At 69.9% G+C, this 57,671-nt stretch carries 48 protein-coding genes and 4 pseudogenes (2 of these 52 running past the window's edge); 14 read left to right on the top strand and 38 right to left on the bottom strand.

All coding sequences use genetic code 11. From position 1 onward, the window contains the following. On the bottom strand, positions 1-348 hold the beginning of the coding sequence (locus tag ACP4E5_RS24390; RefSeq protein ID WP_425832067.1) for an alpha/beta hydrolase. The gene continues 537 nt to the left of window position 1, outside the view; 348 of the gene's 885 nt are visible here — the first part of the coding sequence; it begins with the start codon at positions 346-348; its stop codon lies off the left edge, out of view. Between the two features lie 126 nt (positions 349-474). Here ACP4E5_RS24390 and ACP4E5_RS24385 point away from each other — a divergent pair, with 126 nt between their 5' ends. Beyond that, positions 475-1,098: a TetR/AcrR family transcriptional regulator gene (locus ACP4E5_RS24385; protein WP_425832065.1), complete on the top strand. Its 624-nt coding sequence runs from the start codon at positions 475-477 to the stop codon at positions 1,096-1,098. Positions 1,099-1,244: 146 nt separating this feature from the next. On the opposite strand, the gene kynU is transcribed toward ACP4E5_RS24385, so the two are convergent. From kynU to ACP4E5_RS24340, 9 genes are all read right to left on the bottom strand, one after another. Beyond that, the gene (gene kynU, locus ACP4E5_RS24380) at positions 1,245-2,447 is read right to left on the bottom strand and encodes a kynureninase (protein WP_425832063.1); all 1,203 of its coding nucleotides are present in this window, start codon (positions 2,445-2,447) and stop codon (positions 1,245-1,247) included. Beyond that, a complete protein-coding gene (locus ACP4E5_RS24375) occupies positions 2,440-3,294 on the bottom strand; it encodes a tryptophan 2,3-dioxygenase family protein (protein ID WP_425832061.1) in 855 nt (284 codons plus the stop codon). Before ACP4E5_RS24375 ends, kynU begins: the two co-directional genes overlap by 8 nt. 129 nt (positions 3,295-3,423) lie before the next feature. Then, positions 3,424-4,755, bottom strand: a complete 1,332-nt coding sequence (locus tag ACP4E5_RS24370) for a chloride channel protein (RefSeq protein WP_425832059.1) — start codon at positions 4,753-4,755, stop codon at positions 3,424-3,426. A 102-nt stretch (positions 4,756-4,857) separates the two neighbouring features. Beyond that, positions 4,858-7,212: an arylsulfatase gene (locus tag ACP4E5_RS24365; protein WP_425832057.1), complete on the bottom strand. Its 2,355-nt coding sequence runs from the start codon at positions 7,210-7,212 to the stop codon at positions 4,858-4,860. A gap of 94 nt (positions 7,213-7,306) precedes the next feature. Continuing rightward, complete coding sequence (locus ACP4E5_RS24360; RefSeq protein ID WP_425832055.1) at positions 7,307-8,650, bottom strand: MFS transporter; 1,344 nt, start codon at positions 8,648-8,650, stop codon at positions 7,307-7,309. 186 nt (positions 8,651-8,836) lie between these two features. After that, a complete protein-coding gene (locus ACP4E5_RS24355) occupies positions 8,837-9,898 on the bottom strand; it encodes a zinc-binding dehydrogenase (RefSeq protein WP_425832053.1) in 1,062 nt (353 codons plus the stop codon). A gap of 43 nt (positions 9,899-9,941) precedes the next feature. After that, positions 9,942-11,369 (bottom strand): aldehyde dehydrogenase family protein, encoded by a 1,428-nt coding sequence (locus tag ACP4E5_RS24350; protein ID WP_425832051.1) that lies wholly within the window; start codon positions 11,367-11,369, stop codon positions 9,942-9,944. A 62-nt stretch (positions 11,370-11,431) separates the two neighbouring features. After that, on the bottom strand, positions 11,432-12,796 hold the full coding sequence (locus tag ACP4E5_RS24345; RefSeq protein WP_425832049.1) for an MFS transporter: 1,365 nt from the start codon (positions 12,794-12,796) through the stop codon (positions 11,432-11,434). A 62-nt stretch (positions 12,797-12,858) separates the two neighbouring features. After that, positions 12,859-14,067 (bottom strand): CaiB/BaiF CoA transferase family protein, encoded by a 1,209-nt coding sequence (locus tag ACP4E5_RS24340; RefSeq protein ID WP_425832047.1) that lies wholly within the window; start codon positions 14,065-14,067, stop codon positions 12,859-12,861. Between the two features lie 108 nt (positions 14,068-14,175). Between ACP4E5_RS24340 and ACP4E5_RS24335 the strand changes: the two genes are divergently transcribed. Then, positions 14,176-14,826 (top strand): TetR/AcrR family transcriptional regulator, encoded by a 651-nt coding sequence (locus ACP4E5_RS24335; protein ID WP_425832045.1) that lies wholly within the window; start codon positions 14,176-14,178, stop codon positions 14,824-14,826. Positions 14,827-14,904: 78 nt separating this feature from the next. Further along, entirely contained in the window at positions 14,905-15,324 is a 420-nt protein-coding gene (locus ACP4E5_RS24330; RefSeq protein ID WP_425832043.1) for a DUF3151 domain-containing protein, read from the top strand. A 120-nt stretch (positions 15,325-15,444) separates the two neighbouring features. Here the strand turns inward: ACP4E5_RS24330 and fbaA are convergent, their stop codons facing one another. The 7 genes from fbaA to ACP4E5_RS24295 form a co-directional block, all read right to left on the bottom strand. Next, positions 15,445-16,476 (bottom strand): class II fructose-bisphosphate aldolase, encoded by a 1,032-nt coding sequence (gene fbaA / locus ACP4E5_RS24325; RefSeq protein WP_267069969.1) that lies wholly within the window; start codon positions 16,474-16,476, stop codon positions 15,445-15,447. Positions 16,477-16,638: 162 nt separating this feature from the next. After that, entirely contained in the window at positions 16,639-17,199 is a 561-nt protein-coding gene (gene pyrE / locus ACP4E5_RS24320) for an orotate phosphoribosyltransferase (protein ID WP_425832041.1), read from the bottom strand. 24 nt (positions 17,200-17,223) lie between these two features. Further along, the gene (locus tag ACP4E5_RS24315) at positions 17,224-18,018 is read right to left on the bottom strand and encodes an aldose epimerase family protein (RefSeq protein WP_425832039.1); all 795 of its coding nucleotides are present in this window, start codon (positions 18,016-18,018) and stop codon (positions 17,224-17,226) included. 26 nt (positions 18,019-18,044) lie between these two features. Beyond that, positions 18,045-19,211, bottom strand: a complete 1,167-nt coding sequence (locus ACP4E5_RS24310; RefSeq protein ID WP_425832037.1) for an SRPBCC family protein — start codon at positions 19,209-19,211, stop codon at positions 18,045-18,047. Positions 19,212-19,956: 745 nt separating this feature from the next. Further along, positions 19,957-21,480, bottom strand: coding sequence for a polyamine aminopropyltransferase (locus tag ACP4E5_RS24305; protein ID WP_425832035.1), 1,524 nt, complete (start codon positions 21,478-21,480; stop codon positions 19,957-19,959). Between the two features lie 132 nt (positions 21,481-21,612). After that, a complete protein-coding gene (locus tag ACP4E5_RS24300; RefSeq protein ID WP_425832033.1) occupies positions 21,613-22,137 on the bottom strand; it encodes a DUF2617 family protein in 525 nt (174 codons plus the stop codon). A gap of 335 nt (positions 22,138-22,472) precedes the next feature. Continuing rightward, positions 22,473-22,784, bottom strand: a complete 312-nt coding sequence (locus tag ACP4E5_RS24295; RefSeq protein WP_425832031.1) for a hypothetical protein — start codon at positions 22,782-22,784, stop codon at positions 22,473-22,475. Between the two features lie 124 nt (positions 22,785-22,908). Here ACP4E5_RS24295 and ACP4E5_RS24290 point away from each other — a divergent pair. From ACP4E5_RS24290 to ACP4E5_RS45810, 3 genes and pseudogenes are all read left to right on the top strand, one after another. Further along, a pseudogene (locus ACP4E5_RS24290) lies at positions 22,909-23,691 on the top strand (aminotransferase class I/II-fold pyridoxal phosphate-dependent enzyme); the annotation flags it as partial. 119 nt (positions 23,692-23,810) lie between these two features. Continuing rightward, entirely contained in the window at positions 23,811-24,977 is a 1,167-nt protein-coding gene (locus ACP4E5_RS24285; protein ID WP_425832029.1) for a pyridoxal phosphate-dependent aminotransferase, read from the top strand. After that, positions 24,977-25,177, top strand: coding sequence for an Lrp/AsnC ligand binding domain-containing protein (locus ACP4E5_RS45810; protein WP_483030248.1), 201 nt, complete (start codon positions 24,977-24,979; stop codon positions 25,175-25,177). Before ACP4E5_RS24285 ends, ACP4E5_RS45810 begins: the two co-directional genes overlap by 1 nt. Positions 25,178-25,596: 419 nt before the next feature. Here ACP4E5_RS45810 and ACP4E5_RS24280 read toward each other — a convergent pair whose 3' ends face one another. Both ACP4E5_RS24280 and ACP4E5_RS24275 read right to left on the bottom strand, forming a co-directional pair. Further along, positions 25,597-28,443, bottom strand: coding sequence for an NACHT domain-containing protein (locus ACP4E5_RS24280; protein ID WP_425832027.1), 2,847 nt, complete (start codon positions 28,441-28,443; stop codon positions 25,597-25,599). A 948-nt stretch (positions 28,444-29,391) separates the two neighbouring features. Beyond that, positions 29,392-29,889 (bottom strand): hypothetical protein, encoded by a 498-nt coding sequence (locus tag ACP4E5_RS24275; protein WP_425832025.1) that lies wholly within the window; start codon positions 29,887-29,889, stop codon positions 29,392-29,394. 659 nt (positions 29,890-30,548) lie between these two features. Here ACP4E5_RS24275 and ACP4E5_RS24270 point away from each other — a divergent pair. Next, complete coding sequence (locus ACP4E5_RS24270; RefSeq protein ID WP_425832023.1) at positions 30,549-30,686, top strand: hypothetical protein; 138 nt, start codon at positions 30,549-30,551, stop codon at positions 30,684-30,686. Between the two features lie 36 nt (positions 30,687-30,722). Beyond that, positions 30,723-31,757, top strand: coding sequence for a hypothetical protein (locus tag ACP4E5_RS24265; protein WP_425832021.1), 1,035 nt, complete (start codon positions 30,723-30,725; stop codon positions 31,755-31,757). Positions 31,758-32,566: 809 nt separating this feature from the next. Here the strand turns inward: ACP4E5_RS24265 and ACP4E5_RS24260 are convergent. The 5 genes and pseudogenes from ACP4E5_RS24260 to ACP4E5_RS24240 all read right to left on the bottom strand — a co-directional run. Further along, positions 32,567-32,746, bottom strand: a pseudogene (locus ACP4E5_RS24260) (DUF6193 family natural product biosynthesis protein); the annotation flags it as partial. A 21-nt stretch (positions 32,747-32,767) separates the two neighbouring features. After that, complete coding sequence (locus ACP4E5_RS24255; protein ID WP_425832019.1) at positions 32,768-33,619, bottom strand: LLM class flavin-dependent oxidoreductase; 852 nt, start codon at positions 33,617-33,619, stop codon at positions 32,768-32,770. Positions 33,620-34,178: 559 nt separating this feature from the next. Continuing rightward, complete coding sequence (locus ACP4E5_RS24250) at positions 34,179-35,363, bottom strand: low temperature requirement protein A (protein ID WP_425832017.1); 1,185 nt, start codon at positions 35,361-35,363, stop codon at positions 34,179-34,181. 599 nt (positions 35,364-35,962) lie between these two features. Beyond that, a complete protein-coding gene (locus tag ACP4E5_RS24245; protein WP_425832015.1) occupies positions 35,963-36,937 on the bottom strand; it encodes an Lrp/AsnC family transcriptional regulator in 975 nt (324 codons plus the stop codon). A 249-nt stretch (positions 36,938-37,186) separates the two neighbouring features. After that, the gene (locus ACP4E5_RS24240; RefSeq protein WP_425841620.1) at positions 37,187-38,830 is read right to left on the bottom strand and encodes an MFS transporter; all 1,644 of its coding nucleotides are present in this window, start codon (positions 38,828-38,830) and stop codon (positions 37,187-37,189) included. Between the two features lie 378 nt (positions 38,831-39,208). Here ACP4E5_RS24240 and ACP4E5_RS24235 point away from each other — a divergent pair, with 378 nt between their 5' ends. Then, positions 39,209-39,712, top strand: coding sequence for a glycine-rich domain-containing protein (locus tag ACP4E5_RS24235; RefSeq protein WP_425832013.1), 504 nt, complete (start codon positions 39,209-39,211; stop codon positions 39,710-39,712). Between the two features lie 15 nt (positions 39,713-39,727). After that, positions 39,728-39,853 (top strand): hypothetical protein, encoded by a 126-nt coding sequence (locus ACP4E5_RS24230; RefSeq protein ID WP_425832011.1) that lies wholly within the window; start codon positions 39,728-39,730, stop codon positions 39,851-39,853. A gap of 63 nt (positions 39,854-39,916) precedes the next feature. Here the strand turns inward: ACP4E5_RS24230 and ACP4E5_RS24225 are convergent, their stop codons facing one another. From ACP4E5_RS24225 to ACP4E5_RS24200, 6 genes are all read right to left on the bottom strand, one after another. After that, positions 39,917-41,638, bottom strand: a complete 1,722-nt coding sequence (locus tag ACP4E5_RS24225; RefSeq protein ID WP_425832009.1) for a relaxase/mobilization nuclease domain-containing protein — start codon at positions 41,636-41,638, stop codon at positions 39,917-39,919. Beyond that, a complete protein-coding gene (locus tag ACP4E5_RS24220) occupies positions 41,635-42,207 on the bottom strand; it encodes a MobC family plasmid mobilization relaxosome protein (protein ID WP_425832007.1) in 573 nt (190 codons plus the stop codon). The genes ACP4E5_RS24225 and ACP4E5_RS24220 overlap by 4 nt, the downstream gene beginning before the upstream one ends. Positions 42,208-42,475: 268 nt before the next feature. Next, on the bottom strand, positions 42,476-43,213 hold the full coding sequence (locus tag ACP4E5_RS24215) for a DUF2637 domain-containing protein (protein ID WP_425832005.1): 738 nt from the start codon (positions 43,211-43,213) through the stop codon (positions 42,476-42,478). 280 nt (positions 43,214-43,493) lie between these two features. Continuing rightward, on the bottom strand, positions 43,494-45,035 hold the full coding sequence (locus ACP4E5_RS24210; protein WP_425832003.1) for a DnaB-like helicase N-terminal domain-containing protein: 1,542 nt from the start codon (positions 45,033-45,035) through the stop codon (positions 43,494-43,496). A 140-nt stretch (positions 45,036-45,175) separates the two neighbouring features. Then, positions 45,176-45,361, bottom strand: coding sequence for a hypothetical protein (locus ACP4E5_RS24205; RefSeq protein WP_425832001.1), 186 nt, complete (start codon positions 45,359-45,361; stop codon positions 45,176-45,178). Positions 45,362-45,608: 247 nt separating this feature from the next. Further along, complete coding sequence (locus ACP4E5_RS24200) at positions 45,609-47,057, bottom strand: recombinase family protein (protein WP_425831999.1); 1,449 nt, start codon at positions 47,055-47,057, stop codon at positions 45,609-45,611. Between the two features lie 23 nt (positions 47,058-47,080). Here ACP4E5_RS24200 and ACP4E5_RS24195 point away from each other — a divergent pair. Beyond that, positions 47,081-47,512: pseudogene (locus tag ACP4E5_RS24195) on the top strand (aminotransferase class I/II-fold pyridoxal phosphate-dependent enzyme); the annotation flags it as partial. Between the two features lie 93 nt (positions 47,513-47,605). Here ACP4E5_RS24195 and ACP4E5_RS24190 read toward each other — a convergent pair. Together ACP4E5_RS24190 and clpB are read right to left on the bottom strand one after the other, a co-directional pair. Next, the gene (locus tag ACP4E5_RS24190; protein WP_425831997.1) at positions 47,606-48,145 is read right to left on the bottom strand and encodes a type III secretion system chaperone family protein; all 540 of its coding nucleotides are present in this window, start codon (positions 48,143-48,145) and stop codon (positions 47,606-47,608) included. Positions 48,146-48,251: 106 nt separating this feature from the next. After that, positions 48,252-50,849: an ATP-dependent chaperone ClpB gene (clpB, locus tag ACP4E5_RS24185; protein ID WP_425831995.1), complete on the bottom strand. Its 2,598-nt coding sequence runs from the start codon at positions 50,847-50,849 to the stop codon at positions 48,252-48,254. Between the two features lie 128 nt (positions 50,850-50,977). Here clpB and ACP4E5_RS24180 point away from each other — a divergent pair, with 128 nt between their 5' ends. Further along, positions 50,978-51,391 (top strand): pyridoxamine 5'-phosphate oxidase family protein, encoded by a 414-nt coding sequence (locus ACP4E5_RS24180; RefSeq protein WP_425831993.1) that lies wholly within the window; start codon positions 50,978-50,980, stop codon positions 51,389-51,391. Positions 51,392-51,492: 101 nt separating this feature from the next. On the opposite strand, the gene ACP4E5_RS24175 is transcribed toward ACP4E5_RS24180, so the two are convergent. Next, entirely contained in the window at positions 51,493-51,849 is a 357-nt protein-coding gene (locus ACP4E5_RS24175) for a hypothetical protein (RefSeq protein ID WP_425831991.1), read from the bottom strand. Next, the gene (locus tag ACP4E5_RS24170; RefSeq protein WP_425831989.1) at positions 51,846-52,055 is read right to left on the bottom strand and encodes a hypothetical protein; all 210 of its coding nucleotides are present in this window, start codon (positions 52,053-52,055) and stop codon (positions 51,846-51,848) included. Before ACP4E5_RS24170 ends, ACP4E5_RS24175 begins: the two co-directional genes overlap by 4 nt. 128 nt (positions 52,056-52,183) lie before the next feature. On the opposite strand from ACP4E5_RS24170, the gene ACP4E5_RS24165 reads away from it, so the two are divergent. Together ACP4E5_RS24165 and ACP4E5_RS24160 are read left to right on the top strand one after the other, a co-directional pair. After that, complete coding sequence (locus ACP4E5_RS24165) at positions 52,184-53,167, top strand: helix-turn-helix transcriptional regulator (protein ID WP_425831987.1); 984 nt, start codon at positions 52,184-52,186, stop codon at positions 53,165-53,167. Beyond that, positions 53,164-54,164 (top strand): annotated as a pseudogene (locus ACP4E5_RS24160) (helix-turn-helix transcriptional regulator). Before ACP4E5_RS24165 ends, ACP4E5_RS24160 begins: the two are co-directional and overlap by 4 nt. Before the next feature lie 16 nt (positions 54,165-54,180). Here the strand turns inward: ACP4E5_RS24160 and ACP4E5_RS24155 are convergent. The 4 genes from ACP4E5_RS24155 to dnaJ all read right to left on the bottom strand — a co-directional run. Next, positions 54,181-55,305 carry a sugar ABC transporter substrate-binding protein gene (locus ACP4E5_RS24155; protein WP_425831985.1) on the bottom strand — a complete coding sequence of 375 codons (1,125 nt, stop codon included), beginning with the start codon at positions 55,303-55,305 and terminating at the stop codon, positions 54,181-54,183. A 224-nt stretch (positions 55,306-55,529) separates the two neighbouring features. Next, positions 55,530-56,054 carry a GNAT family N-acetyltransferase gene (locus ACP4E5_RS24150; protein ID WP_425831983.1) on the bottom strand — a complete coding sequence of 175 codons (525 nt, stop codon included), beginning with the start codon at positions 56,052-56,054 and terminating at the stop codon, positions 55,530-55,532. Between the two features lie 114 nt (positions 56,055-56,168). Then, positions 56,169-56,636, bottom strand: coding sequence for a heat shock protein transcriptional repressor HspR (locus ACP4E5_RS24145; RefSeq protein WP_425831981.1), 468 nt, complete (start codon positions 56,634-56,636; stop codon positions 56,169-56,171). Positions 56,637-56,641: 5 nt separating this feature from the next. Continuing rightward, positions 56,642-57,671: the 3' portion of a molecular chaperone DnaJ gene (dnaJ, locus tag ACP4E5_RS24140; protein ID WP_425831979.1), read on the bottom strand. 158 nt of this gene lie beyond the right edge of the window; only the last 1,030 of its 1,188 coding nucleotides appear in the window; the start codon falls outside the window, past its right edge; the stop codon is at positions 56,642-56,644.

The following is a 57,671-nucleotide window of genomic DNA, read 5'->3' as shown; positions in this document are numbered from 1 at the left end:
GTCGAAGGTCTCCGGCCAGCGCCCGGCGACGGGGCCCTCCGCGCCCTGATGCGGCACCGGGCTTCCCCGCCGGTACTCGACGTTCGCGACGGCGAAACCACGCCGGGCGAGAAAGTCGCAGAACGGGGCCAGGTACTGCCGGTCGTACGGCGCACGCCACGCGCCTCCGTGCAGGACCACGACGAGCGGGGCCGCGGTCGCGCCGTCCCTCGGGGCGTAGAAGTCGACGATCTGATCCGGGTGATCGCCGTACGCGGCGCTGACGTCCGGCGGCACGGCAGGGTGCGAGAAGGCCGACGCCTCCTCCGCCTCCTCGCGGGCGGCGCCGGACTTGTCGGGGTCTGGCATGCTCCAACCTCTCGACATCGTGCGGAACTTGCGGTTTCGGGTAAGCGGACGCTACCAGGCCCGTGACGTGCGTCAACACGTACAGTGACCGCGCAAATGGTTCGTTCGTACCGTTACCCTGTCGGCATGAGCAGTGATGTGACGGCCGGGGCACCCGAACCCGGCACGCTCCGCCCCGGCGGGCGCACGGCCCGTGTCCGCGCGGCGGTGCTCCAGGCGGCGGGCGACGTCCTCGCCGAGCACGGCTTCGACCGCCTCGACCTGGGCGACATCGCGCGGCGCGCGGACGTCGGCAAGACGACCGTGTACCGGCGGTGGGGTTCGCCCACCGGCCTCGTCGCCGACCTCCTCGACGAGATGGCCCGGGACTCGCTGCCCCGCACCGAGACGGGAACCCTGCACGGCGACCTGACCGCCAACGCCCGCCTCGTACAACGCACGTTGGCCGACCCGCGGCAGGGCCCCCTCTTCCGCGCGGTGATCGCCGCGGCGGCGTGCGACCCGCGCACGGCGTCGGCCCTCGCCCGCTTCTACGAGGTACGGGTGGCCGAGTGGGCGCCGTGCGTGGCCCTGGCGGTGGACCGGGGCGAGCTGCCCCACGGCACGGACCCGTCGGAGGTCATCCGAGCGGTGTCCGCGCCGCTGTACTACCGGCTGTTGACCATGGGCGCCGCCCCTACGGAAGCTGACGCGGACCGTGCGGTGACGGCGACGGTGGCGGCAGCCGCAGCCGGCGCCTACACGCCGTAACGCCTCGGGGCTCCGCCCCGGACCCCGCGCCTCAATCGCCGGCGAGGCTTGATCTGTCGAGACTTCGGCTCCTCGGGTGCCGGTATTTCAAGCCCCTGCGGCGATTGAGCAGCGGGGTCCGGGGCGGAGCCCCGTGCGGGTAGGCGTCAGGACAGTTCGTGTGCCAGCACCCCCGCCGCCCGCTCCACATCCGCGAAGGACAGATACAGCGGCGTGAACCCGAACCGCAACACGTCCGGAGGACGGAAGTCGCCGACGACGCCCGCCGCGATCAACCGCCCCATCACGTCACCCGCGTCCGCACACCGCAACGCCACCTGGCTCCCCCGCTCCCCGTGCGCCGCCGGCGTCACCGCCTCGACCCGGCCCTCAGGGACGTACGCCTCGACGCACTCCAGGAAGAAATCCGTCAGGGCCAGGGACTTGGCGCGTACCGCGTCGACGGACACGTCGGGGCGCGACCACACCTCCAGGGCCGCCTCCAACGCCAGCATCGACAGGATGTCCGGCGTGCCGACCCGCCCTCGTACGACCCCGTCCGCGGCCTCGTACTCGGACCGCATCCCGAACGGCTCGGCGTGCGAGTTCCAGCCCGGCAGCGGCGAGTCGAAGGCGGCCTGGTGCTCGCGCCGCACATACAGGTACGCCGGTGAACCGGGCCCCCCGTTCAGAAACTTGTACGTGCAGCCGACGGCGAGGTCGACCCCGTGCTCGTCGAGCCCGACCGGCAGCGCGCCCGCGCTGTGGCAGAGGTCCCACACCGAGACCGCCCCCGCCGCGCGAATCGCCGCGGTCAGCGACGGCAGGTCGTGCAGCCGGCCGCTGCGGTAGTCGACGTGGTTCAGGAGCACCGCCGCCGTCCGCGGCCCCAGCGCACCCCGCACCTCCCCCGGCTCCACCGCCCGCACCGAACAGCCCGTCATCCGGGCCGCGGAGGCGGCGATATAGCCGTCGGTAGGGAACGTCGCAGCGTCGACGAGGATCTCGTCGCGCCCGGCCTCCGGCCCGCCCACCAGCCGTACGGCCCCCACAAGTGCCTTGAAGACATTGACACTTGTGGAGTCGCCGACCACGACCTGGCCACTGCCCGCACCCACCAGCGGAGCGATCACGTCCCCGATCCGCTCGGGCGCGGTCCACCACCCCGACTCGGTCCAGGACCGGATCCGCAGCTCACCCCACTGCCGGCGCACGACGTCGTCGACCCGCCCGGGCACGTTCGCGGGCAGCGCGCCCAGCGAGTTCCCGTCCAGGTAGACGACATCGTCACCGAGAACGAAGTCGCCCCGTACACCCGCCAGTTGGTCCTCGGCGTCCAGCTCGCGCGCCCGCTCGTACAGATCAAACATGGGACCTCGCCGTCCACAGCTCGGGGAACACATTCTTCTGCGCGCGCTTCTCCAGCCACGCGACCCCGGCGGAGCCGCCGGTGCCGGCCTTGGCTCCCATCGCGCGCCGCGTGGCCACCAGATGGTCGTTGCGCCAGCGCCACACCAGCTCGGCGACATCGGTCAACGCCTCGCCGAGCCGCGCGAGTTCGTCGTTCTCGTCGCCGGCGTACAGGCGCGTCCACACCGCCTCAACCTCCGCCGACGGCTCGTACTTCCGCGACACGTCACGGTCGAGCACGGCGCGCGGCACCGCGTGCCCGCGCCGGGCGAGCAGCCGCAGCACCTCGTCGTACAGGCTCGGCTCGTGCAGCGCCTTCTCCAGCTCGGCGTGCACCCGGGGCGCGCCGCGGTGCGGCACCAGCATCGACGCCGACTTCTCGCCGAGCAGGAACTCCATGCGCCGGTACATCGCCGACTGGAAGCCGCTGCCCTCCCCGAGCGCGGACCGATACGAGTTGAACTGGGCCGGAGTGAGCTGGCCGAGCGGCCGCCACGAGGCGTTGAGCGCGTCCAGCTCGCGCACGGAGCGTTTCAGCGCCGCGACCGCGGTCGGCACGTCGTCGCCGCCGAGCGCGCGGGCGGCCGTCTCCCACTCGTGCACGATGACCGTGAACCACAGCTCCATGACCTGGGTGGTGACCAGGAAGACCATCTCGCCGGGATCGTCCGAGCGCAGTTCCTGGAGGTGGGTGAGGACGTCGGCCTGGACGTAGTCCTCGTAGGGCGTGGTGCCCGCGAAGTCGAGATGCGGGGTGGCGGGTGCTTCCGGTTCCGGAACCGCTGCGTGATCCGCGTCGTGGGACATCGCTGTCTCCTGTTTTGTACTCCGGGTAGCGGTCCGCCCTGCCGTTACCGACACGGGGCCCCGGTCCCCGACTGCATCCTCCGCAATCGTCCCCTCAAACGGCAAGGCCCGCCTGATCACGGTCCGCCACTACTTCGCGGGCCCCTTGGCCTCGCCCCGCCTGTTCATCAGCAGCACCGTCAGATGGGCGACGACCGCGGTGGCCACGATCAACGGCATCTGGTCGTACGCGTCCGCGCCGAGGAGCAGCACGGTGAGCGCGGCCCCGCACAGCGGGAGTCCCATCACTGCCGTCGCCGCCGCGCAGAGGCCGAAGGCGAGCGCGGGCGCCGAGCCGAGGCCGGGGAGTCCGGCGCAGGCGATGGCCACGGCCGCGCCGAGCAGCAGCGCCGGGAAGATCGGGCCTCCGCGCAGGCTGCCGAGGCTGAGGCCCCAGGCGAGTCCCTTGCACACGACCAGCGCGAGCAGCGCCGCCACGGACCAGGCGGTGGGGTGTGCGGCGAGTTCGGCGAGGGTCTCCTGACCGGAGAGGGCCGCCTCCCCCGGCGAGCGGCCGGTGATCAGCGCGTACGCGGTGAGGCAGACGCCGACGGCCAGGGCGCACAGCACCGTGCGCGTCGCCGTGTTCCGCTGTCCCGTCCAGCCTGCCGTTTGGCGGCCCATGCGGCGTACGAGGGTGAGGGCGCAGGCGATGAGCGCCGCCAGCGGCAGGCCCCACAGGAAGTCGCCCACGTCCGGGTTGGCCATGGGCGGCAGCGCGGGCAGCGCCAGGCCGCCCGTCTCCAGGCCTGTCCACGTGCCGAATCCGGTGAACACCAGCGCTCCGGCGGCGCTCGCCGTGAGGCACGGCAGCAGCAACGCGGCCAGCCGCGCGCCACCCAGGCCCGCCGCCTCGACCACCAACAGCGCGGACACGAGTGGTCCGCCGAGGATCGTGGAGATCGCGGCGGTGGACCCGGCCGTGGCCACGACTCCCGCCGTACGCGGATCGTCCCCGCCCCGCATCCGGCGCACGGCCAGCAGGGCAAGCGCGCTGCCGACCGCCATGAGCGGGGCCTCCGGGCCGAGGACGACGCCGAGCGGCAGCGTGACGAGCGCGGCGAGGGCGACGCTGGGCAGTTCGCGTGGGCCGACGGGCGTGCCGCCGAGCCCGTTGACCGGGAGATGTCCCCCGTGGCCCGGCATGCGCGTGACGATCGGTGCGAGCACGAGCCCGGCGACGGCGAGCGCCGGCAGCGGCCACCACCAGGGAGCCTCGTCGTAGCCGAGCGTCGACGGCAGCGAAGTCCAGACCTCGTGCTGCAACCAGTGCTGGAGGCTCACGAAGAAGAAGCACGCCAGGGCGATGGGAACGCCCAGGAGCAGAGACAGCAACAGGACGCGGAGATAGTGCCGGCTGAGCACCACGCGGTACGTCGCCGCTTCGATGTCGGCCGCCGACGCATCGGCGGATGGCGTCACCCCGTACTCCGTACACGCATCAGCATGACGCCCATCCAACGGCACCACGGCCACTCCCGCCCTCCTGGCGTGCCCCGAACGGGGCACGCCAGGCGTGGTGCGTCACTGCCGGTGCAGCGCCATCCGCAGGTCGGCGTCCGGGTCCGAGGCCGGTCCTTCGCCCCGGCGGAGCTCGACCGTGCGGACGCGGCCCGCCAGTTCCCGGGGCCCGTGGTAGCCGGGCCAGACCGTGAGGAGGTGCCGGCCGGTGCGCAGGCCGTCGGCCTGGAGTCCGTAGAGCACCGCGTTGGTGCGCGGCACGTCCGCCTCGGCCATGGCCGTGCCGTCCACGGACAGCCGGGCGCGGCCCGCGTGTTCGCCGGTCTTCTCGAACTCGACCAGCACCTCGTGCTCACCCGGCTTCAGGTCCGCGGCGGATTCGAGGACGGTGAACTCCTTGCCCAGTGCGTTCGAGACGTAGACGACGCGGCCGTCCTGGACGCACAGCAGGTAGCCGCCCTCCGGGCCGCCGTCGGCGACCAGGACGCCGCCCGTGGCGGGGTCGTCGATGTCCGCGCGGACGCGGATCGTGTGGGAGGTGTTGCGCACGATCGGGGTGGAGCGCATGTCGAGGTGCACGTGGCCGTCGTAGCGGTAGCAGTCGCGGGGTTCGAGGATGTCGGGCTCGTCCATCGAGCGCTCGGCGAGCCGGTCGTCGAGCGGAAGGACCTGGTGGCGTCCGGCATCCTCCCACCACAGGTCGACGAGTTCCTTCAGCTTCTCGGGCCGCTCCTGGGCGAGGTCGTTCACCTCGGAGACGTCGGTGTCCGCGTGGTACAGCTCCCACACGTCCGCGTCGAAGTCGCCGTCGTTCAGCGGGTGGTCGATCTGCCCGAGGCGGGTGTTGATGGCCTTCGACCAGTGCAGGGTGACGGCCTTCCAGCCGTCCTTCCACATCGCCCGGTGCCCGAACATCTCGAAGTACTGGGAGGTCCGGGTGGTGGGGGCGGCGGCGTCGTTGAACGAGTAGCGCATCGACAGGCCGTCGACCGGGAGCTGTGCGTGGCCGTCGACGACCTCGGGCATCGGGGTGCCGGCGGCGTCGAGGACGGTCGCCGCGATGTCGGTGGCGCTGTGGAACTGGGACCTGATGCCGCCGTGGTCCGTGATCGCGTCCGGCCAGTGCACGACGAACGGCACACGGGTGCCGCCCTCGTGGCAGAAGGACTTGTAGAGGCGGTTGGGGGTGTTGCCCGCCATCGCCCAGCCCGTCGCGTAGTGCGGCTGGGTGGTGGGGCCGCCCCATTCGTCGAGCTGCGCGGTCATCTCCGCGACGGTGTCGCGTACGCCGTTGAAGTACCGGGTCTCGGACGCGATGCCGTCGGGGCCGCCCTCCGCGCTCGCGCCGTTGTCGGAGACGACCATGAACAGCGTGTTGTCGAGCTGGCCCTGCTCCCGCAGGCTCTCGACGAGGCGCCCGATCTGGTGGTCGGTGTGGGCGACGAAGGCCGCGTAGACCTCCATCTGGCGTGCGTAGAGGCGGCGTTCGGCGTCGGAGAGCGTGTCCCAGGGGCGGATGCCGGGGTTGCGGTCGGGCAGGACCGTGTCGGCCGGTACGAGGCCGAGCTCCTTCTGGCGGGCCAGGGTCTCGTCGCGGATCACGTCCCAGCCGTCGTCGAAGCGGCCCTCGTACTTCTCGATCCAGTCGGCCGGCGCGTGGTGCGGCGCGTGCGCGGCGCCGAAGGCCAGGTGCAGGAAGAACGGCTTGCTGGGCGTCACCAGCTTGCGTTCGCCGATCCAGGAGACGGACTTGTCGACCAGGTCCTCGCTGAGGTGGTAGCCGTCGTCCTCGTCACCGGTGCGCCGGGGCACACGGTGGTTGTCCTCGTACAGGTTCGGGTTCCAGTGGTCGTCGTCGGCGCCGATGAACCCGTAGAACCGGTCGAAGCCCTGGCCGAGCGGCCAGCGCAGATACGGTCCGGCCGGGGTGGACTCCGTCGGCGGGGTGAGGTGCCACTTCCCGACGGCGAGGGTGCTGTAGCCCTCCTGCTGCATGACGCGGGAGATCATCGCCGCGTTCTTGGGGATACGGGCGTTGTAGCCGGGGTAGCCGGTGGCCCGCTCCATGATCATGCCGATGCCGACCGAGTGGTGGTTGCGGCCGGTCATCAGGGAGGCCCGCGTCGGTGAACACATCGCCGCCGCATGGAAGTTGCTGTAGCGCAGGCCGAAGGCGGCAAGGCCGTCGATCGCGGGCGTCTCGATCCTGCCGCCGAGTCCGCCGAAGCAGCCGAGCTGCGCGAAGCCGACGTCGTCGAGGACGACCATCACCACGTTCGGGGCGCCGCTCCCGGGGGTCGGCTGTACCGGCCAGGCCTCCTGCGAAGCGGCCACGTTCGCGCCGATCGTGCCGGGGAAGGGCGTGCCCTCGGGGTAGGTCCGCTTCGGCGCCGCGCTGCTGTGCGGTTCGGTCTGCATGCCTGGTTCCTTTGGTTCCTCTGGTTCGTGCGTGACAGAGCTGTACGGGGACGGGACAGGGATCACGGGGACGGGACAGGAATACGGGCGGGTGTCACCGCAGGCCGAGGCGGCGGGCCTCACGGTCGGGGTCCACCCACAGGGCCACGGCGACGCCGCCGATGATCATGGCGAGCGCCGGCACGAGGAACCCGATGCGGTAGCCGACGCCGGGATCGTCGAAGGGGCCGACCAGCGCGCCCATCAGGGCCGGGGCGACGATGCCGGCCGAGGTCATGACGGCCGTGCCGATGCCGAGCGTCGCGCCGCGCTGCTTGACCGGCGAGATGTCGACGACGACCAGGGCGCTGAAGATGAAGACGATGCTCGGCACGCTGAACGCGACCGTGAACAGGGCCATTTGGAGAATCCCGGAGAACCCCGCGAAGAGCGCCGCGACGAGCGCGAGGCCGGCGACGAGCAGGATCACCGCGGAGGTGCCCGCCCGCGCGGCCCGGCGGCTCACGCCGCGCCGCATCCACCAGCCGGCCGCCACCGGCACGGCGAGCTCCAGGACCACGGCCACGGCGCGCGGCACCGCGAGGAAGGACCCCGCCTGCTGCTCGCTGAACCCCTCGACGTCCTCCAGGTACGCGGGCAGCCACGTCAGCATCAGCGCGATGGTGAAGTACGCGGCGAAGCCTCCCGCGCACATGGCCACGAACGACCTGTTGAGGAGCAGCTTCCGGTAGGGGACGCGCGGCTCTTCGGAGACTTCTTCGCCTGTGGGTACGTCCTGCTCCTGGCTCGCGCCGTACGTCGTCAGCGGCCCTTCCTTGCCGAGGACGCACCAGATGACCGCCCAGGCGGCTCCGGCGACGGCCAGGGTGATGAACGGGGCCCGCCAGCCGTGGTGCACGGTCAGATACGTCAGCACCGGCGCGATCACGACGCCCAGCGCCGCACCGATGTTCACCACCGCGGTCGGCAGCGAGCGGCGGCTGTCCGGGAACCACTTCTGCACGGCGTGCTGGGCGATCCCCACGGTCGGCCCCTCGGCGGCGCCCAGCAGGACCCGGCTGCCGAGCAGCGCGGGCAGCGTCGCGATGAGCACGATCGGCATCATCGCGACGGACCAGACGGCCGCCATGCCGAGGAGCACCCACTTCGTGCTCATGCGATTGGCGAGGAAGCCGACGGCGACGCTGGAGATGCCGAACAGGAAGAAGAAGGAGCTGGCGACGAGGCCGTACTGCGCCTTGCTGAGGTCCAGTTCGTGCATCAGCGGCTTCGCCGCGATGCCGAGGACCACCTTGTCGCCGAAGTTGATGACCATGAGCACGGTGAGCAGCGCGGTGATCAACCAGGCCTGTCCGCGCCGCGGTTGTCCCTGAACAGGGCGGTCGGCGCGGGGTGGTGCGTCCACAACAGCCGGTTCGGTGTCCGGGTGATGTGCCATGTCGGGGCCGTCCTCTGGGTCCTGGCACCGGGAACGGTGCGGGTCGAGGTCGGACCGCCGCCACCACGCCTACGGCGGTCCGTGATTGACGAACCGGTGGAGACTTCGATCTGGCAAGAGGGCCCAGGGCACCGCTCCGCGCCCTCCGTGGGGGCGCGGAGCGGCAGCTCACCGGGCGGGCTTGGCTCACATCGTGGTGAGCGCCCGGCCGAGGATCTTGCCCTGGGCGAGGTCGGCGACCGCCTTGGCGATGTCGTCCAGCGGGTAGCGGTCGGTCACGAAGGCGTTGAGGTCGAACTTGCCCGTGTGGTGCCAGTCGAGGAACGTCGCGATGTCGTCCTGGACGCAGCCGCCCGCGGTGGTGCCGATGAGGGACTTCTGGCCGGTGAGCATGTTGCCGTTGATCTGCTGGGCGATGTTCAGCTCCAGCGGCTTCTTGGGCAGGCCCACGATGACGGCCGTGCCGCCCATGTTCACGCCGAGGCGGCCGGGGCGGGCCGCGTTGATGGCGTTGGTGACGGTGTCGGGCAGGGCGACGCAGTCGACGGCGACGTCGACGCCGCCGCCGGTGATCTCGACGATCTTCTCGACGGGGCTGCCCTCGCTGCCGTCGATGGTGTGCGTGGCGCCGAACTTCTTGGCGAACTCCAGCTTGTCCGCGCCGAGGTCGACGGCGATGACGTTCTTGGCGCCGCGGATCGAGGCAGCGGCGACGGCCGAAAGACCGACCCCACCCACACCGAACACGGCGACGCTGCCGCCGGCCTGCACCGGGGCGACATTGCTGACGGCGCCGGCGCCGGTCAGGACGGCGCAGCCGACGACGGACACGACGTCCTGGTGGCTCCTGTCGTCGAGCGGTACCACGTACAGCTCGTCCGCGAGGCAGTGCTCGGCCCAGGTGTAGACGTTGGGCGAGTACGCGGTGCCGAGGCCCGGGATGTCGAGCGAGGCGCGGGTCGGCGTGCGGTCGGAGGCGCGCGGCAGCCACGTCACCATGACCTTCGCGCCCTCTTCGACGTGGGTGACCTCGCTGCCGGTCGCCACGACCGTGCCGTAGCCCTCGTGCCCGAAGAGCATCGGGTCGGGGTGCGGGGCGTGCATCCAGAACAGCTGGCTCTGGCAGACGCCGCTGGCGTGCATCTGGACGAGAACGTCGTGCGGGCCCGGGTCGGGCAGCGTGACCTCACGCAGTTCGATCGGGGTGCCCGGCTTGTCCTGGACGACGATGCGGGTGGAAGTCGGCATGGTGGTGCTCCAATTCAGGAAAGTACGAGGAGGGGGACGCGGGTCAGACGCCGGGCCACGGGCTGGGCAGCGGGGCGTCGGCGACGCGCAGCGTGACGCGCTTGGTGCGGGTGCAGCCCGCGACCGCGTCCTCGCCGTAGGCGTTGCCGAGGCCGCTGTCCTTGAAGCCGCCGAACGGCAGCGCGGAGTCCATGACGAGCGGCGTGTTGCCGTGCACGACGCCCGCGTCGATCGCCTCGGTCATCCGGATCATGCGGCCCATGTCGCGGGTCCACACGTAGCTGCTCAGGCCCAGCTCACCGGCGTTGGCAAGCTCGACGGCCTCGGCCTCGGTGGTGAAGGTCTGCACGGTGAGGACCGGCCCGAAGACCTCCTCGCACGCGATCCGCATGTCGGGGCGCACGCCTTCCAGCAGGGTCGGCTGCACGTAGAAGCCGAGGCCCTCCGCGTCCTGGGCGCCGCCGCCGGTGAGCGCGCGGGCGCCGTCGGCCTGCGCCTCCTCCAGCATGGCGATGACCTTCTCGTACTGGCCGCGCGAGACCAGCGGGCCGACCATGGTGCCCTTGGTGGTGGGGTCGCCGACGGTGACCTTCTCCATCCGCTCGCGGACCTCGGCGACGAACTTCTCGGCGATGTCGGCGTGCACGATGAGGCGGCTGGAGGCGGCGCAGATCTGGCCGGCGTTGACGAGGATGCCGAGGACGGCGGCGCGGGCGGCCGAGTCCAGGTCGGCGTCGTCGAAGACCACGATGGGCGACTTGCCGCCCATCTCCAGGGTCAGCTTCTTGAACGTGTCGGCGGCGGCGTGCGCGATGGCGCGACCGGTGGGCACCGAACCCGTGAAGGAGACGCCCGCGACCTTGGGGTGGCCGCACAGCGCGGCGCCGGTGGCACCGTCACCGGTGACGACCTTCAGGACGCCCGCCGGGATGCCGGCCTCCTCGGCCAGCTCGGCGAGGCGCACCGCGGACAGCGGCGACAGCTCGGACGGCTTCACGACGACCGAGTTGCCGCAGGCCAGGGCCGGGGTGACGCGGGCCATGAAGGAGTGCGAGGGCGCGTTCCACGGCAGCACCACGACGTACACGCCGAGCGGCTCCACGACGCTGTACGAGAGGCGGCCGGGGACGTCGGCGAGCTGCTGGCCGAAGAGCTTGTCGGCGCGGCCGGCCCAGTAACGGGCGTGCCTGGCACCGCGGTTCGCCTCCATCATGGCGTCGGGGAGGTTCTTGCCGGTGCACTGGACGTCGAGCTGGGCGAGCTCCTGGTAGGCGGCCTCGACCAGCTCGCCCCACTTCCACAGCAGGACGCTGCGGGCCTCACCCGGCAGCGCGGCCCACTCGCGCTGGGCCGCGGCGGACGCCTCGACGGCCTGGTCGCACTCCTGCGCATTGTGGTTGTGGACCTCGGCGACGACCTTCTCGGTGGCCGGGTTGACGATCTCGATGACGGACGTCTGCTGGCTGGTCATAGAACAAGAACCTTTCGTACTGTCACCGGCCCACGGGCCGGAAGTCTGAGGGGTGTCGCGGGTCAGGCGGGAAGCGGCTGAGTGTCCGGCAGATCGGCCGCCTTCGGGGCGTCCCGCTCCGGGTTGACGGTCAGCAGGGCCACGAGCCCGCACAGGAGGGTCAGTACGCCGCCGACCACGAACGCGAGCGTGTAACCGGCGCTCTCGTCGGATCCGGCGTCGATGAGCGCGCCGGTGACGGCGGGCGCGATGAGCCCGGGCAGCGTCTGGATCGCGACCAGGATCCCGAGCGAGGCACCGCGCCGGTCCACGGGCGTGACCTCGGAGGTCGTCTCGTACGAGAGCCCGAAGGCCCCGGTCCCGAAGCCGAACGCGACGACGATCAGGGCGAGTTGACCGGCCGTGGCACCGACGAGCGGCAGGCAGGCGAGCGCGATCCCGGCCGCCAGGACGAGCGCCCCCTGCGTGATGCCGCGCGAGCGGCGCGACGTGACACCGCGCCGGAACATCCGGGCCGTCCACGGGCTGACCGTCAGCGGCACGATCACGGTGAACGCGGCGTACAGCGCGACCGACTGAGCGGCCTGCGCCCCCGTGAAGCCGTGCTGGCTCTTCAGGTACGAGGGCAGGAACGCCGAGCCGAGGGCGACGGTCCAGTACGCCCCGAACCCGCCGACCGCCCCGCCCCACCACGTACGGCTGCCGAGGAAGCGGCGGTACGAGGAGGACTTCGTGCGGGCGGCGCCGCCCGCTCCGGAGGCGGTCTCGCCCTTCGGTGTGTCATCGGCGTCCACTCCGAAGGGTCCCTCCCGTCCGATCAGGAACCAGAGCACCGCCCACAGCCCACCGACGGCGGACAGCGCCCAGAACGCGGAGCGCCAGCCGTGGCCGTCGATGAGGTGCGTGAGTACGGGAGCGGCGATGAAGACGCCCATGCCGGAGCCGATGATGTACAGGGCGCTGGGCAGCGCACGCCGCTTGGGCGGGAACCACTTGTACAGCGAGTGCACGGCGACACCCGCGGTCGGCCCCTCGCCCGCGCCCAGGACGATGCGCGAGGCGAACAGCGTGCCGACCGACGTCGCGAGCAGCAACGGCAGTTGGGCCACCGACCACACGACGGCGAGCGCGAGCAGCACCCAACGCGTCGGGACGCGGTTGGCGACGAATCCGACGGCGACGGCCGAGATGCTGAAGAGGACGAAGAAGCTGCTGGCCACCAGGCCGTACACGCTCTGGCTGAGGCCCAGTTCGGCGCGGATGGGGTCGGCGGCGAGCCCGAGGACGGTCTTGTCGCCGAAGTTGATCATCGCGAGGGCGAAGATCATGAACGCCATCAGCCACGCACGCCGCGGCTGCGGAACCACGGCGGGGTCCGCCACATCGGGCAGCACCCCTTGCTGCACAGTCCCTTGCTGTCGAGTCATGGTCGTCACGCCTGTCTACGTCGTCGGAGATCGGGTCACGTGAGGGGGTTCGGGAGACGGCGTCAGACGACGCCGTCGGCGTGCAGCGCGGCCAGCGCCTCGGCGTCCAGGCCGAGGAACTGCGCGAGCACGTCGTCGGTGTGCTCACCGAGCGCGGCACCGAGGCTGCGGATGCTGCCCGGAGTCCCGCTCAGGTGCGGCAGCGGCGCCGCCATCAGGAGGTCGCCGTGGTGCTCGTCGTGGACCTCGGCGATGGTGCCGCGCTCGCGGTAGTGGCGGTCGGCGGCGATGTCGGCGACGTTCATGAGCGGCGCGGACGGGATGCCCGCGTCGTTGAGCAGCGTCACGACGGCGTCGGCCTCAAGGGTGGCGACCCAGGCGGCGACGATCTCGTACAACTCCTCCTGGTGCGCGAGCCGTTGATTGCGCTCGGCGAACCGCTCGTCCTCCAGCAGTTCGGGCTGCCCCATCGCATGGGCGAGGCGCCGGAAGAGCGGGTCGGTGCCGGCGTGCACGGAGACGCGGCGGCCGTCGGCGGTGTCGAAGTCGCTGGCGGGCGCGATGTTCGGGTTGCGGTTGCCGAGCCGCTCGCGCACGGCCCCCGTCCCGCTGTAGGAGACGAGCGCGTTCTCGCAGGCCCGGAACCCGGCCTCGTACAGGGCGAGGTCGATGATCTGTCCCTCGCCGCCGCGCAGATCGCGGTGGTAGAGGGCGGTCATCGTCGCGAACGCGGCCATGTAGGCGGCCATGTAGTCGATGACGGAGTAGCCGGAGCGTACGGGCGGGCGGTCCGGGTCGCCGCTGACGTACGTCAGCCCGGAGTACGCGGAGGCGATCCGGTCGAAGGCGCCCCGGTCGCGGAACGGCCCGGTCAGCCCGTACCCGGTCAGGAACACCAGCACGGCGCGCGGGTTGATGGCGCGCAGCGCGTCGGGACCGAGCCCCCACTTCTCCAGCGTCGGCGGCCGGTAGTTGGTGACGACGACGTCGAAGTGCGGGACCAGCTCGCGCAGCAGTTCCTGGCCGCGCTCGGTGCGCAGGTCGATGGTGACCGACTTCTTGTTGCGCCCCTCCTGCACCCATTGCAGGGAGCGCTTGCCGGGCGCGTCCTGCCCCGCGCCGCCCCGGGTGAAGTCGCCCCGGCCCGGCTCCTCGACCTTGACCACGTCGGCGCCGAAGTCACCCAGGAAGGTCGCGGTCACCGGGGCGGCCAGTACGGTCGAGACGTCGAGTACGCGTATTCCAGCCAGGGGTGGCTGTGTGTCGGTCATGCATCCACCTAATCAACGGTTCGTTAATAACGGAACGTTAAGATGGGACGGTACGTCGCGACCGCACACCCGACAATGGGTTACCGACCAGTAATTTCTGGGAGTGTCATGCCGGACCAGTCAGCCGAAGCCCCCGCAAAGCGCCGCCGCCGCAGCCGACAGGAGACCGAGGCCGACCTGCTCGACGCGGCGCTGCGGCTCCTCGAACGCGACGGAGCCCTGGCCGGCATCGCTCTGCGCGAGGTCGCCAAGGAGGCGGGGGTCAACCACGGTCAGATCTACCAGTACTTCGGCGACCGCCAGACGCTGCTGCGGGCGGCCATCGGCCGCCTCCTCGACACGGAGGACCTCGGCGCACAGAGCCACTGGGACAAGCCGTTCGCCGAACGCCGCCGCGCCATGCTGCGGTTCGCCCTGGAGAAGCCCCAACTCCTGCGCCTGGAAGCCCTCCTGGCCCTCGACGGCGACCCCGAACTCACCCTCTTCCCCGAGCTGACCCGCACCAAGGAGGCCCTGGAACGCGACCGCCGCGAGGGCGAACTCCCCGAGGACGCCGACGGGTTGGTCATGCACGCCATGACCGCGGCCACCTACCTCGGCTACTGCATCTTCCGCGAGACGATCGCCCGCGACCTCGACCTGGCCCCGGAAGACCTGGACGAGCGCGCGGCGGCGGTCTACGACCGGATGCTCGGAGGGCTCGTCACGGACACGGCCGAGCGGAAGACCGAGCGGAAGCCGGAGTCCTCCACGGACTGACACGGCGCCCCGTCCGGTCACGTCCCACGCCCCCGAGGACCGTCCCGGGCGGCCGGCCGCAAGTGGCAGACTGGCGGCATGACGACGCACAAGAACCTGCTGGGCGGACCGGATCCGACGTATCTGCCGGAGAACGAAGAGGCGTACCGGCTTCTGGGCGAGGAGTCCCAGGCACCGGCCGATGTCGTGGCCAAGTACCCGACCTTCTCGCTCGCCTGGGCCATGCTCGCCGACGACGCCTTCGAGGCGGGGCGCGTGGTCGAGTCGTACGCGTACGCGCGCACCGGCTACCACCGTGGCCTGGACTCGCTGCGCCGGGCCGGGTGGAAGGGCCACGGCCCCATCCCCTGGAGCCACCAGGCAAATCGCGGGTTCCTGCGCTGCCTCGCCGCTCTCGCCCGCGCCGCCGGCGCGATCGAGGAGAAGGACGAGACCGAGCGGTGCTGGCAGTTCCTCAAGGACAGCAGCGAAGAGGCGTACGAGACGCTGAAGCGCTGAGCGCGCTCTCTCCCCCGCCCCCCGGCTCGGCTTCTCCGTCGAGCGCCTTCGTGACATGCCACGGGCCCGGCTCCCCAAGAGGGAGACCGGGCCCGTGGACGAAGGCGGGAGCCGCGCGGACTACTTGATGCGCGTACCCGTCGAGCGCAGGTTCTCGCAGGCCTGGACGATGCGGGCGGTCATGCTCGCCTCGGCCTTCTTGCCCCACACGCGCGGGTCGTACGTCTTCTTGTTGCCGACCTCGCCGTCGACCTTCAGGACGCCGTCGTAGTTCTCGAACATGTGGCCCGCGATGGGCCGCGTGAAGGCGTACTGGGTGTCGGTGTCGAGGTTCATCTTCACGACGCCGTTCTCGAGCGCGGTGGTGATCTCCTCGACCGTGGAGCCGGAGCCGCCGTGGAAGACGAAGTCGAACGGCTTCGATCCGGCCGGCTGACCGTACTTCGCGGCGACGCCCTCGTTCAGCTCCTTGAGCAGGTCGGGGCGGAGCACGACGTTGCCCGGCTTGTACACGCCGTGGACGTTGCCGAACGAGGCGGCCAGCAGGTAGCGGCCCTTCTCGCCCAGGCCCAGCGCCTCGGCGGTGCGCAGCGCGTCGTCGACCGTGGTGTAGAGGTTGTCGTTGATCTCGTGCGAGACGCCGTCCTCCTCACCGCCGGTCGGGGTGATCTCGATCTCGAGGATGATGTTCGCGGCCTTGGCCTTGGCGAGCAGCTCCTGCGCGATCGTGAGGTTGTCGGCGAGGGTCTCGGCCGAGCCGTCCCACATGTGGGACTGGAACAGCGGCAGGCCGCCGGCCTCGACGCGCTTGGCGGAGATGTCGAGCAGCGGGCGCACGTACCCGTCCAGCTTGCCCTTGGGGCAGTGGTCGGTGTGCAGCGCGATCTTGTTGCCGTAGCGGGCCGCGGCGACGTGCGCGAACTCGGCGAGCGCCTCGGCGCCGACGACCATGTCCTTCACGCCCTGGCCCGACAGGTACTCGGCGCCGCCGGTGGAGATCTGGATGATGCCGTCGGACTCGGCCTCGGCGAAGCCCTGAAGCGCCGCGTTCAGCGTCTGCGTCGACGAGACGTTGATGGCCGGGTAGGCGAACTTCCCCGCCTTGGCCCGGTCGAGCATCTCGTTGTACTGGTCCGGGGTTGCGATGGCCATCTGCCGTCTCCTCGTAAAGCGCGGGTTGCGGGTGTGGGTTGTCGTGGCGCTCGTGGCGCTCGGGGCTCTGGGCGACCCTCACCAAGCGTCAAGGGGTGACATCATCGTCGACCCCATCCTTCCAGACTTGGCCGGATGCTCCAGCCCGGAGCCTTCGAAGGGTCAGTTCAGGCCGAGCTCGTCCTTCGAGAAGGCGAAGAGGTACGGCACCCCGGCGCCCTCGGTGATCTTCTCGGCGGCGCCGGTCGCCCGGTCCACGATCGTCACGACGGCGACGACCTCGGCCCCGGCCTCGCGCACCGCCTGCACGGCCTCCAGCGGGGAGCCGCCCGTCGTGGACGTGTCCTCGACGACGACCACCCGGCGGCCCTTGATCTCCGGGCCCTCCACGCGCTTCTGCATGCCGTGCGCCTTGGCGGCCTTGCGGACGACGAACGCGTCGAGCCGCTCGCCGCGCGCGGCCGACGCGTGCAGCATCGCGCCCGCGACCGGGTCGGCGCCCATGGTGAGGCCGCCGACCGCGTCGAACTCCAGGCCGTGCTCCCGGGTCAGGTCGAGCAGCACCTGGCCGACCAGCGGGGCGGCCTCGCCGTCGAGGGTGACGCGGCGCAGGTCGACGTAGTAGTCGGCCTCGATGCCGGAGGAGAGCGTCACCTTGCCGTGCACCACGGCCTTGTCCTTGATCTGCGTCAGCAGCGCGTCGCGCACGTCGTTCGTCGTCATGCCTATGAGCTTAAAGGGCGCGTTTCAGAGGTGGCTCCACGTCCAGGTGGTGCTCGCCTCCAGCGGCTCTACGGGGGTGACGAGGCGCGGCGCGGTGTTCAGGCCGTTCGGCGGTCCGGTCTGCGGCTCCACGCAGACGGCCGCCTCCTGCTCGTCGTAGACGACGACCCACTGCTCGGGGCTCTTCACCTCGACCTGGAGGGCGCCCGGCCACGACAGCATGACGTCGACGCCGTCGGGCATCCCGAAGCAGTCGTCCCAGGGGCCCGGGGTGGCCTCGATCCGCTTGCCGGTGGGCAGGTGGTCCGCGCCGCGCTCCTCCTGCCAGGCCGGGTCGAAGGCGATCTGCACGCTGCTGCCGCCGTCGGTGATCGTCCGGTTGAACCACGGGTGCCAGCCGGCCTGCGCCGGGAACGAGTCGCCGTACGTCTCGATGCCGAGCGACAGGGTCAGCGAGTTCTCGGTGAGCGAGACGAGCTGCGTGACGCGTCCGCTGTACGGCCAGGGGTCGGTGAGGTCGTACGTGAAGGCGGCCTCGCTGCGGGTCTCGCGCGCGGTGGTCCACTCGGCGTTCCGGCCGAAGCCGTGGATGGCGTGCGGCGGGGAGTTCAGCGGCATCTGGTGGGTGCGGCCGCCGTCCCGGAACTGCCCGTCCCTGATGCGCCCGCACCACGGCACCATCGGGAAGCAGCCATACTTCTCGCCCTGCCGCAGCAGCTCGGTACCGGAAATCTTCAGGCTGCTGATACGGCAGCCGTTGCCCGGCGCCACGGTCACTTCCGCGTCGCCCGCGGTCAGCGTCGTCTCCTGTGTCGTCACGGGTCCTGAGCCTATGCGGACGAGGCCTACCGGCGCCTGCGCAGGGCCCTGCCGACGACGATCGCCGAGGCGAGCGCGACGGCGGCCGCGGGGGCGGCCCAGCGCAGTGTGGCGCTGGTCGTGACGCCTTCCGGGGCGGGCACGGGGGCGTACCGGCCGCGCGGCGGCGCGTGGTCGACCTCCTCCGCGCTGCGGCCGATCATGGTGCGCCGGGCATGCGCGGCGACCGGCTCCGCCGGGAGCTCGGTCTCGGCCCCTTCGGCGCCAGCGAGGTCCGCGTCGGGGTCGAGGGAGGGCGGCGGAATCTCACTGTCGAAGACGGAGGAGTGATCCTCACCGGAGGTGAACGCTTCACGGCTCTCGCCCGGGTCTTCCCGGGCGAGAGAGTCGGCGGGGTCGGCGGGGTGACCGACCGAGCTGCGGCCGGAGCCTTCGACGGTGTGGTTGGTGGGGTCGTCGCCGGTGTCGTCGGTGGTGTGGCGGGTGGGGTCGTCGACGGGGTGGTCGACGGGGTCTACGGCCGTGTCCTCACGCGGGCCCTCACCGGTGTCCTGACGCGTGCCGTCACCGGTGTCCTCACGTGTGTCAGCGGCGGGGCCCCCGTCCAAGTCCGGACGCGTGCGCTCGACCGGGCCGTCGCCCAGGCCCTCGACGTCCTCACGGGTGACCTCGACCGGGCCATCGCCCATGCCCTCGACCAGGTCATCGACCGTGTCCGCGTCCGTGTCCGCGTCCGCGTATTCGCCCATGTCCTCATCGGGGTCCGAGCCCGGCTCCTGGCCGGTCGCTCCCAGGTTCTCCGCGAAACGGTTCAGCAGACGGTGGGCCGCCGCTGCCACGGCCTCGCGGGGCAGTTCCGCGACCCGGCCGTCGCCGGATCCGGTGCCGGTGAAGGTGACCGCGGAGCCGCCGGCCGCCGCGGCGACCCGGGCGGTCAGGGCGAACTTCACGCCTCCGGTGCCGCGGGCCTCGCTGCCTTCACCCGTCATGGCGAAGGAACCGTCCGCCGACTGCGCCACGGTGACGCTGCCGCGGTACGTGATGGTGTGCCCGCCGATACGTACCTTCAGGCGGCCTCCGCCACCGGAGACGTCGCCCTGGTACCCGGGCAGGGCCCGGTCGACGCGCTGAGAATCGCAGAGCACCGCCCGCAGGGACTCCGCCGGAACCGGAACGAACACCTCATGCTCCATGCCGCCGAGCCTAGCGACCTCATCGCTCACGTGTACCCCCTTCGCGGTCCACCTTTCGACTTTCCAACGAACAGGGGCGGTCCTGTGCTATTCGCGCCGCGGGTAGGTCCGGGGGCTGTGCCGTGTCGGCGCCGAGTGGCACGCAACGGGCCCCGTCCGGGGGGCGGGCGGATGGGCGGCGCAGCCGGAGAACGGGCAACGCTGCCCGGCACGATGGGCGTCACCCCGGCCCCCGGGCCGGACGCCGACGCCGCGCAACAAACACCACCCCGAGGGGGCCGAAGCCCCCGGAGGGGGCGGGCGGGAGGGAGATGGGCGGGGACCGGCGCAGCCGGGAAGGGCACGGTGCCGCGAACCGGTGCGACGGGTGGCGCCCCGGCACCCGAGCCGGGCGCCGGCGCCGCGCAACAGGCACCACCCCGAGGAGCCGAAGCCCCCGGAGGGGGCGGGCGGGAGGGAGATGGGCGGGGACCGGCGCAGCCGGGGAACGGACGACGCTGCCCGGCACGACGACCCGACCCCGGCACCCGAGCCGGGCGCCGGCGCCGCGCAACAAGCACCACCCCGAGGAGCCGAAGCCCCCGGAGGGGGCGGGCGGGAGGGAGATGGGCGGGGACCGGCGCAGCCGGGGAACGGACGACGCTGCCCGGCACGACGACCCGACCCCGGCACCCGAGCCGGGCGCCGGCGCCGCGCAACAAGCACCACCCCGAGGAGCCGAAGCCCCCGGTCGGCGGCCCCGCCCCTAGTCGCCGAAACGGGGATGCACCAGCGTCGACGGTGCGTCCCCGGGCCCCGTCCGCACCACCCGCTCACCCGCCGGAGGCCGTGGGCGGAGGCGTCCCGCGAGGACGAACCCCACACCCCCGTCGCCGCGATACGCCACCGCCCGCAACCCCGCGGAGCGCACCGTCGCGGTCGCCGTTCCCAGCGGCGCTGGGTTGCCTCCGACCCGCACCACCACTCGCCCCCGATCCGCGAGAACCCGCCCCACCAAACCGTAGAACTCCTGTGAATACAGCTTTGTGCTCGCCGTGCTGCCGGGATCGGGCAGATCGCACACCACCACGTCGTACGGCCGCACCCGCGGAGCGCTCCGCAGCCACCCGAACACGTCCCCCGTCACCACCCGCACCCGCGGATCCCTGAGCGCCCGCCCGTTCAGCTCGCTGAGCCCCGGGTCGGTCCGGGCGAGGCGCACCACCGCCGGGTCGGGGTCGACGATGTCCACCCGCCGCACCCCGCGCACGCGCAGCGCCTCGCGCGCGGCCAGCCCGTCGCCCCCGCCGAGGATCAGGACCCGCGAGCGGGGACCGCCGTGCAGCGCGGGGCCGACGAACTGCCGGTAGGGACGGCCCCGTTCGCCCCCGCCGGCCCGCAGCCGTCCGTCGAGGAAGAGCGACGCGGGGCGCCGCCCACCGCCCGTGAGCACGACCTCCTGCACCCCGGTCTGCACGGCGACCCGCACATCCGCCCCGAACAGGGCGTGCCGCGCCGCCCGCTCGAAGTCGTCGACGAGGACCCAGGACGTGGCGAGCACGCCGAGCACCGTGACGTTCGCGACGATCAGCAGCCAGCGGGCCCGCCGGCTCAGGTCCCGCCGGAACAGGCCGAGGACGAGCACCGCCCCCGCCACCGCGTTGACCGCCCCGGTGAGCAGCGCCCCGGTCAACTGCCCGAGCAGCGGCAACAGCAGGAAGGGGAACGCCAGTCCGCCGACCAGCGCCCCCACATAGTCCGCCGCGAACAGGTCGGCCACCGCCCCGCCCGCGTCCTGCCGCCGGATCCGCTGGATCAGCACCATGAGGAGCGGCACCTCGGCCCCGATCAGCACCCCGATGGCCAGCGAGAACCCGACGAGCAGCCACCGCGGCCCGTCCGCCCAGGCCCCGCCCCAGTCCCCGGTCCACGCGAACACCGCGTAGAGCGCCATCGCGCTGCATCCGCCGACGAGCGCGAGCAGCGCCTCGATCATCCCGAAGCCGGCCGCGGCGCGCAGCCGCAGCCGCTTGGCGGCGAGCGAACCGAGGCCCATCGCGAAGACCATGACGGAGAGCACGACGGAGGCCTGGGTGACCGAGTCGCCCATCAAGTACGAGGCGAGCGCCACCAGTTCGAGTTCGTAGACCAGTCCGCAGGCCGCGCAGACGAAGACTCCCGCGAGGACGAGGAGGCGGCCGGTGCCCGGCTTCACCGGGAGCGGGGACCGGACCGGGCCGCCCAGGGACGTGGGTCCTCGGGTCGTCACGGGTGGGTGCGGTTCGATCACGCCTGGAACGCTACGTCACCGCCCGACTCCGTCCAGTCACCCACACGTGTGGAACCGATGTACCGCAGGCATACCCGCGACCTGCGCCACCACCGCGAGCCGGGCTCGCGCGACTACGCCGGGCTCGCGCCATTACAGGGCGGCGGCCACCGGCATCCGCGCGCCCACCCGCGTGCGGGTGGCGACCAACTGGCCGTCCTGCGGGTAGGCGTGCCAGGTACGCCAGCGCACCTGACCCTCGTGCCGCTGCGCGAGCATCGCGGTGAAGGCGTGCGGGCTGCCGGGGAAGACACCCGCCAGACCGTTCGGATGGTCGGCGACGAGAGCGAGCAACTCCTGCGCGCGCCCCGCGAATTGACCTGCCGTCAAGTGTTCGACGCGGGCCGCGAATTCGTACTCCCAGTCGCCGAGGCGTTTCGCGACGCCCAGCGGGAGCGGCGTGCTGCTGCCCGGAATGCACGCCACGGTCTCGGAACAGGAGCCGCGCTCCTCCTCGAGCAGCACCTGGTGAGAGGCGCCGAGCAGCCTCAGCTGAAGCCGGGCATCGTCGATGTCGAGGTCGAGCGTGGCGAGCGCGGGCAACGGCTCCCGGCCGAGGGCCCAGGCCAGGTCGGCCGCGCTCGTGTCGGTATAGGCGGTGTTCAGGGTCGTGAGCATGGGTCGGCTCCGCTAGCACGCAAAGGGAGGTGGGGCCGGCTGGGGCAATGGAGCCGGCTCGTGCCCACGCGAACGCGATAACTACGTAGTACGAGGGCTGCGTTGACGGTTAAAGGGAATCATGGGGGGCGACGCCACCACAGCGTTTTTACCCAACTTCGGAGGGTTTCCATCCCCCCGAGGGCAGGACAGCTCAACTGTTCAACTTCCACGAGCACCTTTCGCGCCCGGCGCACAACCTGCGAGGGCACATCCGGACAAGCGTGCGGCCCACGCGGACCGACTGCCCCGTGTCAGTCGTCTCCGCGCGGGCCGCACGCACCGGACGCGACGCGTCAGCTTCCGCCGCCTCCGCAGCCACCACCGCCACCGCCGCACGACGAACCGCCTCCGCACGACGAGCCGCCACAGGAGGAGGAGCCGCCGCACGAGTGACCGTGATGGCCGCCGCCGGAGTCACCGGACGAGGAGCAGCCGTAACTGCCGCTTCCGCTCGCCGCCCCGCCACCGGCCCACCAGCTGCTCCGGCCGGCCCGCTTCTTCTTCAGTGAGGTACTGGACGAGGGGCCGCTGCCGCCCGCCTTGGCCGTTGCGAGCACGATGGCGACCACCAGCACAACGAAGACCACGATGAAGAACGTCCCCATCACCGGCCCTCCCTTCTCTTCCCCGAATCCCCCGAGGGGCCGCCCCGTGCGGGCGTGACAGGGGAATGCCCCCGCCCGGAGCACGCCAAAGCAAAGTTGAGGAACTCCAGAGGTTCGGCGCAGGATGGCCGCCATGACCGTCACCCCGAACAGCCCTCGCCCCCTGCTCAACCGCCGCCTCGCCGAGTTCGGGACAACGATCTTCGCCGAGATGTCCGCGCTCGCCGCGCGGACCGGCGCCATCAACCTCGGCCAGGGCTTCCCCGACACCGACGGCCCCGAGCAGGTGCGCGAGGCCGCCGTACGGGCGCTGCGCGAGGGCCACGGCAACCAGTACCCGCCGGGCCCCGGCATCCCCGAGCTGCGCACCGCGATCGCCGCCCACCAGCAGCGCCGCTACGGCATGGAGTTCGACCCCGACCGCGAGGTCCTGGTCACCGCGGGCGCCACGGAGGCCATCGCCGCCTCCCTCCTCGCCCTCGTCGAACCCGGCGACGAGGTCATCGCCTTCGAGCCCTACTACGACTCGTACGCCGCGAGCATCGCCCTCGCGGGCGGCACCCGCGTCCCGGTCACCCTCCGCCCGACCGCCGACGGGGACGCATCGTTCCGCCTCGACCTCGACGAACTGCGCGACGCGATCACGCCCCGCACCCGCCTCCTCCTCATCAACACCCCGCACAACCCGACCGGCACCGTCCTCAGCCGCGCCGAACTGACCGCCATCGCGGAACTCGCCGTCGAACGCGACCTCCTGGTCGTCACCGACGAGGTCTACGAGCACCTCACCTACGGCGACGCCGAACACATCCCGCTCGCCACGCTCCCCGGCATGCGCGAGCGCACGGTCACCATCGGCAGCGCCGGCAAGACGTTCTCGTTCACCGGCTGGAAGGTCGGATGGGTCAACCCCGTTTCGCCTACCTATTTCGCCACCTGCGCGTGATCGTGCCCTCGGCCGTCCGAGAGGATGGGGGTGCGAACGACCGGCATCAGGCACACAGAGCAGGAAGAGATGGTGGAGACATGGGCGACAGGCCGCTGCTGAACCGACGCCTTGACGGGTTCGGCACGACGATCTTCGCCGAGATGTCGGCGCTGGCTGTGAAGACCGGCGCGATCAATCTGGGCCAGGGCTTCCCGGACACCGACGGCCCCGAGTCCGTACGGGAGACAGCAGTCCGCGCACTGCGCGACGGCCGCGGCAACCAGTACCCGCCCGGCCCCGGCATCCCGGAACTGCGCACTGCGATCGCCGACCACCAGCAGCGCTTCTACGACCTGACCTTCGACCCGGACACAGAGGTCCTGGTCACCGCGGGCGCCACCGAGGCCATCGCCGCGACCATGCTGGCGCTCCTGGAGCCGGGCGACGAGGTCATCGCCTTCGAGCCGTACTACGACTCGTACGCGGCCAGCATCGCGATGGCGGGCGGCACCCGGGTCCCGCTCACCCTCCACGCTCCCGACTTCCGCCCGGACCTCGACGCGCTGCGCGACGCGGTGACCGACCGCACCCGCCTGCTCCTCCTCAATTCCCCGCACAACCCGACGGGCATGGTGCTGACGCGGGAGGAGCTGACGGCCATCGCCGAACTGGCTGTCGAGCGGGACCTGATCGTGGTGACGGACGAGGTGTACGAGCACCTGACGTATGGCGACGCCGAACACATCCCGCTCATCTCCCTCCCCGGGATGCGTGACCGTACGGTCTCGATCTCATCCGCTGGCAAGACCTTCTCGTTCACGGGTTGGAAGGTTGGCTGGGTTACCGCTTCCGCACCCCTGCTCACCGCGGTCCGCACGGCCAAGCAGTTCCTGACGTACGTATCGGCCGGACCGTTCCAGTACGCGGTCGCGGAGGCGCTGCGCCTGCCGGACGACTACTTCACCGGCTTCCGCGAGGACCTGGGCGCGAAGCGCGACATCCTCGCCGACGGGCTCACGGCGGCGGGCTTCGAAGTCTTCCGCCCCGAGGGCACGTACTTCATCACCACCGACATCGCCGGCCTCGGCGAGAAGGACGCCCTGGCCTTCTGCCGCGGGCTTCCGGAGCGGTCCGGCGTGGTCGCGGTCCCCAACTCGGTCTTCTACGACGATCCGGAGGCAGGCCGCAGCCAGGTGCGCTTCGCCTTCTGCAAGCGGGTCGATGTCCTTAAGGAAGCGGTTGAGCGCCTCCGGACGCTCGGGTAGTGCCGTCGGCCGACCGAATCGAAGGAGCCCTCCGTGTGACGGGCGAGGACTGCCTGCTGCTCGACGTGCACTGTTCTCACGCCGAACACCTCGAACAGGTCGTGGACTCCCTCGCCCGTTATGGACGAGTCACCAACTCACTCGTCCTGCGCAGCTACCCACCCAAGTCGTTGCCAACAGCACCGTCGACAACGTCCTGACCCGCAATAGCTAGCCCCGAACCGACAACGCTTGTTCTGCCGCATGCCGCGAGCGGCAAGCCAGAGGTCGAAGCGGTCGTCCCCGTTGTCGTGGCTGCGGCCGGTGAGTCGGCCGCCCTTCGAGAGGGTCTGTACGCTCACCCAGTTCCTGACGCAGCAGGCCAGTGGGGTGACTGCGCTGGTGGGAGAGACGGCGGACCAGACGGGTTACGAGGACGGACGCTGGCCGTCGGGGCTCGTCCCGTCCTGCCCCGGGGCCCCGGCGGTTGCCCAGCTCGACCTGAAGTGATCTTGTGGCAGGGGTTGGCCGGCTGGTACGCGAAAGGACAGGTGCTGCGCGGCAGCTCGGTAGCAACGCCTCAATGAAGGCCGCAGCTCGTATACCGCACTCTCGTACGGGAAACCCTTTAGCCGGCTCGCTACAGCTGTGTCGGTTGCTGCCTTGGGGTGGAAGCGAGTTGCTCCTGCAGTCGCGAGTGCCGGAATTCGTATGCGGCACCAGCCTGTCGGAGCACGCCACGCCGATGAGCCTCGTCCAGGAACGCCATCAGACGCCAGGGAAGCCGCCCGCTACCGCACAGCCACAGTCGGGTCACGAGAAACCAGCCCCAGGCGCTGATGACAACGGCGAATGGGCCGACGAGTACCCAGGCGAGCAAGGAGACCCCGACGTACTGCCATTGCTCCATTGCATCAACGAGGAGGCCGCTTGTCAGGATCGCGGCGCCGATGCCGAACGCAATCAGAGTGACTCCCCGGGTGATGACGGTGGCCCGGTCGGTAGCCAACCCCGATTGCGGGCTGACGGCTCGTGCGGTGTCGGCCGGGAAGACCAGCCAGGTGTGGAAACCGGAGGCCAGACCGCTGACCAGGCCGAGTGTGAGGCCAACCGTCAGCGCCAGTGCCAGGGTGCCGCCAAAGAGGGTGCCGGGAGGTGCTGCGTACAGCCATTCTGCCGAGCGGCCGGGCGGTTCGTTCTGGAAGTCGGAATCCTCGACGTACGTGCCGTTCGGGAGTCTGACCTCGGGGTTGTCCAGGGGGGCGCGCAGGCGAAGCTCGATGCGGCCGTGGAAGGGGGTGCAACGCACTGCGTACGAGCAGTCCCAGTGCGCGGCGCCCTCAGGGGATGCAGCGGTGGACGCGTACCGGGTACCGTCGGCGTCTTCCTCCACCACGCCGTCGACCGGGCCGGGTGTGCGCAGGTACCGGTCGCCGTTGGGACGCAGGCCGTGAAGCCATCTGTCGGGGGTGATCACGTAGCGGGTGCCATCAGCCAGGCGGTGCACGGTCCCATGGGGGAACTCCTCGCGTACGGTGGCGCGGATGCTCAGCGCGGTGGCATCGGCAATGCCAAAGGCCGCCCCCAGGGACAGACCGATCAGCAGGCCGGTCGACAGCCCCCGCACCAACGGGCGCCGTACCCCTCCGCGAACGGTCCGCCCGACGGCCCCTGGCGGCGCTATTCGCGCTGTGCCCCCCGGATTGATACGCAGTCCTATGGCGACCAGACAACCGATCAGCACCGCGCTCACCGCGCCGACCCAGACAGGGGCGAAGAAGAATAGCGGGAGCACGAAGGCGACGGCCGCGGCCAGCAGTACGATCACCACGAAGGTGACGTGACGGCGCCTGCTGAACGGCGTGTGGGACGGGAGTGGTTCGCCGACGACCCCCAATACGGCGAGGGCGGTGGCCGTGGCCAGGCCAACCGCGACGGCCAACGCGACTGGGCCGAACCATCCCGCGCTCCCATCTGCGTATGGGAGAAAGGTGCCCCACGTCAGGCTGGTGCTGCTTGTGCAGCCCACCGCCGCCCCCACCGGCACTGCGCTGACGGCGACGAAGACCGTCGCGCGCAGCACCCCCCGCCGATCGCGGGAGCCGACAGTCCGGGCGCGGCCGTGCGAGAGCACGAGGTACCCGAAGCACACACCGCCGACGAAGGCGCCTGTAACAAGTGGCGCGAGCGCGCCCAGCGTCGGGGTCCACACGGTACTGATGACCACGGCCGCGCACCCCAGCAGCAGAATCGGTCCCAGTCGGCGTAAGGGCCAGGGCAGTTCAAGGCGCAGCTGCCACCATGCCAGCCGCCGGGTGGTCTGCCGTTGCATGTGGGAGGCAAGATGACCGAGCCAGTCGCGCGCCCGGTCGGCGTGAGGGCTGTCGGCGAAGGCGGCAGGAACGAACGCCTCAAGCAGGTGTTGCTCCAGCACGGCCGGGTCGGCGAACCGGCCGTCCAACAACTCGGCCGGATCTTTTCCCGTGTCGCCGTAGACGGCCCGGGCCATCGCCACCATCAGGGGTGTGCCGAACGCCTGGCGCAGGGTCTGGGCGAGCAACGTGTCGGAGTCAGCCCGCAGCTCAGCAACGACCGGATCCCAGCAGGTAGAGCGCCGTCCGCCTGCTCCGCGCACTGGCCGGGCGGTGCGCACCAGGTATGTACTCGCGACCTCGAAGCTGAGCGGGCGCAGCTCGACGACCGCAGCTGCCGTGAACACGTCCCCGGTCTCCACGGCCTTCGCGTAAGACTCGGTACGGCAGGTCACCAACACCTGTTCACCCGGGTCAAGTTCGGAGTTGAGTCGCCGCAGGGCCATGCCCCACGACGACTCTGGCAACTCGTCCAGCCCGTCCAGGACGGGCAGCACGAGACCGGCCCTCAATAGCTCCCGGGTCCACGGGGCGCCTGGATGCGTGGTAGCCAAGTGGGCAGCCATCCAGTCCCGTAGTGGCTGCCGGTCGGCCTGCCAGCCGGACAAGGGGAAGAGCACCGGCACGGGATCGCCGGAGGCGCGGCATGCGAGCCTGTCCAGCGTGAAGCGGACGGCAAGGACGGTCTTGCCGCTGCCGGGGCCTCCCAGGACCACGAGCCGCCGCGAGGGTATGGCATCGAGGGCAGCCGACAGGCCATCGAGCTGAGAATCCGGATCCATGGGATGGGCGGTGCCGTCGGGGGCGTCGGCGAGCCATGCCTCAGCGGGCGACCACTGGACCCGGAGCGGATAGGGATCTTGAAGTCGGCGTAGCCGCCACTCCGTGCGCCATTGCTCCTCCACTGCCTCTGCCAGGCGCTCGGCCAGCCGCTCAAGCCGCTCTTGCGACGCGTTTCCGCGAGCGGGCTCGCCGCCGGCGGGGCTGTCACGCCAGAGGTTGACGGCCAATCCGACGACCGACAATCCGAAACCGAGTACGGCCGTCAGCGATGAGGTGTTGCCAAGGTCCCCGTTGCGCAGCGCCACGAGCAGCACGATCCCGGTGACCGCCACCGTTCCCAGCCAAATGCCATGTCGCCACCACCGCATCGCACGGCCCCCGTCACGCCTGGCTTCCTGCACGGAGGATATGGCAGCAATCACCTTCTGTGAACGGGTGCATGTCGGGAACCGCTCCGATTCGCAGGCCGAGCGATAGATCGACGGAGGAGGTGCGGATGAGGTGGCGCCCGGCAGGAACACCGTGTGCGTTTCGGGTAGCGGTCAGGGTCTTGAGTTCGAAGCACCAGAGATTTCGTAGCCTCGAACTTTCAGATGCGGCAGTAGACATGGAATCCCGCGGCAACACCGGACGGACACACTACGGCGGGGTCGTCTGCGCGAACGTGACCGCCTGCGAAAAGTCGCGCGGGCTTCCCTCTGGGGCTAACTAGCTGTTTCCCAAGCCATCACGTGTCTGAACTGGCTGTTTGCCGCTTGTGATCTTCGGGGGAGACATGCCGGGTGCCGGTGTCCTCGTCACCGAGCCCGAGGTCCGCCGTGCCCCGTCGCTGTCATGAAGCGCCGCCTGCACGATCTCGAGGCGCGTGCCGCCGAACTCCACGAGCAGATCGCGGCGTTGTAGCAGGAGGCCAACCAGGTCGACGAGCAGGTCACGTGTGGGCGTATCGGTGGCGGGATCTTCGCGGAGGTCGAGCAGGAACTGCGAGAGGGCAGAGCCAGTGCCTGCGTCGACAGCGCGGACGACGCGGCCGAAGAGCTGAATGCTGTGGATGCGAGCGAGGTCGCGGAGCCCTCGCCCGGTCGCGTCCGAGGCGAGTGCCGCCGCTGACCTTGCTGCACGAGCGGGAACGCCGTTAGCGGGTAGCGAAGACAAGGAGAGGCCGGCCGCGCCTTGCGCGGGCCTTGATGAAGTGGGGAGGGCCCCACCGCACATGGCGTCCAAGGCGCTGGCCCCCGAAGCGGACCGGACTTCTGGTCTCGTCACCCCTCGCTGTCGTCCTACTGGCAGCTGAGGCGGAAGTAGTCGCGCTCCACCGAGATCTCCCCAGGGTCGGGGCTCTGGTTGCCATTGAGGTCGTCGTAAGTGACGTGGTTACCGGCGTGGATGGAGAGTTTGCCCACTGGCGTCCCGTCAGCGGCGTAGATGGTGCGCCGGTCTTGAGTCACCACATTGAAGACCGTATGCGGCGGGTTCACCACAGAGGTGAACAGGTCTCGGTCGATCCCGCTCTGCACGTACCTCCCGTCGGGGAACGTGAGTCGGTAGTCGTAAGCGTCCTGGCCGTGCACGGTTATGACGCCTGCAGCGGTTTTGACCATCTGTCCGGTGGAGGTCTCCGTGAGCGTCACCGTGCCCTGCTGATCCTCGGGGAGGCAGCCCTCCAAGGGCGCCGTGAAGGTCTCGGTATTCGTGATCGAGAACCGAGAGACCGAGGCTGGAGCCGCTTGTGCCGGCAGCGCAGGAACCGCCACCGCACCCAACACGACGCCTGCCATCAAGCACCGACGAGCCACTGAGGACCTGTTCATGCGCCGTCTCGCTTCCTCCGGGGACAAGGCTGGTCGGCTCATCATGTTCTGGTCGAGTGATACGGGGAATGGCACGAAATGCGTATTGAGCCGAGCGTCACAGAATCCGGGCCGCGCCGCTGAGGCGGTGACGGTACCGCTGCGATTCGCAAGTCCGACGCGAACAATCTGAGAGCCGCACCCGTCAACAACGTCCTGGGGCCACCGTCCGTGGCGCCGCGCCGTTGCTCGGGGGCGGCGCTCGGGAGGAAGGGCTCCCACTTCTTGCAGGGCAGGGCTACTGACCCGCTGTTCGGGCATAGCCTGCTGCCTTGAGGAGAACCTGGCCGCTGGTAGGTCAGGGTGGAGGATCCGCATCCCATTGCTGGCACATCGCGACGAAGTGCCGCCTTGAGCGTCATGGTGCCGGCGGGGGCGGGCAAGACCTGACTGGCCCGGGAGGCGATCGTCGGCACCCACGCGGACGGGGCCGCGATCGCCAGGTTGACGGCGGGCGCATCGGGAGGCGCGCTGCGGTTGAGCGCGTGCACCGCATGGGCCGGCTGAGTCGATGACGCCGAGCCGACGGAGGAGGTGCCCGCGGTGCAGGAGCACCGCTTGCCGGGTCGGCGCCGGGGGCGGTCCTCGTGGCAGCGGACGACGCGGAGCTGTCGAACGAGGTGTCCGTGCTCCTGCTGCACGACTTGGTGCTGCGTGGGGCGGTCGGAGTCCTCGGCCCGGCGCTAACGGGCGATCCTGCGTCGGACGCGCGGGCTGAACCGTGAACGAAGGAGCGCCCGAGGGCGCAGGGAGGTGTCACGGTGAGGAAGGTCCTGGGAGTCTCAGCGCTGCTGCTGGCGCTCGCCGCTTGCACGTCGGGCGCACCGAAGGTGCAGCAGTCCACATCCCCCTCGGCGGGAGAGTCCCCGAAGGTGGTCTATCTGACGATGGCCGTGCCCTACGGCACCACGTCTTCGGTGGACAGTTTCATCCAACAGGTCGGCGAGGCGACCGAGGGATCCCTGCAGATCGACCCCAAGTACGAGTGGCGCAAGGGCCAACGCGCCTTCGAGGACGGCACGATCGCGGATGTCCAGGCGGGCAAAGCGGATCTGGGGGTGGCAGGCACGCGGGCCTTCCCCGGCCCGGTGCGGATACTCAGCGCGCCAGAGCTGGTCACCAGTTACGCAGCCGAGGAACGGCTGTTCAAGAGCCCCCTCTACAAGCGGCTGGGCACCGCGCTGCAAGTCCCGCGGATCACCGGCCTGGGCCTGCTCCCGGGCCAGTTCCGCTACCTGTTCACCGCGAGTCACTCGGCCCCGACGCCCGCTGATCTGCACGGGCGGCTCGTCGGTGTGGTGCAGTCGAAGCTGGCAGACAGCACCTTCCACGCTCTGGGCGCACGCACCCGCTGGTATCCGCTGGCCGGGTCGGTCAGCGGCATGAACGGGGTTGAGTCCTCGATCCCTTCCTTCAACCACGAGGGCTACATCTCCTCCAAGAAGTACCTCACGGGAAATCAGGTGCTGTGGCCGCGCATGCTCGTCCCCTTCATCAGCGACACCACACTGAAGAGCCTGAGCCCCCAGCAACGCCGAGCGGTAACCCGGGCTGCGGCCGCCGTCTTCGACGGCACGATGTCGGACCTGCAGTCCGAGGACGCAGACGAACTCGGTCAACTCTGCGCGGGAGGGCTGGTCGTAGGGCAAGCCAGTCCAGCGCAGCTCGCGGCATATCGTGCGGCGGTCGCGTCGGTTAACACCCGGCTGGAGCACGACCCCCAGACCAGCGAGCTGTTCACGCTGGTGAAGTCGCTGGAGAAGGGAGCGAAGCCGGAACCAGCCCTGCACTGCTGATGGTCCTGGGCCTTCCTGGGCGGGAGCCTCGGCCGCCGTACAGTTCGACGAGGCAGCGCCCGCCGACGTCTTGGCGCGGCCACGCATCGAGGCGTGGAGGGGCCTGGCGGTCCGCGCAATGGAGTCCCGGATTGGAGGGAACTCTTCCTGACCTGCAATCTGCCGTCCGGGCTGATCAGGATGCCGTTCCCGAAGGGCGCCAGGGGCACGCTGCTCACTGAGGACCACTACGCCTCCTCCGAGGAACCGACGCAATCCGGTTCCCGAGGTGACGGAATACGCGGAGCTGGTTCAGCGGGCGGTACAGCCGCGGGTGTTCGTCGACGCCCGCGCCGCGTTGGGTTCCCAGACTGGGAACGCGGGACCTGCTCGGGAATCTTTGGCCGTTCCTAGAAGGTGAGCTCGGTGGCGAGTGCGCGGGCCCGGCGGGCGGGCGTCCACGGTAGTGCTGGAGGACTGACTGCGCCGCCCGGCATGGACCGCTCGGACGAAGCGCTCCACCCGCCCGGTGATCCGTGCGCGCTCGGCCGGGTCGTCGCGGTGCTTCGGTGAAGTGGTGCCACGGCACGCCGGCGGCCCGGCCGTCCTCGATCGCCCTCAGCTGTCCGGCGTCAGCCTGCATCAACATGACTGTGACTGAGCGGTCCAGTAGGCACCGTTCGCCAATTGGAGCGCTCAGTCGCGTGTCAGTGAAACAAGACGACGAGGCGTACGTTTTCTGCGCTGTGAATCTCGCTGAGCCAGGTGGTTCCGTGCACGTCGTCCGGGGCGCCGTAGCCAAGAAGTCCCTGCGCAGCCCATCCGAGGCGTCATCCGGGAAGCCGCGCCTCCGCCAAGGGGCGGAAGCCGAAGGGGTTGCGGATTCCCACCCCATACGTGCTGTCGCTGTTTGCCGTGAGGCACGGCCCGGTGGGGGCCAAGTCAGGTCGCGTGGTGGTCGAGAAGCGGAGTGCCCAGTGGCTGGTGAACGGGTACAAGCTGCGCAGTTTCGGCTCGGCATACGGAAGTGTTCACATCACCGCATCGGCGAGGCGGTCGACCTGGTCGAGGGAGCCGACGGTCGGGTGGAAGAGGAGCCGGTCGAAACCGAGGTCGCGGTACGCCCGCACGGTTTCCTGGGCGTCCCGCGGCGAGGTGATCAGATCGGTGATGTTGAGTTGGGCGTATTGCGGGATGAACCCGTAGTACCGGCCCAGGTGTTGCCGCCCGGCCTCGGTGACGTCGTTGTCTCCCAGGGCAAAATTGACTGCGGCGTGCATTTGCGGGTGGCCTGAACGACCGGCTGATTGCCATGCCCGCCGGATGCGGTCGGCGAACTGTGATTGACCGGAATAGTCCCGCAGCGCGCCCGCGACCCAACCGTCGCCCAGCGTGGTGGCACGCCTGACTGTCGCAGCGGAGGACCCGCCGAACAGCACCGGGATGCGTACGGGGCCCGGACAGATCGCGGTTCCTTCGGCTCTCCTGGCCCAGGCGTCACGCAGGAACTCGGCCTGCTCGTCCAGGATCTTCCCCCGTGCGCCGTAGTCGACGCCTGCGGCGATGTAGTCGTCCTCGCGCGGTCCGGGGGCAAGGCCGAGGGTGATCCGGTTCCCGGTGGCATGGGCAAGGCTTCCCCACTGCTTTGCGAGGATGGCGGGTGGGTACAGCGGGGCGAGCAGGATGTTGGTGACGAGGGAGATCTCGCTGGTGGCCCCGCCGGCCAGTGACAGGCTCACGAGTGAATCCATACCCGGGTAAATGAGACGGTCGGTGGTGGCCAGCGACTCGAACCCTCGCTGCTCCGCGCGGCGAGCCCACTTAGCGATCATCGGTCCGGGAATGTCTGCCAGGCCGTTCGGCAGGCCGATGCCGATCTTCATCACGAGATCCTTCCTAACGTTCGATTGACTTGCGGTGTCGGGGAAAGTCGGAACGGCCGCAGCGGCTCTGCCGGTTCAAGCGGGCACGCAGGTCCCTGCGCGCACCAACAGGCTGGTTCAGGTCGGGTACGGCACAGAAGACAGATACTCAAGATCGGCGGAATTTGACGGGAATGTGCTGCTGGTGGCGCTTTTCGACGACGGGAGTGGCCTGCTTGGCCCCCTTGTATCGGTGCCATCTCTACCGAAAGCAGCCCTGGCAGGGATGCCAGCGTGCCCGGCAGGCAGTCGTACAGCGCACCGCTGCTCGCGCACAGCACGCTGACGGACAGGGTGGATTGGCCGGTGGTTGCCGCGGTGAACGCGACTCCGAGTGTTCCGAAAGCGCACGCCCGGCCGCCTCGAGCGCTCCAGGCTGCACGGTCAGCCACATGAGCCCCGGTGGGCACAGAATCAGCAGAGCGGGGTTGACGTCGACATCGAAGTACAGAACCCACGGGCGCGGCGCTGGACTAGCGCTCGGGCACTGAGCTCCTGCTGCTGATGTAGTGGTGTGTCGCTACGAGGCGGGCTTCTTGTCGAGACCCCGCCCGTGGAGCGTGTCGCTGGCTGCAACAGTCATGACGACCAGCATGGCCAAGGACGCGAGAACCACCGGAGCGGTGAAGGTGGCAATCGGGATGAGCAGGAGGAGGGCCGCGAGACCGATGAGGCGTGAGGTGACCCAGCCTCCGGAGACCGTACGGCGGAAGAACAGGTGTCCGACGAGGAACAGGGACGGGCCGAGGAGTACGGCGGAGCCGATCGGGATGGTCATCGGGTGATGGGGTTCGGCGATGGTCAGTTCATCGCCGACCGCGGTGACGATGATCCCGGCGACCATCGGGATGTGCAAATAGGTGTAGGCGCTGCGGCCGATGCGTCCTGGGTCATCGGCGGCCGCGATGGCCTGCGCGCCCAGGTGCGCGGAGTGGTCGAAGTAGATCCACCACAAGGAGACGCTGGTGAGGAACGCGATGATCAGAGCCAGGAGTGTGTTCCCGGTGGGTGGATGGTCGGCGAAGGCGGAGCCGGAGACGAGGATGGATTCACCCAGGGCGATGATGATGAAGAGGTGACAGCGCTCGGCCATGTGAGAGCCGGTGATGTCCTGGTCTCCGGTTCCGGATCTGCCGAGCGTGGGGACCCAGAAACCGATGAACGGTCCGATGTTGTCGATGACTACGGCGGTCAGCCACAGGAGTTCGCGACCTGCGCCCTCGGTCAAGCCTCCGATGATCCACGGTACGGCGGAGGCGGTGAACCAGATGGTGATGCGCTGGAAGTTGCGGCGTAGTGCCGGGTTGTGGCGGCTGAGCCACAGCACCGCGAGGGTTCGGCCGATCTGCATGACCACGTAGGAGCCGGCGAACCATAGGCCCCGGTCGTCGAAAGCGCCTGGCACGCTCGATGCGGCGATCAGACTCAGGAGCATGGTGGCGATCAGCACCATGCGGACCGGCAGGGTTTCGGGGTCGAACCAGTTCGTCATCCATGTCGAGTACATCCACCCTTGCCACATGGCGAGGATCAGCAGCGCTGCGTGGAAAGCCCCGGTCCAGCTCAGGTCGTGCAGCAAGAGCGGCGAGATCTGGGTGAGAGCGAACACGTAGACGAGGTCGAAGAAGAGCTCGACAAACGTGACTGAGGTCGCGTCCTCGGCTCGCTCGCGCAGATACGGCCGACTGGCCGGTGAAGTGGTCACGTGTTCGCAGTGGCCGCTTGCGAAGGGGCGCTGATGCGGCGCCCGGCTGCGGCGGGCGTGGCGCCGTGATCACGTGATTCTCGTGCGCCGGGGTGCCAGGCAGTCGGGGTGGGTGGCGCGTTCCGCCGGCACTCGGTGATGGGTCCGGCGATCGCGCGCCGGTCAAGAGCGGGTAGGGAGGCGCCGAGGCGACCTGCGCACCGGGCGGCCAGGAAGGTAGCAGGCCCGCTGCCGACGCGTTGTGTCTCCTCGGTTGCCTTCGCGATCTGGGGCCGGAACACGGGCTCGCAGACTGTCTTCTTGGCGCCGGACGACATGCGCAGCAGATTGCTAGCAGCGGGCCGTTGCGCAACGTGATGGAGGCGGTTCCCGGCCAGGCCATCCGCAGCGAACTCCGGCGTGACTGCGATAGACCGCCGTACCGTGGCGGTGTGGGAGGGGTAGGGGCTCGGAGCCCACAGCACCTCCTCCTCCGATTGCGACGCCATGAGATAACCCTAGCGAAAATCCCTTATGCCGCAATCGAGAGGATATATTCCTGCGTCTTAATGAGGGGCTATACCCAATTGCTGACTCGGTCGACTTGCTGTCATCGGTCGTCAGCGGGTGGGCTCATAGGTGAGTTGCTTGACCTGGCGCAGGGTGAGCGAGGTTTCGACGGCTCGAACCCCGTCAATAGCACCGATCTTCTTACTCAAGTACGCGTACAGCTCGCGGGTGTCGGCACTGCCGACGGAGGCGATGATGTTGACGCTGCCACTGGTGGCCGCAGCGAAGTGGACTTCGGGATGCTCCGCGAGCGTGCGTCCGACTTCGTCGAGGGCGGACGGTGCAACCGTGAGCCACAGCATGGTGTCAATGCCTTGGCCCAGAGGCGCGATGTCGTGCTGGACATCGAAGTAGAGGATGCCCGCGGCACGCAGACGCTCAAGACGCCGCTTGACCGTGGACTCCGGTACGCCTGTGCTGTGCTGCAGTTCGCTGAATGTGGCTCGTCCATCGCGCCGCAATTGCGCGAGTAGGGCCTGGTCGGCTTCGTCGAGGGTGACCGGCGCGGTGGCAGGTTCGACGTGGGGCGGGCGCAGTGCCGCCTCCTCGTCGGCGTTCAGCGCGCGATTCTTGTTGAGCCAGCCGAGCGGGCCGCCATAGAAGGTGTGCAGCAGGCAGTAGGCATCGACAGAGATGACGCGGGGCGTGCGCTGGAGGCGATGGAAGAGGAGCTCGTCACGTTCCTGCTGGCTGCGCGGCATCATCGTGCACAGCACTTCGGTGCCGCCGGAAACCAGGTCGATGTGTGACGTGTCGGGGCGCTTGGCCAGTGCGTTGGCCAGCTGCTCGGCCATGTCGGGTGTGCAGCGGAGCCGAACGAGCCAGCTCTGTTGGCCAAGGAGCGTGTCGTCGGTCATGCCGATCACACGGAGATTGACGGCGGTGCGCAGTCTGCGAAACCGCCGCGCAATGGTCGGGTCGGAGACGCCGAGGACGTCGGCGATGCGGCTGAACGGGGCCCGTCCGTCCAGCTGTAGCGCGTGGAGCAGTTTCCGGTCGAGTGTGTCGAGTGGGTGGGAATCCACTGGCTGTCTCCTGCCCTGAAGTGGCTGCCTGAGGCATTGTCGTGCCACAGGCAGGGGGCTGCCTCACGAGCGAGGTCATTGCGTGGGCGATTCGTGCCGTCCGTGTAACAGGCAGCGAGCTCCGGGACGGCAATGGCCTGTCCCGGAGCTCGCGTGTGGCGCCGGCCCGTCCCCACGGAGGGCGCCCGCACCGGATCAGGTGTCCGCCTCATGCCCTGTTCCGGTCCGTCTGGGTGATGTTCCAGCCGCTCAGGGGCTACTTGAGGGCACTGCGGCACTGTGCGACCGAGTCTCTTCCGGGCTGGCCGCGGCGAAGTGGACAGTAGAAGGCTGCTGGCCGGGGGCGGGAGTCCGGCCAGCGACCGGAGGTGCTGGCTGCTTGGGTTGCCGCAGCATGGCCGCGCCGACCGCGGCGGCAAGAAGCGTCAGCACGGCGGCGATGACAAGGCACAGATGGATGCCGTCGAGGAAGGAGTTGGACACCGCTCCCAGGATGCGTGCCTGGTCTGCGCCGAGGTTCATGCCGGCGATCGTGTCCAGCCCGTGGGCACCTGCTGATGAGGCGAGGTGGTCTGCCGCTGCCTTGGGCAGGCCGGCGTCGGTGAGGTGACCGGGCAGGGCGTTCACGGCCTTGGCGGAAAGGATCGCTCCGAGAATGGCGGGGCCGAGCGCACCGCCGACCTGACGGAAGGCGTTGTTCGCCGCCGCGGCCATGCCCGCTTGGGGGAAGGGGACCGAACTGACGGCGGTGGCGGTCAGCGGTGTCACCACCAGGGCCAGGCCGGCACCGAGCAGGGCCAGTCGCCAGACCAGGGAGAGGTAAGAGGTGTTGGCGCCGATGCTGGTCAGCATCAGCAGCGCACCCGCGATGACCACAAGCCCACCTGAGATCAGCAGTCGCGCGGAGAACCGCTTCATCAAGCGGCCCACCGGAGCGCCGAGCAACAGTGGCACACCCGTGATCACCGCGAGCCGGCACGCCCCCTGGAACGTGGTGAGGCCCTGCACCATGCCGAAGTACAGGCTCAGCGTGAAGAAGAACCCGATGAGGCCCAGGAACGTGATCATCGAGATCAGTGTGGTGGCGGTGAACGCAGGACTGCGGAGCAGCGTCAGATCCAGCATGGGGCTGTTACTGGAGCGCTCGACCAGGACGAACGCCACGGCGCTGACCACCGAGGTGAACAGGGCGACCATGACCTTTACGTCGGTGAAGGATCCAGCGCCGCCCTCGATGATTCCGTACACCAGGGCCGTTATGGAGAGTGCGGCAGTGATCTGCCCGCCCCAGTCGAGTCGCCGTGAACCCGGCGCGCGCGATTCGGCCAGCAGTTTCACCGACAAAGCCAGCACGGCCACAGGAACGGCGGCAGGCAGGAGGTAGATCCACCGCCATGCGAAGTGGTCCAGCACGGCGCCGGCCAGCAGGGCGCCCGCCGCAAGAGATGCCATGAGTGACGCGGCCCAGATCCCGATGAACTTGCCCCGCTCGCGGTGGTCTGGAACCGCGTGACTGATCATCGCCAGGGTGGTAGGCAGCAGCGCGGCGGAGCCCACACCGGCGAAGACCTGGCCGACCCACACCATCTGAACCGACTGCGAGCACAGCGCGATCAGCGCGCCCACCGCGCTGAAGGCCATTCCGGCCTGATAGACCTTCTTACGGCCGTGGACATCGCCGATCGCGCCGGCGGTGAGGATGAGGGCGGCCAAGGGCAGGACGAACGCGTCCGTGACCCAGGACAGCTGCGAGGTGGATGCGTCCAGCGCCCGCTGGATGGCGGGCAGGCTCACCGAGACTGTGTTCGTTGGAAGGTAGCCGACGAACACACCGATGCAGGCCATGACGAGCGTGGCAGCTCGCCGGTCCCGCGGCGCGTGCGCCGTTGTCATGACATTCACGGAAAATTCTCCCTAGCAGCGCGGGGTGCTGCGATCGGCTGACTTCGATGGCAACGGTCCGCCGGGCCTGAGGACCCAAGCCAGCCAAGGGAGCAAAGCACCGGAAAACTAACGTCGCGTGCTCAATCAGGAGGGAAAAGTAACTCCGGGAAGATTCCCCGCGATCTTGGAAACTGTTGCGTTATTAGGAACGAATCCCCGCCATTCCGTGGGTCGAATGATGCGAATACCGGGCTGCGACCGGTACCGCGATGCCGGTCCGGTCTCCTACCTGGGGCGTAGGCGAAATCCGCACCAGGCAGCCGATCGTCTCGAAGGAGCGGTGTTCGTCGAACGCGGCTACGAGGCGCAGCCTGTGAACCCCAGCCCATGCCCGGCCCGCCGAACCCCGGCCCCATCCCCGTCATGGCCCGCATGCTCTTCCCCGACGCCACGTTCGAGAGCTGTCGCAGCACCGTGCTGGACGCCAACCCCGGCATGACCGGCGAGCTGGCCGGCCGCATCGTCGAGGAAGCGATCACATTCGTCGCTGCGTGCGCCATCAACCCGGACACCGCACTCGCGCCGTCCCGCATCGTCGACGAGGGCTGGCACGCGCTGATCCTGCACACCGCGCCGTACGGCGAACTGTGCGAGCAGCTCGGCCGGTTCGTCCACCACTACCCGGGCTACGACCCCACGCACTACGACCCCGAAATCCTCAACCGCACCCGCGAGAAGATCGCCGAACTCGGATGGCGGGCGGATCCCGAGCTGTGGGGCCCGCCGTCCGACGAGATCCTGGCGTCGGTGGCGGCGAAGTGTCAGCACGCGCCCGAGTGCACGATCCGCCCGATGCCCTACCCGCAACCACCCGCCGCGCCCCTAGGCTGATGTCGGAGGTGACGCATGTCCGAGTGGATCGACCCCCGGTACGCGGAACTGGTCGCAGCCTGGAAACGCACGCAACAGCCGCCCTCGCGCGACCCGGAACCGAAGCCGGTACGCGGCTTCATCGTTCCGACCAAGGGCTGACCGCCCCGAGGGCGCCCGGTCTCCAAGGACACGGGCGCCCTCACAGGCGGCGCTGCCACTGAACTATTGCCGCCGAGGCCGGTTGTCCCGCACTGGAGCGGAGGTCGGACGGGCCCACTGCTGTGCGGGCGGCGCCGCACCGCCGGCCGCCGGCGACCACGTGGTCGAGCGCTGCCTGGCGGCTTCGGCCCGTCGGTTGACGGCTGGGTTCCGGCTGGTGTGCTGGATGCGGGTGAGCAGGACCCGGGCGGGCTGACGGGCGGTGTCGAGTTCGCGTTGCGCCGCGGCCGCCTTGAGGAGCTGGTCGGGCCGGTGACCACGGGCTTCGGCGTCGGTGAGGGCGGTCGTCAGGGCAGGCCAGGCGGGGTCGGCAAGGATGCGTTCGGCGTGCGCGGGCACGACGTTGCGCACGTCGTGGGCGAGCACGTGTCGGGCCGCCTGGCGAGGCTGACGCGCCGCGAGCTCCCCCAGGACCGGTGCAAGGGCTGCGTCGGCTGCGGCCTGAAGGTGGGCGACCGCCGTGGCTGCCGCCTCGGCCTGCTGAGCGTGGCGCTTGGCCTCGTGCCAGCGTTCGCCCAGGCGGGCGGCCCAGACCATGGCGGCGAGCAAGGTAGCCAGCGCGCTCGCGTCGGGACCGGTGGCGGTGTGGACGATGTCGCGGACAGCGGCGCGCAAGGCATGAGCGGCACGGTCGTCGGCCCGAACCCGGGAACGTTGAGCTCGCGCGAACACGCGGGCTGCGGATCGCAGTTCAACGTGCGACTCGGCGGGCACTGCCTGTGCGGTCGCCTCGATGAGGTCTCCGAGGGCGGTGATGTGGGCCTGCGCCTCGGCATCGTCGCCGAGACCGGTGGAGAAGGAGTCGAGGGTGTCGATGGCCCGCTGCCAAGGGGTATCGGGGCTATTGCGGCGTGCAGTGGGGTGTTCCTCAGGGCGGTCGCCCGTATCGAGGCGAGTGGCGATCTTGGGCAGGGACAGGTCGGGGGCGACCCTGCCGCCGGGGTGGAGGATCTGTTCACCGTCACCGTTCAGGTCGCCGGGGCGTCCCGCGGCGTAGCCAAGGATGTCTCCGGACGGCCCGCGCTTCGCCTTGACGATCACGCCGTCGGCTTCGAGGTAGGCCAGGAACTCCTCGGCGGTCGCTGCGTGCGGGAGCGCGGCGCGGATGCGCTCTTCGAGCCAGTCCCTGCTCGTCCGGCTCCAGCCGAGGCGCTCGGCCTTGTGCATCTCGGCCTGGGTGGGACGACGGGCGGCGGTGCCGTCGCCCGTCTTCAACTGCCGGAGCCCGTAGTTCTTTTCGATCGCACGGCATGCGTCGCCGACACGCTTGCCGCTGTTGTGGAGCCCCGGGCGGCGGCCGTCTTCGCGGACCGTGGTGGCCAGGATGTGGATGTGGTCATCGGCATGGCGTACGGCGATCCAACGGCAGGCCAGATCGTCGCCGGGCGGGGCGATGCCGACGGTCTCGACGATGCGCCCGGCTATCTCGCCCCACTCGGCGTCCGAGAGGTAACGGTCCTCGGGTGCGGCGCGCACGGGGCAGTGCCACACGTGGCCGGTGACGGGTCGACCGAACTCGCTGTTGCGCAAGCGCACCGGCTCATCCAGGTAGCGGGCGAGTTCTGTGAGGGTGGCGTTCTCGTCGCGGCCCGGGTCGGGCATGCCGAGCATCGCGAAGCCCGCGACAATGTGCGGATCAAGGTGCTCGTCCTGGCGGCCGGGGCCATAGAGGTAGGCGAGCAGACCACGGGTGTTGGACCCGCCCGGTTTGATGGCGGCAATCACGCGACGCCCTTCTCTTCCTCCGGCCCGATCGGTTCGGCGGGCCGCCGTAGGGCCTCGACGATCAGCTCCAGCAGCACCTGGAGTTCGGTCAGCTGACTACGGATGTCGGATGGGGTGTAGTCGCTGTTGAGAGCTCGGGCGATCTGATTGACGTTGACACCGATCCGGTTGAGCTGACGCAGGACCTGGGCGCGGAACATGTGCGTGCGGCGGCGGTCCTCGGACAGGGGCAGATTCGCGGAGAACCGGCCAGTTACGAAGGCCAGCACGACATCGGCGGCGAAGCCCGAGTCGCCCTTGTAGCCGTGCTCGGTGGTGGCCTGTTGGATTGCGGCGAGTTCGTCGGCGGTGAAGCGGAGGGGGCCGATACGTGTTGTTCGTTTGTCGCCGGTGAACCGGCGAATCGTGGGCTGGACGCTCTTCACAGTGGGCTCGCCGGCGACTGCCACGGCGGTACGTGCGGGGTGCAGGATCTCGCTCTGGGCGGCGTGGAGTTCGTCCGGGTCGGGGCCGCCCTCGGCCACGTCCTCCCGGTCCGGCGCCCCCTGGTGCCGGGCCTCCTCCGCCACCCCCGGGGCGGAGACCCCCGAAGACCGGCCTTGAGTCGGACTCGGGGTACTACTGGCTCCGCCGGAGGCAGTCCGTCCGAACGCCCGCTGCAAACGTCGCAGCAGCGTAGGCGACTTCGAAGCAAGCGGCGGCACGCCAGAATTGTGATCGGCGTGGTGGCGATCGTGCGTCACGAGGGGATTTCTCCGGAGGGACTGGAAGGGCTGCAGGGCGGACCGTGGTCGGCGGAAGAGGGGCGTTGAGGTTCCGGCAGCATCACAAGGACGGTCAGCTGCCGGTCTGGACGGTGCCGTGTTCGGGCTCGGCTTCGGGCCGGAGGATGTTCATCACCTCGGTCAGCCGCTTGCCGCTGACCGAAAGTCCCTTGTCCCGTATGGCCTGTTGGACGATTGCCCGGGTGAGCGTGCGCTTCTCGGATACGGCGATGCGGCCGATCTCCACGAGTTCGTCGAGAGTCGCGCTCGGCGGTCGGCCCCCGCGCGCCTTGCTCTGCGAAACCGGGTGGTGGGGTTCCGGTCGCTGAACGGAAGTGTCCGCCGCCGATCGAGCTGCCCGATCAGGAGTCGAGTCCTGCTGGGCGGTGGGCTCGGCGACGAGCTGGTGGATCTGCCGCATCAGTACGCCGAAGGCAAGCAGCGCGGCGGTCGGCGGGACGGCGGCGACCACGTAGTCGAGCAGGGGCACGGCACTCGCGTCGCCCTTTCCGTTCACGCCCGCCACGTTGAGCGCGATGGATCCGACCGATCCGGCGCCGGTGAGGGCGATGGCCCAGCGGTCGGTGACCCGGCGTAGACCCGCGCGGAGCATCAGGAGTTCGCCCGCGACGATGAAGGCGTCCAGGGTTGCGGGCCATGCCCACCGCCGGGCCGGAGAGCCACGAAGACCGTGGTTTCCGGCGACCTCGGCAAGGTGCGCGTACGAGAGCCAGAAGCCGCCGACCGTGAGGGCCACGATGACGCCTCCGGCTGCGGCAAGCGCGTATCGCTCGGCGGTCTGCTTGGTCATGCCCGCGGTCCTTTCGACGTGACGACAAGCTGTGGGGCGGTGCTGGCCTGGGGTGTGGTGACGAGCAAGGTCGGTTCTCCACGAGCGGTGAGGGCAGGGGCGCTTACGCTGCCCCCTCTCCAAGGAGGGGGCAGCGCGTAGGCGCTGGGGTGTGAATGCGCCGTTCGATGAGGCGTAGGCGCTTGACCTGCGGTTTTTGAAGATTCGTACGTGGCGGAGGCGGTGCGTGCGCGCCCTCGGCGGACCGGGGCGCGTACGCACCGCGTACAGGGCCGCCGGGTCAGGACACGGCGGTGATGTGGCGGGCTACGGCCTTCCACCGGGTGGCCTGGCCGCCGCCACTGCCCCCGCCGGCGCCGGTCTCCTGGGTGGCATCGCCGCTCTTCGTGAGGTTCTCCAGGCGGCGCCTCGCCCTGGCGATGTCCGCGGCGCCGGGCTTGTCCTCACCAGTGATCTGGGTGGCGAGCATGCGTGCGGTGAGCCCGCTCGCTCCCGCCTGCCGCAGGAGGGTCAGCGGGTCGAGGCTCGTGTCGACGCGTGAGGTGCCACGGGGGTGGTCGTGGATGACCGGCAACGGGCCGATCTCGTCGTCGACGGTCTTGAGGTGGTGGAGGTGGACCACCGGATCCCCGGCCGAGCCGTTGAGGAACACGACGCTTCCGGCGCCCGCGGTGAACCAGGCCGATCCGTAGACCTGGTCGAGGACCGGTCGCTGGGTGCGCGAGGCGTCGGGTCCCTGCTTGCGCTGGTGGTGCAGTTCGAGCAGCTCGACGCCGTCGCGCAGGAGCTGTTGGCGGGCGTTGTTGTACGCGAGGCCGGCCTCGTCGTCGGTGAGCTTTCCGACCACGTCCTTGAGGCTGTCGATCACCACGGTGTCGGCGCCGTGCTCGGCAGCCAGCTCGGCGAGAAGCTGCGGCTCCGTGTTGAGTGAAGCGGGCAGCGGTCCCGACCAGAAGACCAGGCGCCGACGCAGGACGTCCCGGTCGGCTTGGTGCACGACACGAGTGAAGGCGCGGGCGAGCTGGCTGGGCCGGTCCGCGGCGATGTAGAGGACCTTCTCACCCTCCCTCACCGGCATGTCCAGGACCTGGGCGAGCAGGCCGAGGCGAGCGAGGACCACCTGCTGGGCGATCGTCGACTTGCCGACGCCGGGTGGCCCGACGAGCATCAGGCTCTCGCCGGGGGCCCAGGCTGCTTTTCCCGGCGTCCCCCACACAGGCCGGGTGGTGGACGGGGTGTCGGTGACGAACGACCAGCCGTCCACGGCGTACCGCTGAAGCCGCCCGCCCGAACTGCGGCGTGCCCGGTCGGTGGCCTCGCTCAGGGAGGTCGCCAGCAGGCCGCGTACCTCGGCCGGGTCGGCTCCCGGCGCGGTGGCGCCCTGGAGCACGCGGACCGCCGTGGCCTGCAGGACACGCAGGTCGGCGTGGTTGCGGACGATGTCCGCGTAGTACGAGGCGCCCGAGCCAACGGTTGCCGAACTCGCCAGAGAGTGCAGGTACTGGGGGCCACCCACACGCGTGAGGTCGCCCGTTGACTTCAATTGGTGCGACAGCGCGATCGGATCGATCGGTGCTCCCTGCCCGCGCAGCTCCAGCAGGGCATGCCAGATCGTCGTGTGCGCCGGCTGGTGGAAGTCCCCCGGATCCAGTGTCTGCCGGACGTCGTCGATGACCGCACCGTGGAACATGCAGGCCCCGAGCACGGCCGCCTCGGCGTCCACGTCGTGAGGTGAGGTGGTCGTGACGTCGATCGCGTCCTGCGGGCTGGGGTGGAAGTGAGTCGATGGTGTCTGCCACTGCGGGGTCGTACCCTGGGGCACTGAGCTTCCTTGTCTCGGGCCGATACGGACTGGCAGGTCCCGGCACCGGATAGATCGTTTGGGCGGTCGTCGAGGGACTCGTCGCGGCCCTTGGTGCTCCAACACCGGGGCCGCCTCTCTGTTCTCGTACGTCGGTGGGCTCAGGCGGCCTTCTCGTAGCGCGAGCCGGTCATCAGGTTCGCCAGCCGCGCCGCGCTGTGCGGGCTGATCGTCGTGGTGAATCCGGCGCAGACGCGGCGCAGGGCCTGAGCGCGGGCTTCCTCCTGTGGTGCGACTCGGGTCGTGGGGGTGGTCGGTGCTGTGCTCGCCTCGGGCAGCAGGCGCACGGGCAGCTCCTGGTGGGCGGTGCGGGGGTGGCAGCCCCCGCACCACACGGGTCGTCGGGCGGTCGGTACATCGCGCCGTCTCCAGGTGCTCCAACACCCGGGACGTGCGTGCCTTCGGCGGAGGACCGGCAGGTCGACCTCCGTCGGCAGTGCCTTAAGGATCCGGAGAATCGCCGGTTTTCCCAGACGGGGATCTGCTGCTACATTGCCGCGCCCGCACGCCCGCCCACGGCACCTTGGTCAGCCCTCAGAGCGGGTTCTGCTCGATCGCGATGCGGTCCCAGTCCATGTGCCGGCCGAACTTCTTCGGTTCGTCGATGACCACCCCGGCGAACAGGAAGCGCAGCACCGCGTTCCGTCGCTCGTCGGTCATCGCCTCGTCCTCCCAGGCGGCGCGAGCGCCTTCCCCCGTCAGGCCGTCGAGGAGCACCATCGGCCGGACGACGACCTTGCGTTGGGCCTTGGCGATGCGATCGGTGATCTCCTTGCGCATCCTGCGGAACTCCGCCGTGGAGAGCTCCTTCGCCGTCCACATCTCGTTCAGTTCGGCGAGCTGCCGCTGGTCGTCCTCCAGCTCCCTGGCCGCGCTCTCGGCGAGATTGCTGCTGGCGAGCCGACCATCCACGCGGAGCTTGCCGAGCAGTTCGACGGCGGCGTCAGCGACGAAATCTTCAAGGGTCTTAGCCGTGATGGACCGAGTGCACTTCATCTCGTCGTTCCGGCCGCGGCGGTTGCACTGATAGACCGGGCCGGTGTTCTTGGCGGTACCGGACATCAGCGTTCCGCACCGTCCGCACATCACCAGGCCGCGCAGCAGGTAGTAGCGCTGAGGCGGATTGCTGAGCGCCTCCCGGTACACCGCCGAGCGGTACTCACGCCGCGCCCGCACCTCCGCCCAGACCCCCGCGTCGATGATCGCGGGCCAGGCGCCGGGGCCGGCCTCGACACCCTGGTGCATGCGAATGCCTGCGACGTGCCGGGAATCGAGCAGGCCACGCACCGTTCCCGCGTTCCACACCTTGCCGCTCGCCGTGGGAACGCCCCGGTGATGCAAGTCCTTCGCGATCGGCGCCGCACCCTCGCCCTTCAGGTACCGGTCGAAGACCTCCCGGACGATCTCAGCCTCCTCCTCGACGATCGTCATCCCGTCCTTGGTGTAGCCGAACCTCCGGACGCCGCCCTGCGGCTTCCCGTCCCGTACCCGGTCCTGCAATGCGTCCTTCAGGCGTCGCGAGGTGTCGTCCGAGGAACGGCAGGCGTGTGCGACCTCGATGCGCAGGATGAAGCGGTCGTCCGGGTCGGAAAGGTCACGCCGGTTCGCCTCGCCGTGGAGGGTGATCGCCTGGTCGTCCGCGACTTGCAGCAACTCCTCCAAGTCCCTTGGCTGCCGCATCAGTCGGTCGGGGTGGTAGGCGATGATGTGCCGGAAGCTCCGGTCCCGGGCCTCCTCCAGAAGACGCTCCCAACCGGGCCGCTTCCGCCTGCGGCTCCATGCTGAGCGGCTGTTGTCTACGAAGACGTGCGCGGGGTCGATGACGAGCCCGCGACGGTCGGCGATCTCCCGGCAGATGCGCTCCTGGCGGTCGACACCGGTCTGGTCGTCGTCCTCGGCCGTGGATATTCGGCAGTAGACAGCCGCCGGTTCTCCCGCGATGGAAGTGCTGGAGTTTCCCCTGGTGGGCTTGGTGCGTGGCATGCGAATGAGTGTATGAACAAGACGTGGCCTGGGTGACCTCCACACCGGAGCTCGTCACGGCGGTCCGCTCGGCGAAGCAGTTCCTCACCTACGTCTCCGCGGGCCCCTTCCAGTACGCGATCGCGGAGGCCCTCGCCCTCCCCGACTCGTACTTCTCCGACTTCCGCGCCACCATGACGGCCAAGCGCGAACTCCTCGCCACCGGCCTCGAGGACGCGGGCTTCACCGTCTTCCGCCCCCAGGGCACCTACTTCATCACCACCGACATCCGCCCCCTCGGCTTCGAGGACGGCTTCGACTTCTGCCGCGCCCTCCCCGAACGCTGCGGCGTCGTCGCCGTCCCGAACGCCGTCTTCTACGACGACCGAACCGCAGGAGCCCCCTTCGTCCGCTTCGCGTTCTGCAAGCAGGACACCGTACTCAGCGAGGCGGCGGCCCGGCTCAAGGGGATGTAGCCCGCGGACGACAAGAGCCCGGCCGGCACGCCGTCATGGTGACGGGCGTGCCGGCCGGGCTCTCGCGCTGTATGTCAGGTACGGCTCACCGACTCACGCGGAGTCGTCGCCGTCCTCCGGCTTCTCCGCGGAGTCGACCTCGGCCTCCAGGCCGAGCTGCTCCACGAGCCACCGGTCGAACTCGATCGCGGCGCGCACCCAGCTGACCGTCGACGACACGAAGTGCTCGAGCGAGACGCCGGTGCCGATCAGCATCTGCGCCTCGCCGATGAGGCGGACGGTGCCGTCGTCGTGGGTGTGGCTGTAGACCTTCGGCCACAGGGTGCGGCGGTTCCAGTCGTCGATCGACTCGAGCAGCTGCGGCTTGACCTCGATGCCGTGCGGCCTGTCGTAGAACGTCCGCACCGAGAAGACCTGCTGGTCGTCCTCGCCACGGAACATGAAGTACGTACGGAACTCCTCCCACGGCGCCGCGAGGTCACCCTCTTCATCGACGACGTACTTGAGCTCCATCTGCTCCAGCAGCTGCTTGACCAGCTCCTGGTCGGGTACGACGGGACCGGCCGGTCCCGCCCCCTCCTGCGGGTCGGGCTGTCCCCCGAAGTTGGGAATCGAGGACGGGTCGATGCTCACTTGCTTGGTCCCTTCGTACGGATACCGCCATCCTCTCCCACTGAGGCCCCCCAAGGGCAAGCCCGCGCCCCTTCACAGGAACGCGGGCGTTTCACGGCGGTCGGGGTTACAGCGTCTTCCCCGTCGCCGGCCCCACGAGGAGACCGTCGCCGAACGCGTCGACGCGGACCGTGTCGCCGTCCTTGATCTCGCCGGAGAGGATCTCCTTCGCGAGGCGGTCGCCGATGGCGGTCTGGATCAGGCGGCGCAGGGGGCGGGCGCCGTAGGCGGGGTCGTTGCCCTCGTCGGCGAGCCAGGCCAGGGCCTCGTCGGAGACGTCCAGGGTGAGGCGGCGGTCGGCGAGGCGCTTGGCGAGGCCGTTCAGCTGGAGGCGGGCGATGCGGGAGAGCTCGTCCTTGTCCAGGGCCGAGAAGACCACCAGGTCGTCGAGGCGGTTGAGGAATTCGGGCTTGAAGGAGGCCCGGACCACTTCGAGGACCTGTTGCTTCTTCTCCTCCGCCGAGGTGAGGGGCTCGACCAGGTACTGGCTGCCCAGGTTCGACGTCAACACCAGGATCGTGTTGCGGAAGTCGACCGTGCGGCCCTGGCCGTCGGTGAGGCGGCCGTCGTCGAGGACCTGGAGGAGGATGTCGAAGACCTCGGGGTGGGCCTTCTCGACCTCGTCGAGCAGGACCACGCTGTACGGGCGGCGGCGGACCGACTCCGTGAGCTGGCCGCCCTCCTCGTAGCCGACGTAGCCGGGCGGGGCGCCGACCAGGCGGGCGACGCTGTGCTTCTCGCTGTACTCCGACATGTCGATGCGGATCATGGCCCGCTCGTCGTCGAAGAGGAAGTCCGCGAGGGCCTTGGCGAGTTCGGTCTTTCCTACGCCCGTGGGGCCGAGGAAGAGGAAGGAACCGGTGGGGCGGTCGGGGTCGGCGATGCCCGCGCGGGTGCGGCGGACCGCGTCGGAGACGGCCCGGACCGCTTCGGTCTGGCCGATGAGGCGCTTGCCCAGTTCGTCCTCCATGCGGAGGAGCTTCTGCGTCTCGCCCTCCAGGAGGCGGCCTGCGGGGATGCCGGTCCAGGACGCGACGACGTCGGCGATGTCGTCGGGGCCGACCTCTTCCTTGACCATCGTGTCGCGCGCGGCCTCCTCCTCCGCCTCGGACGCTTCCTCCAGGTCGCGTTCGAGCGTGGGGATCTCGCCGTAGAGGAGCTTGCTCGCGGTGTCGAAGTCGCCGTCGCGCTGGGCGCGTTCGGCCTGGCCGCGGAGTTCGTCGAGCTTTTCCTTCAGTTCACCGACGCGGTTGAGGGACTGCTTCTCCTTCTCCCAGCGTGCGGTGAGTCCGCGCAGCTCCTCCTCCTTGTCGGCGAGGTCGCGGCGGAGCTTGACGAGGCGGTCGCGGGAGGCCGGGTCGGTCTCCTTGGCGAGGGCCATCTCCTCCATCTTCAACCGGTCGACGGAGCGCTGGAGTTCGTCGATCTCGACGGGCGAGGAGTCGATCTCCATGCGGAGGCGGGAGGCCGCCTCGTCGACGAGGTCGATGGCCTTGTCGGGGAGGAAGCGGGAGGTGATGTAGCGGTCGGAGAGCGTGGCCGCGGCGACGAGGGCGCTGTCGTTGATCTGGACCTTGTGGTGGGCCTCGTAGCGACCCTTGAGTCCACGCAGGATCGCGATGGAGTCCTCGACGGACGGCTCGGCGACGAGGACCTGCTGGAAGCGGCGCTCCAGGGCCGGGTCCTTCTCGATGCGCTCGCGGTACTCGTCGAGCGTCGTGGCGCCGACCATGCGGAGTTCGCCGCGGGCGAGCATCGGCTTGAGCATGTTGCCCGCGTCCATGGCGGAGTCGCCGCCGGCGCCCGCGCCGACGACGGTGTGCAGCTCGTCGATGAACGTGATGATCTGGCCGTCGCTCTCCTTGATCTCGGAGAGGACGGTCTTGAGGCGTTCCTCGAACTCGCCGCGGTACTTGGCGCCGGCGACCATGGCGCCGAGGTCGAGCGAGACGAGCCGCTTGTCCTTGAGGGACTCGGGTACGTCGCCCTTCACGATGCGCTGGGCGAGGCCCTCGACGACGGCGGTCTTGCCGACGCCGGGTTCGCCGATGAGCACCGGGTTGTTCTTGGTGCGCCGGGACAGGACCTGGACGACGCGGCGGATCTCCTGGTCGCGGCCGATGACCGGGTCGAGCTTGCCCTCGCGGGCCGCCGCCGTGAAGTCCGTGCCGAACTTCTCCAGCGCCTTGTAGGACCCTTCGGGGTCGGGTGTGGTCACCCGGCGCCCTCCCCTGCTCTTGGTGAATGCGTCGACCAGCTGCTTCGCGCCGGCCCCGTTCCGTGTCAGCACGTCGGCGGCGGCGCCGCCCTTGGCCGCGATGCCGATGAGCAGGTGTTCCGTGGAGAGGTACTCGTCGCCGAGGTCCTTGGCGCGCTCGGAGGCGTCGGCGATGACGGCGAGCAGTTCGCGGTTGGGCTGCGGCGGCGCGACGGTCGAACCGGTCACGCTGGGCTGCGAGGCGAGTGCCCGCTCGGCGCCCGCCCGAACCTGCGCCTGGTCGGCGTCGACCGCGGCCAGAAGGTCGGTGATGTTCTCGTTGTCCTGGCCCTCGAGCAGGGCGAGAAGCAAATGCGCCGGGGTCAGATCCGGGTGGCCCCCGGACACGGCCCGGCTGCTGGCCGCGTTGATCGCGTCGCGGCTCCGGTTCGTCAGCTCGGCGTCCACGTGCCTGTTCTCCTCCATGTACTAGGGAAAGTCACTCTGACTCGTCCAACGTGCACAAAGTTGAGTCTATTCCACTCAAGGCCGTCCGGTAAAAGGGCCTGTCACCCCTCTGGGATAGGTTCCCGTTCATGGCCAAGCGCATCGACCTCGACGCCCCCGGTTCCGCCTTCCTCAGCTTCTGGCGCGAACGGCACCTGTGCACGCTGACGACGCTGCGCGCCGACGGCACGCCCCATGTGGTCCCGGTCGGGGTGACGTACGACGCCGAGGCGCGGGTCGCCCGTGTGATCACGGGCAAGTCCACCAGGAAGGTCGCGCACGCCGTCGCGGGGTCGGGGTTCGTCGCGGTGTGCCAGGTCGACGGCCGGCGCTGGTCGACGCTGGAGGGGACGGCGACGGTGCGTACGGACCCTTCGAGCGTCGCGGACGCCGAGCGCCGCTATGCCGAGCGCTACTCGCGCACGCCCCGGCCGAACCCGGACCGGGTGGTCATCGAGATAGCGGTGGGCCGGGCCACGGCGAACGTCCCGGAAGCAGCGTGACCCCGTAGAACGACCGCAGCGGCGCCACCGTGTTTCAGGTACACGGTGACGCCGCTGCAGGGGGAAGCACCTGCGCGATCTACAACGACGGGGGCATCGCGTCAGGCACTGCGGGGGGTGGCCGAGGTGCTGGGGTGGTGGGACCGCGGGGCGGCGTCCGAGTGGGGGCCCGCCTCGCCGACCAGTTGATGGTCCCGCTGGTCGAGGTTCACAAAGATCATCCCGTACCGGACGACCGTACGTACCGGCTGTGGAGCGCCACGCGGTCGGCGCAGGCACCGATAGGCCCGGATGTCGTCGCCCTCACGGACCACGATGATGGGCTCTCCGAAGAGGGTGACCATGAGCGAGTCACCGGAGTTCGGAATCGCGGACACGAGGTCGATGGTGTGCCAACCGGAGCGGTAGGCGATCGCCATCTCCCGGCGTAATGACCGGTCGTCGGGCGGGGTGATCATTCGCCGCCGCCTCCGGTCACGGGAGCGACTCCCCATGCGACGTCGTCGGCGCCGGCCACACTGTCGACGGTCGCCACGCGCTGCGTACCGACCTGACCAGAGCCCCAGGCGACGTCGTCGGGCGTGACGGCGCCGGCGGTGCCGAGCGCCAGCGCAACAGCCGCGACCGCGCCGCCGAGCACTGAGCGAAGCATTCTCTTACTCATGTCGGCTTCGTCCTTACTTGATGGCTTCTTCTCCCCCGCACCACAGACGATGACTCATTCGGGCACACGGAAACCACAGCGGCGATGCATCATGTTCCTGCACGTTCAGGACCCTGGGGGGTGGAGATTTGCCAACAAGTAGCCCAAAAGCGACACATCCTCATCCTGTCACTGAGCTGTGCCCGGAGGGGGAGCGCCTTTACGCCCGCGCGCTGAGCACGGGCCGTGTCGCACGCGCCGAGATCGAGTCAGCTCCCTGCCTGCTGGAATTCGCGCTCCTGCACCCGGATCCGGATGACGCGGACTGGCTCCGTCCGGTTCCGCCCTCGGTCGTACTCTCCCAGCGGTTACAGCCCATAGAGCGGGAAATCCACGACCGGCGCCAGCTCTCCGGAGAGCTCACCGCCACTTTCCAGCCGTTCATGGCCATCAGCGCGCAGATGCCCGCGACGACGCACGCCATCACCGTGCTGGAAGGCGGCGGCCGGATCAAGGCGGCGCTCGACAAGGCCATCGCGGAGAGTCGCACGGAGGTGCTGACCGTGCAGCCGGGGGGCGGCCGCAGCGAGCATCTGCTGATCGAGGCCCTGGAGCGCAGCCGGCCCCTCATCGAGCGCGGCATCTCGATGCGGACGCTGTATCAGCACACGGTCCGATACAGCCAGAACACCTTCGCGTACATGGACAAGATGGCCGGTGCCAGGGTAGAGATCAGGACGCTCGAGGAACTCATCGAGCGGCTCATCATCTGCGATCACGACGTAGCGTTCATCCCGGCCGAGGCCGGCAACAGCATGGCCCTCGAACTGCGCCACCCCGGCCTCGTCCAGTACCTGATCAACGTCTTCGACCACATGTGGCGGCGCGCCACCCCGCTGCAGGAAGACGTCCCGTACGAGTCGACTCCCGAAGGAATCACCGGTGTTCAGCGCTCCATCGCCAAACTGCTCATCGAAGGGCATGTCGACGAGGCCATCGCCCGTCGGCTCGGCATGAACGTACGCACCTGCCGCGCCCACATAGCGAAGATCGCGGCGGCGCTCGGCAGCGGCAGCCGGGCCCAACTGGGCTATCTGATCGCCCGGTCCGGGATGCTGGAGCAGGATTCGTGACGACCGAATCGCACACCGAGCAGCAGTCGGACTGCCACACCCACGGCGCGGAGGAGCTGTGCCGGGAGGGCTCGGAGCTGTACGCCCGCGCCCTGCGCGAGGGCCGCGTCCACAAGCGGGACACCGAACAGGCGCCGTGCCTGCTGCGCTTCGGCCTCCTCGTCGCGGCCGACGACGATCCGACGACGCTGAGGCCGGTCGCCCCGGCCGTCGCCCTGCCGCGCCTCCTCGGCGGTTACGAGGAGGAGATCGTCCGGCAGAGGCGGCGCAGTTCGCGGCTCGCCGACCAGTTCGCCCCGCTGATCGCGCTCGAGACGCAGCGCGCGTCGATCCCCAGTACGCCCATGTTCCGTGTCCTGATGGGGTTCCAGCGGATCAACGAGGCGATCGACGAGGCCGCGGGCGAGGCCTCCCTGGAGCTGCTGACCATCCAGCCGGGCGGCCGGCGTCCCCGCGGGGGCTCGCCGCGGCGCTCCCGCGCGAGCAGGCGCTCCTCAGCGGCGGCGGCCGGATGCGCACGCTGTACCAGCACACGGCCCGGCACTCCCCCGCCGTGACGGCGCACTACGAGCAGCTCACCGGCGACGTCCAGGTGCGCACGCTCGACGAGGTCACCGAGCGGCTCGTCATGCTGGACCGCACGGTCGCCTTCATCCCCGCGAACCCGGACCGCACGGTGGCCCTGGAGATCCGCCACCCGGCGCTGATCAGCTACCTCGCCACGACCTTCGAGCGCCTGTGGCAGCTGGCCACGCCGATGTTCCCGCAGGCGGCGGGCGAGGAACTGACGGCGGACGGCGTCACGACGCGGCAGCGCACCATCGCGACGCTGCTCATCGAGGGCCACACGGACGCGGTGATCGCGGAGCGCCTCGGCATGAACATCCGCACGGTGCGCGTGCACATCGCGAAGCTGGCGGCGCGGCTGGGCAGCGACAGCAGGGCCCAACTGGGCTATCTGATCGGCCAGTCGGGCATCCTGGAGGAAGCGGACTAGCGGACACCCCCACGGGCTACTTCAACCCGGCCTCCGCACAGGCCTGCGCGTACTTCGCCGTGCAGATCTGCGACACCTTGAAGATCTTGTCCTTGACGACGGTGCTCTTGATGTTGCCCTTGGTGAGCGCGACGACGCTGACGCTCGCCGTCCTGATCTGCTTGGTGGTCGGGCTGTCGGTGCGGTCCATCGCCAGCGCCTCGAACTCGATGTCGCGGCCCTGCGAGATCCGCACGGCCATCTCGGCGGCGGTCTGCGCCTCGTCCGGGTACGGCTTGTAGACGCTCATGTACTGCTCGCCGACCAGGATCCGCTGTACGGCGGCGAGTTCGGCGTCCTGGCCGGTGATCGGCGGCATCTTGCGGACGCCGACCTCCTTGAGGGCCTCGATCACGCCGCCGGCCATCCCGTCGTTGGCGACGTACACGCCCGCGATGCTGTCCACACCGAGCGCCTTGATGGCCTGCTCCATGTTGGCCTTGGCGTTGGACGGCTTCCATCCAGCGGTGTCGTACGACTTCGCGACGGTCACGGCGTTGCTCAGCTCGACGTGGGCGGCGGACTTGAACTGCGCGGCGTTGGGGTCGCTGGGCGAGCCGTTGATCATCACGACCTTGTCGCGCTTGGTGGCCTTGGTGCCGCCGAGGGCGGAGACCAGCTCCTTGCCCTGGGTCTGGCCGACGAGATCGTTGTCGAAGCCGACGTAGGCGTCCACGGGTCCCTGGGCGAGCCGGTCGTACGCGATGACGTGGATCCCCGCGTCCTTCGCCTTCCGCACGGCGGGCGCGATGTCCTTCGAGTCCACGGCGTCGACGACGATCGTGTCGACCCTCGCCGCGATCATCTCCTGGAGCTGCTTGCGCTGGAGGGCCGCGTCCTGCCGGGCATTGGCGTAGACCAGCTTCCCCTGACCGCCGGTCAGCTTCGCCACCTGACGCTCGAATATGGGGTGGTCGAACTTCTCGTAGCGAGCGGTCTCCTTCTCCGGGAGCAGCAGACCGATCTTGACGTCGTTCCCCTTGGTGGCGGACGCGCTGGGCCCGTCGTCGCCGCCCGGCAGTACACCACCGCAGGCCGAGAGCGAGGCGACCAGGACGGATGCGGCGCCGGCCATGGCGGCGCAACGCATGCGCGTGTTCATGTGCGGATACCTCCCTGACGTGGCCGCGACGATGCGACCGAGGTGGCTCGAAAGCCAACTCGCCCGCCCACGTACCGTCAAGAGGTGAAGCCACACCGCAACGAAACCGGGTCCATTACTTCCTCACATGAAGCCGGTTACGGCGAATACCGGACACCTCCGCAAGGGCCACAGGAATTTCACAGACTGGGGCCGCGCCCAGGGCGGCGACCCGGTTCCTGCGCTCAGCCCTCGAATTCGGTCAGGTCGATCGCGTAGACCCGCAGGCCGTCCTCCGCCTTGCCGGACGTCGGCTTCATCCCCAGCTTGTGGACAACTTTCGCCGAAGAGGCGTCGTCCTCGGCGGCGACCGCGACGACCCGGTCGATGCCCCGGTCCTGGAGGGCGAACTCCAGCGTGGCCTGCGCCGCCTCCGAGGCGTAGCCCTGGCCCCAGAACTGGCGCGCCAGCCGCCACTGGATGCCGACGTGCCCGGCCACCTGCGCCGGGGCGTCCGGAACGTAGAGGCCGACGGCGCCCGCCAGCTCGCCGGAGCCGAGGAGTTCGACGGCGAAGAGCCCGAAGCCCTCGTCGTCCCACTCCTCCTCCCAGCGCTCGATGTCCTCGGCGGTGTCGTCGAGGGAGCGCGGTGCGCCGTCGCCGATGCGGCGCATCACGGCGGGGTCGGCCTGGATCTCGGACAACGGGGCGAGGTCGTCGTCGGGCAGCCAGCGGCGCAGGAGGAGGCGGGGGGTACGGATCTCGGTCATGCCCACCATCCTGCGGCATCCCGAACGGCCTCCGGACCCGCGGCATGCGTGAAGGGCCCGGAGGTCACGACGGCCTCCGGGCCCTTCACGTACGTGCGGCTACCTGTCCTGCGGCTACCTGTCCTGCGACCGCTTGTTCTTCGGGCGCCACACCACCAGCGCGCTCGTCTGCTGGACCTCCTGGTACGGGACGAGGTCCCGGCGGTAGGAGGCGTGCACCGCGGCCTCGCGCTGCTGGATCGCGGAGGCCGCGCTCTCCACCGCCGCGGAGAGTTCGGCCACCCGGGACTGGAGCGCGGCGACCTGGTTCTCCAGCTCGATGATGCGCTTGATGCCGGCCAGGTTGATGCCCTCGGCCTGCGACAACTGCTGCACCGTGCGGAGCAGTTCGATGTCGCGGGCCGAATAGCGCCGGCCGCGCCCGGCCGTGCGGTCGGGCGAGACCAGGCCGAGCCGGTCGTACTGGCGCAAGGTCTGCGGGTGCAGGCCGGACAGCTGTGCCGCCACCGAAATGACGTACACCGGCGTCTCGTCGGTCAGTTCGTACGGGTTGCCTCGCCGACGACCCGGCTGCCCGTCCATCACACTCACGCTCCCTTCGCGGCCTTGAACAGTTCTGCCCGCACGTCGGTGTCCTCAGTCGCCTTGCGGTACGACTCGAGGGCGCTGCGGGCGTCCTCCGAAAGGTCCTTGGGGACGTCCACCTCGACCGTGACCAGGAGGTCTCCGCGCGTACCGTCCTTGCGGACGGCGCCCTTGCCGCGGGCCCGCATCGTCCGCCCGTTCGGCGTGCCCGCGGGCAGCTTCAGGGTGACCGGCGGTCCGCCGAGGGTCGGCACCTTGACCTCGCCGCCGAGCGATGCCTCCGTGAACGTCACCGGGACGGTGACGGTGAGGTTGTCGCCCTTGCGGCCGAAGACCGGGTGGGCGTCGACGTGCACGACGACGTAGAGATCGCCCGCGGGGCCGCCCCGTTCACCGGGTGCGCCCTTGCCGCGGAGCCTGATGCGCTGGCCGTCGGAGACCCCCGCGGGGATCCTGACCTGCATGGTGCGGGAGGACTTGGCCCGCCCGCTGCCCTTGCAGGCCTCGCACGGCGTCTCGGCGATCAGGCCGCGGCCCTTGCAGTCCACGCACGGGTCGGTGAGGGAGAAGCCGCCACCGCCGCCCCGCGAGACCTGTCCGGTGCCGACGCACGTCGGGCACACGCGCGGTGTGCCGTTCGCGTCGCCCGTACCGGAGCACGCCTTGCAGGGGGCCTGGGACGACATGCGCAGCGGGACCGTGGCCCCGTCCACCGCCTCGGTGAAGCTGAGCGTCACCTCGGACTCGATGTCCTGGCCCCGGCGCGGCTGCGTACGCGTGCCCGCGCCCGCGCCGCCCCGGTTGAACAGGCCACCGAACACGTCCCCGATGCCACCGCCGAAGCCGCCCGGGCCACCCTGGCCCTGGGCGCCGCCTCCGAAGAGGTCGCCCAGGTCGAAGTTGAACGAGCCGGTGCCGCCTGCACCACCGGGTCCCGGACGGAACCCGCCGCTGCCGAACAGGGCGCGCGCCTCGTCGTACTCCTTGCGCTTCTTGGGGTCACCGAGGATGTCGTTCGCCTCGGAGATCTCC

It is taken from the genome of Streptomyces fractus, from assembly GCF_049844455.1.
Lineage (GTDB): Bacteria > Actinomycetota > Actinomycetes > Streptomycetales > Streptomycetaceae > Streptomyces > Streptomyces fractus.
This window is presented reverse-complemented; position numbering and strand designations above follow the sequence as displayed.

Bases quoted from the DNA above. Each gene is read 5' to 3' on its own strand.
- ACP4E5_RS24385 (WP_425832065.1), top strand. From the start codon at position 475: ATGAGCAGTGATGTGACGGCCGGGGCACCCGAACCCGGCACGCTCCGC.
- kynU (WP_425832063.1), bottom strand. From the start codon at position 2,447: ATGTTTGATCTGTACGAGCGGGCGCGCGAGCTGGACGCCGAGGACCAA.
- ACP4E5_RS24375 (WP_425832061.1), bottom strand. From the start codon at position 3,294: ATGTCCCACGACGCGGATCACGCAGCGGTTCCGGAACCGGAAGCACCC.
- ACP4E5_RS24365 (WP_425832057.1), bottom strand. From the start codon at position 7,212: ATGCAGACCGAACCGCACAGCAGCGCGGCGCCGAAGCGGACCTACCCC.
- ACP4E5_RS24360 (WP_425832055.1), bottom strand. From the start codon at position 8,650: ATGGCACATCACCCGGACACCGAACCGGCTGTTGTGGACGCACCACCC.
- ACP4E5_RS24355 (WP_425832053.1), bottom strand. From the start codon at position 9,898: ATGCCGACTTCCACCCGCATCGTCGTCCAGGACAAGCCGGGCACCCCG.
- ACP4E5_RS24350 (WP_425832051.1), bottom strand. From the start codon at position 11,369: ATGACCAGCCAGCAGACGTCCGTCATCGAGATCGTCAACCCGGCCACC.
- ACP4E5_RS24345 (WP_425832049.1), bottom strand. From the start codon at position 12,796: ATGACTCGACAGCAAGGGACTGTGCAGCAAGGGGTGCTGCCCGATGTG.
- ACP4E5_RS24340 (WP_425832047.1), bottom strand. From the start codon at position 14,067: ATGACCGACACACAGCCACCCCTGGCTGGAATACGCGTACTCGACGTC.
- ACP4E5_RS24335 (WP_425832045.1), top strand. From the start codon at position 14,176: ATGCCGGACCAGTCAGCCGAAGCCCCCGCAAAGCGCCGCCGCCGCAGC.
- ACP4E5_RS24330 (WP_425832043.1), top strand. From the start codon at position 14,905: ATGACGACGCACAAGAACCTGCTGGGCGGACCGGATCCGACGTATCTG.
- fbaA (WP_267069969.1), bottom strand. From the start codon at position 16,476: ATGGCCATCGCAACCCCGGACCAGTACAACGAGATGCTCGACCGGGCC.
- pyrE (WP_425832041.1), bottom strand. From the start codon at position 17,199: ATGACGACGAACGACGTGCGCGACGCGCTGCTGACGCAGATCAAGGAC.
- ACP4E5_RS24310 (WP_425832037.1), bottom strand. From the start codon at position 19,211: ATGGAGCATGAGGTGTTCGTTCCGGTTCCGGCGGAGTCCCTGCGGGCG.
- ACP4E5_RS24300 (WP_425832033.1), bottom strand. From the start codon at position 22,137: ATGCTCACGACCCTGAACACCGCCTATACCGACACGAGCGCGGCCGAC.
- ACP4E5_RS24295 (WP_425832031.1), bottom strand. From the start codon at position 22,784: ATGGGGACGTTCTTCATCGTGGTCTTCGTTGTGCTGGTGGTCGCCATC.
- ACP4E5_RS24285 (WP_425832029.1), top strand. From the start codon at position 23,811: ATGGGCGACAGGCCGCTGCTGAACCGACGCCTTGACGGGTTCGGCACG.
- ACP4E5_RS24275 (WP_425832025.1), bottom strand. From the start codon at position 29,889: ATGGCAGGCGTCGTGTTGGGTGCGGTGGCGGTTCCTGCGCTGCCGGCA.
- ACP4E5_RS24255 (WP_425832019.1), bottom strand. From the start codon at position 33,619: ATGAAGATCGGCATCGGCCTGCCGAACGGCCTGGCAGACATTCCCGGA.
- ACP4E5_RS24240 (WP_425841620.1), bottom strand. From the start codon at position 38,830: ATGACAACGGCGCACGCGCCGCGGGACCGGCGAGCTGCCACGCTCGTC.
- ACP4E5_RS24235 (WP_425832013.1), top strand. From the start codon at position 39,209: ATGCCCGGCCCGCCGAACCCCGGCCCCATCCCCGTCATGGCCCGCATG.
- ACP4E5_RS24230 (WP_425832011.1), top strand. From the start codon at position 39,728: ATGTCCGAGTGGATCGACCCCCGGTACGCGGAACTGGTCGCAGCCTGG.
- ACP4E5_RS24215 (WP_425832005.1), bottom strand. From the start codon at position 43,213: ATGACCAAGCAGACCGCCGAGCGATACGCGCTTGCCGCAGCCGGAGGC.
- ACP4E5_RS24200 (WP_425831999.1), bottom strand. From the start codon at position 47,057: ATGCCACGCACCAAGCCCACCAGGGGAAACTCCAGCACTTCCATCGCG.
- ACP4E5_RS24180 (WP_425831993.1), top strand. From the start codon at position 50,978: ATGGCCAAGCGCATCGACCTCGACGCCCCCGGTTCCGCCTTCCTCAGC.
- ACP4E5_RS24175 (WP_425831991.1), bottom strand. From the start codon at position 51,849: ATGATCACCCCGCCCGACGACCGGTCATTACGCCGGGAGATGGCGATC.
- ACP4E5_RS24170 (WP_425831989.1), bottom strand. From the start codon at position 52,055: ATGAGTAAGAGAATGCTTCGCTCAGTGCTCGGCGGCGCGGTCGCGGCT.
- ACP4E5_RS24155 (WP_425831985.1), bottom strand. From the start codon at position 55,305: ATGAACACGCGCATGCGTTGCGCCGCCATGGCCGGCGCCGCATCCGTC.
- ACP4E5_RS24150 (WP_425831983.1), bottom strand. From the start codon at position 56,054: ATGACCGAGATCCGTACCCCCCGCCTCCTCCTGCGCCGCTGGCTGCCC.
- ACP4E5_RS24145 (WP_425831981.1), bottom strand. From the start codon at position 56,636: ATGGACGGGCAGCCGGGTCGTCGGCGAGGCAACCCGTACGAACTGACC.